General features: G+C 59.8%; 53 protein-coding genes and 1 pseudogene. 24 read left to right on the forward strand and 30 right to left on the reverse strand.

All coding sequences use genetic code 11. The features are described from left to right. Nucleotides 1-98 precede the first annotated feature (98 nt). From tauD to Q7W83_RS00960, 7 genes are all read right to left on the reverse strand, one after another. Nucleotides 99-941 (reverse strand): taurine dioxygenase, encoded by an 843-nt coding sequence (gene tauD / locus Q7W83_RS00930; RefSeq protein WP_150633131.1) that lies wholly within the window; start codon nucleotides 939-941, stop codon nucleotides 99-101. Between the two features lie 54 nt (nucleotides 942-995). Continuing rightward, nucleotides 996-1,829 carry a taurine ABC transporter permease TauC gene (gene tauC / locus Q7W83_RS00935; RefSeq protein WP_150633130.1) on the reverse strand — a complete coding sequence of 278 codons (834 nt, stop codon included), beginning with the start codon at nucleotides 1,827-1,829 and terminating at the stop codon, nucleotides 996-998. After that, nucleotides 1,826-2,620: a taurine ABC transporter ATP-binding subunit gene (tauB, locus tag Q7W83_RS00940; protein WP_150635908.1), complete on the reverse strand. Its 795-nt coding sequence runs from the start codon at nucleotides 2,618-2,620 to the stop codon at nucleotides 1,826-1,828. The genes tauC and tauB overlap by 4 nt, the downstream gene beginning before the upstream one ends. A 16-nt stretch (nucleotides 2,621-2,636) precedes the next feature. Continuing rightward, nucleotides 2,637-3,614 carry a taurine ABC transporter substrate-binding protein gene (tauA, locus tag Q7W83_RS00945; protein WP_150633128.1) on the reverse strand — a complete coding sequence of 326 codons (978 nt, stop codon included), beginning with the start codon at nucleotides 3,612-3,614 and terminating at the stop codon, nucleotides 2,637-2,639. Nucleotides 3,615-3,831: 217 nt separating this feature from the next. After that, entirely contained in the window at nucleotides 3,832-5,415 is a 1,584-nt protein-coding gene (gshA, locus tag Q7W83_RS00950) for a glutamate--cysteine ligase (RefSeq protein WP_150633127.1), read from the reverse strand. 272 nt (nucleotides 5,416-5,687) lie between these two features. Further along, entirely contained in the window at nucleotides 5,688-6,071 is a 384-nt protein-coding gene (locus Q7W83_RS00955) for a PaaI family thioesterase (protein ID WP_095127618.1), read from the reverse strand. Further along, nucleotides 6,071-8,395 carry a Tex family protein gene (locus tag Q7W83_RS00960; protein ID WP_150633126.1) on the reverse strand — a complete coding sequence of 775 codons (2,325 nt, stop codon included), beginning with the start codon at nucleotides 8,393-8,395 and terminating at the stop codon, nucleotides 6,071-6,073. Before Q7W83_RS00960 ends, Q7W83_RS00955 begins: the two co-directional genes overlap by 1 nt. A 360-nt stretch (nucleotides 8,396-8,755) precedes the next feature. Between Q7W83_RS00960 and ompR the strand changes: the two genes are divergently transcribed. Together ompR and Q7W83_RS00970 are read left to right on the forward strand one after the other, a co-directional pair. Further along, complete coding sequence (gene ompR / locus Q7W83_RS00965; RefSeq protein ID WP_008032260.1) at nucleotides 8,756-9,496, forward strand: osmolarity response regulator transcription factor OmpR; 741 nt, start codon at nucleotides 8,756-8,758, stop codon at nucleotides 9,494-9,496. A gap of 101 nt (nucleotides 9,497-9,597) precedes the next feature. After that, nucleotides 9,598-10,911 carry an ATP-binding protein gene (locus Q7W83_RS00970; protein WP_150633125.1) on the forward strand — a complete coding sequence of 438 codons (1,314 nt, stop codon included), beginning with the start codon at nucleotides 9,598-9,600 and terminating at the stop codon, nucleotides 10,909-10,911. Between the two features lie 162 nt (nucleotides 10,912-11,073). Here the strand turns inward: Q7W83_RS00970 and rimK are convergent, their stop codons facing one another. Genes rimK through rimA form a run of 3 tightly spaced genes read right to left on the reverse strand, consistent with a single transcriptional unit; the run spans nucleotide 11,074 to nucleotide 13,251 of the window. After that, nucleotides 11,074-11,979, reverse strand: a complete 906-nt coding sequence (rimK, locus tag Q7W83_RS00975) for a 30S ribosomal protein S6--L-glutamate ligase (protein ID WP_007949201.1) — start codon at nucleotides 11,977-11,979, stop codon at nucleotides 11,074-11,076. Then, a complete protein-coding gene (gene rimB / locus Q7W83_RS00980; protein ID WP_150633124.1) occupies nucleotides 11,976-12,455 on the reverse strand; it encodes a retropepsin-like aspartic endopeptidase RimB in 480 nt (159 codons plus the stop codon). The genes rimK and rimB overlap by 4 nt, the downstream gene beginning before the upstream one ends. A 16-nt stretch (nucleotides 12,456-12,471) precedes the next feature. Then, on the reverse strand, nucleotides 12,472-13,251 hold the full coding sequence (gene rimA / locus Q7W83_RS00985; RefSeq protein WP_150633180.1) for a S6 modification regulatory phosphodiesterase RimA: 780 nt from the start codon (nucleotides 13,249-13,251) through the stop codon (nucleotides 12,472-12,474). Between the two features lie 116 nt (nucleotides 13,252-13,367). On the opposite strand from rimA, the gene Q7W83_RS00990 reads away from it, so the two are divergent. After that, complete coding sequence (locus tag Q7W83_RS00990; protein ID WP_150633123.1) at nucleotides 13,368-13,775, forward strand: RNA-binding S4 domain-containing protein; 408 nt, start codon at nucleotides 13,368-13,370, stop codon at nucleotides 13,773-13,775. A 112-nt stretch (nucleotides 13,776-13,887) separates the two neighbouring features. Here the strand turns inward: Q7W83_RS00990 and Q7W83_RS00995 are convergent. Further along, nucleotides 13,888-14,115: pseudogene (locus Q7W83_RS00995) on the reverse strand (phosphatase PAP2 family protein); the annotation flags it as partial. Between the two features lie 102 nt (nucleotides 14,116-14,217). Here Q7W83_RS00995 and hslO point away from each other — a divergent pair. Next, the gene (gene hslO, locus Q7W83_RS01000) at nucleotides 14,218-15,120 is read left to right on the forward strand and encodes an Hsp33 family molecular chaperone HslO (RefSeq protein WP_150633122.1); all 903 of its coding nucleotides are present in this window, start codon (nucleotides 14,218-14,220) and stop codon (nucleotides 15,118-15,120) included. A gap of 182 nt (nucleotides 15,121-15,302) precedes the next feature. Further along, complete coding sequence (locus Q7W83_RS01005; protein ID WP_473655555.1) at nucleotides 15,303-16,844, forward strand: phosphoenolpyruvate carboxykinase; 1,542 nt, start codon at nucleotides 15,303-15,305, stop codon at nucleotides 16,842-16,844. 57 nt (nucleotides 16,845-16,901) lie between these two features. Here the strand turns inward: Q7W83_RS01005 and Q7W83_RS01010 are convergent, their stop codons facing one another. The 6 genes from Q7W83_RS01010 to Q7W83_RS01035 form a co-directional block, all read right to left on the reverse strand. Beyond that, on the reverse strand, nucleotides 16,902-17,756 hold the full coding sequence (locus tag Q7W83_RS01010; RefSeq protein WP_150633179.1) for a DMT family transporter: 855 nt from the start codon (nucleotides 17,754-17,756) through the stop codon (nucleotides 16,902-16,904). Nucleotides 17,757-17,858: 102 nt separating this feature from the next. Continuing rightward, a complete protein-coding gene (locus Q7W83_RS01015; protein ID WP_150654323.1) occupies nucleotides 17,859-19,130 on the reverse strand; it encodes a type II toxin-antitoxin system HipA family toxin in 1,272 nt (423 codons plus the stop codon). Next, nucleotides 19,127-19,621, reverse strand: coding sequence for a helix-turn-helix domain-containing protein (locus Q7W83_RS01020; RefSeq protein ID WP_150635903.1), 495 nt, complete (start codon nucleotides 19,619-19,621; stop codon nucleotides 19,127-19,129). The genes Q7W83_RS01015 and Q7W83_RS01020 overlap by 4 nt, the downstream gene beginning before the upstream one ends. A 204-nt stretch (nucleotides 19,622-19,825) precedes the next feature. After that, nucleotides 19,826-20,179, reverse strand: a complete 354-nt coding sequence (locus Q7W83_RS01025) for a DUF1493 family protein (RefSeq protein ID WP_473655791.1) — start codon at nucleotides 20,177-20,179, stop codon at nucleotides 19,826-19,828. A gap of 130 nt (nucleotides 20,180-20,309) precedes the next feature. Continuing rightward, the gene (locus Q7W83_RS01030) at nucleotides 20,310-20,606 is read right to left on the reverse strand and encodes a hypothetical protein (RefSeq protein WP_150633118.1); all 297 of its coding nucleotides are present in this window, start codon (nucleotides 20,604-20,606) and stop codon (nucleotides 20,310-20,312) included. 424 nt (nucleotides 20,607-21,030) lie between these two features. Next, entirely contained in the window at nucleotides 21,031-21,306 is a 276-nt protein-coding gene (locus Q7W83_RS01035) for a hypothetical protein (RefSeq protein ID WP_150635899.1), read from the reverse strand. 295 nt (nucleotides 21,307-21,601) lie between these two features. On the opposite strand from Q7W83_RS01035, the gene Q7W83_RS01040 reads away from it, so the two are divergent. Then, on the forward strand, nucleotides 21,602-22,105 hold the full coding sequence (locus Q7W83_RS01040; protein ID WP_150633116.1) for a polysaccharide deacetylase: 504 nt from the start codon (nucleotides 21,602-21,604) through the stop codon (nucleotides 22,103-22,105). 46 nt (nucleotides 22,106-22,151) lie between these two features. Here the strand turns inward: Q7W83_RS01040 and Q7W83_RS01045 are convergent, their stop codons facing one another. Beyond that, nucleotides 22,152-23,216, reverse strand: a complete 1,065-nt coding sequence (locus Q7W83_RS01045; RefSeq protein WP_150636415.1) for a S8 family peptidase — start codon at nucleotides 23,214-23,216, stop codon at nucleotides 22,152-22,154. Nucleotides 23,217-23,488: 272 nt separating this feature from the next. Between Q7W83_RS01045 and Q7W83_RS01050 the strand changes: the two genes are divergently transcribed. From Q7W83_RS01050 to Q7W83_RS01060, 3 genes are all read left to right on the forward strand, one after another. Next, nucleotides 23,489-25,423, forward strand: coding sequence for a RecQ family ATP-dependent DNA helicase (locus Q7W83_RS01050; RefSeq protein ID WP_473655556.1), 1,935 nt, complete (start codon nucleotides 23,489-23,491; stop codon nucleotides 25,421-25,423). A 224-nt stretch (nucleotides 25,424-25,647) separates the two neighbouring features. Next, nucleotides 25,648-26,874: a 3-hydroxyacyl-CoA dehydrogenase gene (locus tag Q7W83_RS01055; protein WP_473655557.1), complete on the forward strand. Its 1,227-nt coding sequence runs from the start codon at nucleotides 25,648-25,650 to the stop codon at nucleotides 26,872-26,874. 81 nt (nucleotides 26,875-26,955) lie between these two features. Continuing rightward, on the forward strand, nucleotides 26,956-27,375 hold the full coding sequence (locus Q7W83_RS01060; protein WP_473655558.1) for an acyl-CoA thioesterase: 420 nt from the start codon (nucleotides 26,956-26,958) through the stop codon (nucleotides 27,373-27,375). 69 nt (nucleotides 27,376-27,444) lie between these two features. On the opposite strand, the gene Q7W83_RS01065 is transcribed toward Q7W83_RS01060, so the two are convergent. The 4 genes from Q7W83_RS01065 to Q7W83_RS01080 all read right to left on the reverse strand — a co-directional run bounded on the left by Q7W83_RS01065 (nucleotide 27,445) and on the right by Q7W83_RS01080 (nucleotide 32,436). Further along, nucleotides 27,445-27,930: a glycine zipper domain-containing protein gene (locus Q7W83_RS01065; RefSeq protein WP_150631862.1), complete on the reverse strand. Its 486-nt coding sequence runs from the start codon at nucleotides 27,928-27,930 to the stop codon at nucleotides 27,445-27,447. Nucleotides 27,931-28,269: 339 nt separating this feature from the next. After that, nucleotides 28,270-30,618, reverse strand: a complete 2,349-nt coding sequence (locus Q7W83_RS01070; protein WP_473655559.1) for an FdhF/YdeP family oxidoreductase — start codon at nucleotides 30,616-30,618, stop codon at nucleotides 28,270-28,272. Next, on the reverse strand, nucleotides 30,615-31,454 hold the full coding sequence (fdhD, locus tag Q7W83_RS01075; protein ID WP_473655560.1) for a formate dehydrogenase accessory sulfurtransferase FdhD: 840 nt from the start codon (nucleotides 31,452-31,454) through the stop codon (nucleotides 30,615-30,617). The genes Q7W83_RS01070 and fdhD overlap by 4 nt, the downstream gene beginning before the upstream one ends. A 94-nt stretch (nucleotides 31,455-31,548) precedes the next feature. After that, on the reverse strand, nucleotides 31,549-32,436 hold the full coding sequence (locus Q7W83_RS01080) for a LysR family transcriptional regulator (RefSeq protein WP_150631859.1): 888 nt from the start codon (nucleotides 32,434-32,436) through the stop codon (nucleotides 31,549-31,551). Between the two features lie 137 nt (nucleotides 32,437-32,573). On the opposite strand from Q7W83_RS01080, the gene lysM reads away from it, so the two are divergent. Continuing rightward, nucleotides 32,574-33,014 carry a peptidoglycan-binding protein LysM gene (gene lysM, locus Q7W83_RS01085; RefSeq protein ID WP_150631858.1) on the forward strand — a complete coding sequence of 147 codons (441 nt, stop codon included), beginning with the start codon at nucleotides 32,574-32,576 and terminating at the stop codon, nucleotides 33,012-33,014. A gap of 126 nt (nucleotides 33,015-33,140) precedes the next feature. On the opposite strand, the gene yrfG is transcribed toward lysM, so the two are convergent. After that, nucleotides 33,141-33,803, reverse strand: a complete 663-nt coding sequence (gene yrfG / locus Q7W83_RS01090; RefSeq protein ID WP_150631857.1) for a GMP/IMP nucleotidase — start codon at nucleotides 33,801-33,803, stop codon at nucleotides 33,141-33,143. 90 nt (nucleotides 33,804-33,893) lie between these two features. Here yrfG and nudE point away from each other — a divergent pair, with 90 nt between their 5' ends. Beyond that, a complete protein-coding gene (gene nudE / locus Q7W83_RS01095; protein WP_150631856.1) occupies nucleotides 33,894-34,460 on the forward strand; it encodes an ADP compounds hydrolase NudE in 567 nt (188 codons plus the stop codon). Continuing rightward, complete coding sequence (gene cysQ / locus Q7W83_RS01100; RefSeq protein WP_150654322.1) at nucleotides 34,457-35,284, forward strand: 3'(2'),5'-bisphosphate nucleotidase CysQ; 828 nt, start codon at nucleotides 34,457-34,459, stop codon at nucleotides 35,282-35,284. Before nudE ends, cysQ begins: the two co-directional genes overlap by 4 nt. A gap of 111 nt (nucleotides 35,285-35,395) precedes the next feature. Here the strand turns inward: cysQ and Q7W83_RS01105 are convergent, their stop codons facing one another. The 7 genes from Q7W83_RS01105 to rfbB are packed head-to-tail and all read right to left on the reverse strand — an operon-like array spanning nucleotide 35,396 to nucleotide 42,484. Beyond that, complete coding sequence (locus Q7W83_RS01105; protein WP_150631854.1) at nucleotides 35,396-35,851, reverse strand: thioesterase domain-containing protein; 456 nt, start codon at nucleotides 35,849-35,851, stop codon at nucleotides 35,396-35,398. Between the two features lie 40 nt (nucleotides 35,852-35,891). Further along, nucleotides 35,892-37,277 carry a sigma-54-dependent transcriptional regulator gene (locus Q7W83_RS01110; RefSeq protein ID WP_150635881.1) on the reverse strand — a complete coding sequence of 462 codons (1,386 nt, stop codon included), beginning with the start codon at nucleotides 37,275-37,277 and terminating at the stop codon, nucleotides 35,892-35,894. Next, a complete protein-coding gene (locus Q7W83_RS01115; protein WP_150631852.1) occupies nucleotides 37,274-39,082 on the reverse strand; it encodes a sensor histidine kinase in 1,809 nt (602 codons plus the stop codon). Before Q7W83_RS01115 ends, Q7W83_RS01110 begins: the two co-directional genes overlap by 4 nt. A 36-nt stretch (nucleotides 39,083-39,118) precedes the next feature. Then, the gene (rfbD, locus tag Q7W83_RS01120; protein ID WP_473655561.1) at nucleotides 39,119-39,988 is read right to left on the reverse strand and encodes a dTDP-4-dehydrorhamnose reductase; all 870 of its coding nucleotides are present in this window, start codon (nucleotides 39,986-39,988) and stop codon (nucleotides 39,119-39,121) included. Next, a complete protein-coding gene (rfbC, locus tag Q7W83_RS01125; protein WP_150631850.1) occupies nucleotides 39,985-40,533 on the reverse strand; it encodes a dTDP-4-dehydrorhamnose 3,5-epimerase in 549 nt (182 codons plus the stop codon). Before rfbC ends, rfbD begins: the two co-directional genes overlap by 4 nt. After that, the gene (rfbA, locus tag Q7W83_RS01130; protein WP_150635879.1) at nucleotides 40,530-41,405 is read right to left on the reverse strand and encodes a glucose-1-phosphate thymidylyltransferase RfbA; all 876 of its coding nucleotides are present in this window, start codon (nucleotides 41,403-41,405) and stop codon (nucleotides 40,530-40,532) included. The genes rfbC and rfbA overlap by 4 nt, the downstream gene beginning before the upstream one ends. Then, nucleotides 41,402-42,484, reverse strand: a complete 1,083-nt coding sequence (rfbB, locus tag Q7W83_RS01135) for a dTDP-glucose 4,6-dehydratase (RefSeq protein ID WP_150635877.1) — start codon at nucleotides 42,482-42,484, stop codon at nucleotides 41,402-41,404. Before rfbB ends, rfbA begins: the two co-directional genes overlap by 4 nt. A 176-nt stretch (nucleotides 42,485-42,660) precedes the next feature. Here rfbB and Q7W83_RS01140 point away from each other — a divergent pair, with 176 nt between their 5' ends. The 12 genes from Q7W83_RS01140 (at nucleotide 42,661) to Q7W83_RS01195 (ending at nucleotide 56,037) form a co-directional block, all read left to right on the forward strand. Next, nucleotides 42,661-45,573, forward strand: coding sequence for an aminotransferase (locus Q7W83_RS01140; RefSeq protein ID WP_150635874.1), 2,913 nt, complete (start codon nucleotides 42,661-42,663; stop codon nucleotides 45,571-45,573). A 313-nt stretch (nucleotides 45,574-45,886) separates the two neighbouring features. Then, a complete protein-coding gene (gene aguB / locus Q7W83_RS01145; protein WP_150631846.1) occupies nucleotides 45,887-46,765 on the forward strand; it encodes an N-carbamoylputrescine amidase in 879 nt (292 codons plus the stop codon). 4 nt (nucleotides 46,766-46,769) lie between these two features. Then, the gene (gene aguA / locus Q7W83_RS01150; protein ID WP_473655562.1) at nucleotides 46,770-47,876 is read left to right on the forward strand and encodes an agmatine deiminase; all 1,107 of its coding nucleotides are present in this window, start codon (nucleotides 46,770-46,772) and stop codon (nucleotides 47,874-47,876) included. Between the two features lie 245 nt (nucleotides 47,877-48,121). Next, nucleotides 48,122-48,337 (forward strand): hypothetical protein, encoded by a 216-nt coding sequence (locus Q7W83_RS01155; RefSeq protein WP_150631844.1) that lies wholly within the window; start codon nucleotides 48,122-48,124, stop codon nucleotides 48,335-48,337. Between the two features lie 209 nt (nucleotides 48,338-48,546). Continuing rightward, nucleotides 48,547-49,215: a DsbA family protein gene (locus tag Q7W83_RS01160; RefSeq protein WP_473655563.1), complete on the forward strand. Its 669-nt coding sequence runs from the start codon at nucleotides 48,547-48,549 to the stop codon at nucleotides 49,213-49,215. A 243-nt stretch (nucleotides 49,216-49,458) separates the two neighbouring features. Further along, on the forward strand, nucleotides 49,459-50,745 hold the full coding sequence (locus Q7W83_RS01165) for an OprD family porin (RefSeq protein ID WP_150631842.1): 1,287 nt from the start codon (nucleotides 49,459-49,461) through the stop codon (nucleotides 50,743-50,745). A gap of 331 nt (nucleotides 50,746-51,076) precedes the next feature. Continuing rightward, the gene (locus Q7W83_RS01170; RefSeq protein ID WP_150631841.1) at nucleotides 51,077-51,367 is read left to right on the forward strand and encodes a type II toxin-antitoxin system RelB/DinJ family antitoxin; all 291 of its coding nucleotides are present in this window, start codon (nucleotides 51,077-51,079) and stop codon (nucleotides 51,365-51,367) included. Continuing rightward, complete coding sequence (locus Q7W83_RS01175; RefSeq protein ID WP_150635867.1) at nucleotides 51,333-51,647, forward strand: type II toxin-antitoxin system YafQ family toxin; 315 nt, start codon at nucleotides 51,333-51,335, stop codon at nucleotides 51,645-51,647. Before Q7W83_RS01170 ends, Q7W83_RS01175 begins: the two co-directional genes overlap by 35 nt. 263 nt (nucleotides 51,648-51,910) lie before the next feature. Next, nucleotides 51,911-52,924, forward strand: coding sequence for a 2-keto-3-deoxygluconate permease (locus Q7W83_RS01180; RefSeq protein WP_150631839.1), 1,014 nt, complete (start codon nucleotides 51,911-51,913; stop codon nucleotides 52,922-52,924). Further along, entirely contained in the window at nucleotides 52,921-54,201 is a 1,281-nt protein-coding gene (locus Q7W83_RS01185; protein WP_150635865.1) for a four-carbon acid sugar kinase family protein, read from the forward strand. Before Q7W83_RS01180 ends, Q7W83_RS01185 begins: the two co-directional genes overlap by 4 nt. 5 nt (nucleotides 54,202-54,206) lie before the next feature. Next, nucleotides 54,207-55,208 (forward strand): 4-hydroxythreonine-4-phosphate dehydrogenase PdxA, encoded by a 1,002-nt coding sequence (gene pdxA, locus Q7W83_RS01190; protein WP_150631837.1) that lies wholly within the window; start codon nucleotides 54,207-54,209, stop codon nucleotides 55,206-55,208. Nucleotides 55,209-55,263: 55 nt separating this feature from the next. After that, nucleotides 55,264-56,037 (forward strand): DeoR/GlpR family DNA-binding transcription regulator, encoded by a 774-nt coding sequence (locus Q7W83_RS01195; RefSeq protein WP_150631836.1) that lies wholly within the window; start codon nucleotides 55,264-55,266, stop codon nucleotides 56,035-56,037. The last annotated feature ends 218 nt before the right edge of the window (nucleotides 56,038-56,255 follow it).

The following is a 56,255-nucleotide window of genomic DNA, read 5'->3' on the forward strand; positions in this document are numbered from 1 at the left end:
GGTTGGGGGTTGACCACAAAATGTGTGGCCGGCCGATCACTCTGTGGGAGCGAGCCTGCTCGCGATGGGGCCAGTACAGTCAATGGAAAAATCAGGATTTACCTGAAAAACGGCACATCCCCCAACACCGTCGCCCGCTGCATCACCCGCCGCGCCGGCCGGTAGTCATCCACCGCGTAATGCTGCGTCACGCGGTTATCCCAGAACGCAATATCATCCTGCTGCCAGCGCCAGCGAATGGTGAACTCCGGCCGTGTGGCATGGGCGAACAGAAACTTCAGAATCGCCTCGCTCTCGGTTTCCGACAGCTCATTGATCTTCGACGTAAACCCTTCATTGACGAACAACGAACGGCGCCCACTCACCGGATGCGTACGAATCACCGGGTGCGACAGTGGCGGATTCTTGCGGCGAGCTTCTTCCCACTGAGCCAGCGCTTCGGGCGTATTGCCGTAGCGTTCCAGCGGAAACGAGCGGGTGAAATCGTGAGTCGCCGTCAGCCCCTCGAGCAAGGTTTTCATCGGCGCCGACAGCGCTTCATACGCCGCAATGCCGCTGGCCCACAACGTGTCGCCACCAAACTCCGGCAGCAATTTTGCGCTGAGCACCGCGCCCATCGCCGGGGTCGGCAGGAACGTCACGTCGGTGTGCCAGATCGCGTTGTCGCGCACGTCGGTGACGGCGGTGTCGAGGATCAACACTTCGGGCTGTTCCGGCACATTGGGGTAGATCGGGTGAATGTGCAGGTCGCCGAAATTGGCGGCAAAACGCGCCTGTTGTTGCGGCGTGATCGGCTGGTCGCGAAAGAACAGCACCTGATGCTTGAGCAGTGCCTGTTCAATGGCATCGCGCTGTGCCAGGTTCAGCGGTTGACTGATTTCGATGCCGCTGATTTGCGCACCGAGCGCGGAGCTGAGGGGGACGATTGTCAGGTGGCTCATGGTCTTTCTCTTAATCCGGGGTGCCGAACTGTCGGCTGGGTCAATGACAAGTCTTTAGTGAGCCTGGCCGTGCCACGGCACCAGTTTGCGTTGCAGGGCGCGCAGGCCCATTTCCATGGCAAAGGCGATCAGCGCAATCACCAGAATCCCCAGCACTACCACGTCGGTGACCAGAAACTGCGCGGCCGACTGCACCATGAAGCCCAGCCCGCTGGTGGCGGCGATCAGCTCGGCGGCGACCAGCGTCGACCAACCCACCCCCAGACCAATACGCACGCCCGTCAAAATGTCCGGCAACGCGCTTGGCAAAATCACATGGCGAATCAACTGCGCCCGGGTCGCGCCCAAAGACTGCGCAGCGCGCAACTTGGCCGGGTCGACGGTGCGCACGCCGGTTGCGGTGGCGATGGCGATCGGGGCGAAGATCGCGAGGTAGATCAGCAATACTTTCGACAGCTCGCCAATGCCGCACCAGATGACAATCAGCGGCAGGTAGGCCAGCGGTGGAATAGGGCGGTAGAACTCGATCAGCGGATCGAGAATGCCGCGCGCAATGCGGTTGGCACCGATCGCAATGCCGACCGGCACGGCAGTCAGCACGGCAAAACCAAGGCCCAGGCCGATGCGGCCGAGGCTCGCGCCCAAGTGCTGCCACAACGTCGAATCCATGTAGCCGGTGGTCACCAGCAACCAACCTTTTTGCAGTACGGCGGAAGGTGGCGGCAGGAACAGCGGTTCGATCATTCCTGTGCCGGTAACGGCCCACCACAGGGCAACCAGCGCGACCAGAGTCAGTACGCTGATCCAGCGCGTGCTGAGGCTGCGTCGAACCGGAATCACCGTCGAACCCGGTTTCACCGTCACGGCGGGAATTTCATAGCTGCTCATGCGCGCTCCTGCCGCGTGGCGGCGCTGCGTTGGGAGAACACTTTGGCGAGTACGTGTTCGCGGGTTTCGATAAAGCGCGGATCGGATTTGATCGACCGTGCGGACTCGCCGGCGGCGTAACGCTGACCGAAGTCCAGGCTCAGGCGTTCGACGATTTGCCCGGGGTTTGGCGCCAGCAGAATCAAGTCCGAGGCGAGAAACACCGCCTCTTCGATGTCGTGGGTAATCAGGAATACGGGTTTGGCGGTGCGCTGCCAGACCTGCAACAGCAGCTCTTGCATCTGTTCGCGGGTAAAGGCATCGAGGGCGCCGAAAGGTTCGTCCATCAGCAACACGCGAGGATCGGCGGCGAGCGCACGGGCCAGGCCGACACGCTGCTTCTGGCCGCCGGAAAGCTGCCAGATACGGCGATGTTCGAAACCGGACAGATCAACCAGGGCGAGCATTTCCCGAGCGCGGATTTCACGTTTGTCACGGGAAACACCCGCCAGTTCCAGACCGAAACCGACGTTGGCCAGCACGTCCTGCCAGGGCAACAAGGCATCGTCCTGGAACACCACACCGCGTTCGGCGCTCGGGCCTTTGACTGGCACACCATCGAGGGTGATGCGCCCGGCGCTGGGTTCGACAAAACCGGCGATCAGGTTCAACAGCGAAGTCTTGCCACTGCCGGAAGGGCCGAGGGCCACCAGCAATTGCTGGGGCCCGAGGCTCAGGGAAATATCCGCCAGCACCGGTTCCGGGCTGCCCGGGTACTGTGCGCTGATGCGCTCCAGCTGTAGCAAAGCCATCGCAATGAACTCCCGATCAGTTGGTGATGAACTTGGCGCTGACGTACGGCGCGTAGTCCGGCAGCACGGCCTCGACCTTGCCTTGTTCCTTGAGGAACACGGCGGTGTCGGTGATGGCTTTGGTGGTCGGCGCGCCGAGGGTGATCACCTGATCAGCCGCCAACGGGTAGACGTTGCCTTGCAGCAGCAGCGGAATGTCGCTGGCCTTGGCGCCCGACAGCTTCACCAGTTTGTCGACATTGGACTGGTTGGCGAGCCAGGCTTTCGGGTCTTTGCGGTAATCGGCGTAGGCGTCGAGGGTAACTTTGGCGAACGCGGTGACGATTTCCGGGTGCTTCTCGGCGAAGTCTTTGCGCACGATCCATGCATCAAAGGTCGGCGCGCCGAACTTGGCCAGTTCGCCGGAGGTGATCAGCACTTTGCCGTTTTCCTTGGCCACGCCGAGCGCCGGATCCCAGACGTAAGTGGCGTCGATGTCACCGCGTTTCCACGCCGCAATGATGGCTGGCGGGGCGAGGTTGAGGACGGTGACTTTCGACGGGTCGATGTTCCAGTGCTTCAACGCGGCCAGCAGGCTGTAGTGACCGGTGGAAACGAACGGAACGGCGATTTTCTTGCCGATCAGGTCTTGCGGGGTCTTGATCCCGGAACCGTCGCGAGCGACCAGTGCTTCGGCGGCGCCGATCTGCGTGGCAATGAGGAAGGTTTCAACCGGGACTTTGCGGGTGATTGCAGCCGTCAGGGGGCTGGAACCGAGGTAGCCGATCTGCACATCGCCAGAAGCGATGGCGGCGATGATGTCGGCACCGTTGTCGAATTTGCGCCAGTCGATCTTGGCGTTGGTGGCTTTTTCGTACGCGCCGTCGGCCTGCGCGACTTTCGCCGGGTCTACGGTGGTCTGGTAGGCGACAGTCACGTCAGCCGCCTGGGCAAAGAAACTCGCCGCAGCCAAAGATGCGGCCGCCAGGAGGCGAAGAGGGACATTCAGTTTCATTGAGAAGCTCCTTGTCAGGCGACCGAGAGTCGGCGTGAAAAGGAGACTAAATGATATAAGAATCCGAAAATAAATAACTTTTTCGAATGAGCTTATGAGCGGAAAATTCTAAGTGCCATCACCGCGCACCCTGATCGTTCCCACGCTCTGCGCGGGAATGCAGTCGGTGAGGCATTACCCCGCGGAGCGTGGGAACGATCAGTCTTGCGTGGGAAGTTTAGTTGCTGATCGCCAGAATGCTCGCCTGATACGAGCCGACAAACACATCGAAATCGCCGACTTCGTTCTGTTCCAGCTCCACTTGCTCCGCCAGCGACGAGCGCGCCCGCGCTTCAAACGTCGCCTGATCGTCGCTGCTCAAAGGCTCGCTGCGGAAATATTCCGCATGGGCCTGACTCTGACGCAGGGAGAATTGACTGAAGCTCTCCTTGTGCTCGGCCATCGCCGCCAGCACTTGGGCCGATGGTGTCAGGGACGGATCCTTGACCTTGGCCAGTTGCACGTCCAACGCTTTGCTATGGGCATCGCCGCCATGGCTTTGATCCAGTAATGCCGCCAGTGGCGCAATCTTCTCCAGCAACTCGCCTGCCCACTCTTTCAGGTCAACCGGTTGACCGTCTCGTTGCAGTTGCAGGCCCGGTCGGCGACCTTCCTTGACCACGCTGAGGAAGTTCGAAGTGGCATTGCCGCACGAATTATTGGTCAGCAGCGGACTGTCGTTCAGCGCGCAGTACAGCAGGAACGCATCGAGGAACCGCGACTCCGGCAGGTCAATGCCCATTGGCAGGAACGGGTTGATGTCCAGGCATCGCACTTCAACGTACTGAATGCCACGGGCCACCAGCGCCTGGATCGGCCGTTCGCCTGTGTAGGTCACGCGTTTCGGGCGGATGTTGGAGTAGTACTCGTTTTCGATCTGCAGGATGTTGGTGTTGAGCTGAACCCACTCACCGTCCTGATGCGTGCCGATTTCGACATATGGCGCATACGGTGTGGCGACTGCCTTGCGCAGACTGTCGGTGTAGCTCGCCAGGTCGTTGTAGCACGGCGTCAGACCGGCCTGGGCGTTGCTCTGGTAACCGAGGTCGCTCATGCGCAGGCTGGTGGCGTACGGCAGGTACAAAGTGTCCGGGTCCAGCTGTTCCAACTGGTGCGAACGACCACGCAGGAAACCGGCGTCCAGCGCTGGCGAGGCACCGAACAGGTACATCAACAGCCAGCTGTAGCGACGGAAGTTGCGGATCAGCGCGATGTAGGCCGACGACTGATAGTCGCGGTCAGTGCCGACAAAGCCTTCGGCCTCTTTGAGCAGCGGCCAGAGTTTTTCGGGCAGGGAAAAGTTGTAGTGAATCCCGGCGATGCACTGCATGGTCTTGCCGTAGCGCAGGGCCAGGCCCTTGCGGTAGACATACTTGAGTTTGCCGATGTTGGACGTGCCGTAATAGGCGATCGGGATATCTTCCTCGGCCGGCAACGGGCACGGCATCGACGGACTCCACAGGTACTCGTTACCGAGTTTGCTGTAGGCAAAACGGTGAATTCTGTCCAGGCTCGCCAGCGTGTCGGCCGGGTCGGGCAAGGCGGGCGTGATGAACTCCAGCAGCGACTCGGAATAGTCAGTGGTGATTTGTTCGTTGGTCAGCGCGGAACCCAATTCTTCCGGGTGCGGCGTTTGCGCCAGGCGACCTTCGCCGGTCACGCGCAGGCATTCACGTTCGATGCCGTGAAGGCACTGTTCGAGCAGAGAGAGGTTAGCGCGCTCGCCGAGCAGAGCCAGGCGGCGGTTGAGAAGTTCGCTCAATTTGGATTCCTTCACGCGTCAGTCGCCCCAATATGGGGGTGGGCAAGACGGTCTACAAGGGTGAAGTTGAAACTGGCGTTTTCGCCTGGTTTTTGAGCCGCGTAGGCCTTATGCCGGTCAGTCAAGAACTGCACAATCCTTGTGGGAGCGAGCCTGCTCGCGATGGCGGTGTGTCAGACGACGAATATGTTGACTGACACTCCCTCATCGCGAGCAGGCTCGCTCCCACAGGTTGCTTTGCGCTGAAATTAACTCAAATCGATGACTTCTAGCTACAGGACAGCGAACGTGCCTTGTGCTTTTGCGACGAGTTTGTCGCCCTGCATCACGTCAGCTTCGACCACCAGCGTGCGGCGGCCCGGGTGGATCACCCGTGCCGTGCACATCACCTCACCGTCTGCGACGGCGCGAATGTAGTTGATCTTGCACTCGATGGTCGCGCTCTGCTGGTCAAAGCCGTGGGTGCTGGAACAGGCCAGCCCCATGGCAATGTCCACCAGGCTGAACAAGGCCCCGCCGTGAAGCTTGCCGCCGCGATTGCGCAGTTCTGGCTCCAGCGCCAGGGCGACTTGCGCCACCCCGGTTTCCAGGCTGTGCAAGCGACACCCCAGCAGCTTGAAAAAAGCGCTTTCGGTCAGCCCGGCCGGAATGTCCATCAGCGTTTCTTCAACTGCTTGGCGTTGGCGAACAGCGAAGCCATGGCGTTGTTGGCCGGGGCCGCTGCCGTGGTTTCCTTGCGCGGTGCCGTGTTCTGGGACTGGCGCGGTGCCGACCCCGGACGCGCACCACGGGCACCGTCGATTTTCTCGCCCGGGGTGTCGCTCATGCGCATCGACAGGCCGACGCGTTTGCGCGGGATGTCGACTTCCATGACCTTCACTTTCACCACGTCACCGGCCTTCACTGCCTCGCGTGGATCCTTGATGAACTTCTCCGAAAGCGCAGAGATATGCACCAAACCATCCTGATGCACGCCGATGTCGACGAACGCACCGAAGTTGGTCACGTTGGTCACGACGCCTTCGAGGATCATGCCCAGCTCGAGGTCCTTGAGGTCTTCGACGCCTTCCTGGAACTCGGCGGTCTTGAATTCCGGACGCGGGTCGCGGCCGGGTTTTTCCAGTTCTTGCAGGATGTCGGTGACCGTCGGCAGACCGAAAGTCTCGTCGGTGTACTTCTTCGGATCAAGGCGTTTGAGGAAGCTGGCGTCGCCGATCAGCGAGCGTATGTCGCGGTCGGTTTCAGCGGCGATGCGCTGCACCAATGGATAGGCTTCCGGGTGAACCGCAGATGAATCCAGCGGGTTGTCGCCGTTCATCACGCGTAGGAAACCGGCCGCCTGCTCGAACGTTTTCTCGCCCAGACGCGCGACTTTCTTCAACGCCGCGCGGGTTTTGAACGCGCCGTGCTCGTCGCGGTGGCTCACGATGTTCTGCGCCAGCGTCGCGTTGAGGCCGGAGATACGGGCCAGCAGCGCCACGGAAGCGGTGTTCACGTCCACGCCCACGGCGTTCACGCAGTCCTCGACCACAGCGTCCAGGCCGCGCGCCAGTTTCAGCTGCGACACGTCATGCTGGTACTGGCCGACGCCGATGGATTTCGGATCGATCTTCACCAGCTCGGCCAGCGGATCCTGCAAGCGACGAGCGATGGACACTGCGCCACGGATCGACACGTCGAGATCCGGGAATTCCTTGGAGGCCAGTTCCGACGCCGAGTAAACCGATGCACCGGCCTCGGAGACCATGACTTTGGTCATTTTCATGGCCGGGTATTTTTTGATCAGTTCAGCGGCCAGCTTGTCGGTTTCGCGGCTGGCGGTGCCGTTGCCGATGGCGATCAGGTCCACCGAATGCTTGGCGCACAGCGCGGCGAGAATCGCGAGCGTCTGGTCCCATTTGTTGTGCGGCACGTGCGGGTAAACCGTGGCGTGATCCAGCAGCTTGCCAGTGGCATCGACCACGGCGACCTTGCAACCGGTGCGTAGGCCCGGATCGAGGCCCAGCGTGGCGCGCGGGCCGGCTGGAGCCGACAGCAGCAGGTCGTGCAGGTTGTGCGCGAACACGTTGATCGCTTCGGTTTCCGCACCGTCGCGCAGTTCGCCCAACAGGTCGGTTTCCAAGTGAGTGTAGAGCTTGACCTTCCAGGTCCAGCGCACCACTTCGCCCAGCCATTTGTCGGCGGCGCGGTTCTGGTTCTGGATGCCGAATTGCTGGCCGATCATGCCTTCGCACGGGTGCATGGTGCCCGGCAGTTCGTCGCCGACTTTCAGCGCCGAACTCAGAATGCCTTCGTTGCGGCCACGGAAAATCGCCAGCGCGCGGTGCGACGGCATGCTTTTCAACGGTTCATCGTGTTCGAAATAGTCGCGGAACTTGGCACCTTCCTCTTCCTTGCCGGCGATCACGCGGGCACTGAGGGTGGCTTCCTGCTTCAAATAGCTGCGCAGCTTGTCCAGCAGGCCGGCGTCTTCGGCGAAGCGTTCCATGAGGATGTACTTGGCGCCTTCGAGGGCGGCCTTGACATCGGCGACGCCTTTTTCGGCATCAACGAAGCGCGCGGCTTCGGTGTCTGGCGTCAGGGTCGGGTCGTTGAACAGGCCGTCGGCCAGTTCGCCGAGGCCGGCTTCCAGGGCGATCTGGCCCTTGGTGCGGCGCTTTTGCTTGTACGGCAAGTACAAGTCTTCGAGGCGGGTCTTGGTGTCGGCGAGCTTGATGTCACGTTCAAGTTGCGGGGTCAGCTTGCCTTGCTCTTCGATGCTGGCGAGGATGCTGATGCGCCGTTCGTCGAGTTCTCGCAGGTAGCGCAGACGCTCTTCCAGATGACGCAACTGGATGTCATCGAGGCTGCCGGTCACTTCTTTCCGGTAACGGGCGATGAAGGGAACGGTAGAGCCTTCATCGAGTAGCGCGACGGCCGCTTCGACCTGTTGTGGGCGTACGCCGAGTTCCTCGGCGATGCGGCTGTTGATGCTGTCCATAAAACCACCTGACAAATTGTGAAAGCAGGCTCGCGGGCGCACGGATAGTGGCTCGGCGAGTCTGGTTGAGCGGCCTGGCCTGCGCCGCTACCTGGGTCAACAGGCATCCCGTTGACCCGTGAAATCGAACAATTACTGCCGCGACGATGAAAATAAAAAGCCGCCGCCGGGGTAACGATCAGACGTTGCCTGACACAAAAGGCCGCGCATTATAACCAGCGTTCTATCATTCGGGGGCAACACAGGCTGTAGGCACAATGCCCGGATTCCTGGCGGTGAAGGAAAAATCTGCTAACAATGCACACGGTGCGTATAACGGCAGCTACGCCATAATGCGCGCCGAGATCAAAGGAGCATCCAATGAGCAGCACTGCAAACATTGCTGAAGGCGAAAAAATTCTTATCGTTGACGACGATCCGGGGCTCAGCAGCCTGCTGGAACGCTTTTTCGTCAGCAAGGGCTACCGTGCCCGCGCCGTACCGAACACCGAACAAATGGACCGCCTGCTGGCGCGTGAAGTGTTCAACCTGGTCGTCCTCGACCTGATGCTGCCCGGCGAAGACGGTCTGACCGCCTGCCGCCGTCTGCGCGGCGCGAATAATCAGATTCCGATCATCATGCTCACCGCCAAGGGTGACGAGCTGAGCCGCATCAAGGGCCTCGAACTGGGTGCCGACGATTACCTGGCCAAGCCGTTCAACCCGGATGAGCTGATGGCGCGCGTCAAAGCAGTCCTGCGTCGCCAGTCCGCGCCGGTGCCGGGTGCGCCAGGCAGCGAAGACGAAAGCGTGACCTTCGGAGACTACGAATTGTCGCTGGCGACTCGCGAACTGAAACGCGGTGACGAAGTGCACATGCTCACCACCGGCGAGTTTGCGGTGCTCAAGGCATTGGTCATGAACGCGCGTCAGCCACTGACTCGCGACAAACTGATGAACCTGGCCCGTGGTCGCGAGTGGGATGCGCTGGAGCGTTCTATCGATGTGCAGATTTCCCGTCTGCGCCGGATGATCGAACCCGATCCGTCCAAGCCGCGTTACATCCAGACCGTCTGGGGCGTGGGCTACGTGTTCGTTCCGGATGGCGCCGCCACCAAGTGATCGGCGATTTGTAGGAGCGGGTCGTGCGGACGATTGTCCGCAGACTCGCGATCCGCAATATGCGAGCATCGCTCGCTCCTGCAAGTGTGTAGCGGTTATCCATGAAAACCCCCGTGTGGTTCCCCCAGAGTTTCTTCTCCCGCACCCTGTGGCTGGTGCTGATCGTCGTCCTGTTCTCCAAGGCGCTGACCCTGGTTTATCTGTTGATGAACGAAGACGTGCTGGTGGACCGCCAATACAGCCACGGCGTTGCCCTGACGCTGCGCGCCTATTGGGCGGCGGATGAAAACAACCGCGACAAGATTGCCGAAGCGGCGACCCTGATCCGGGTGGTGGGCACCGGCGTGCCGGAAGGCGAGCAACACTGGCCGTACAGCGAGATCTACCAACGGCAGATGCAGGCAGAGCTCGGTGCCGACACCGAGGTGCGATTGCGCATGCACTCACCGCCAGCGCTGTGGGTTCGGGCGCCAAGTCTGGGCGATGGCTGGCTGAAAGTGCCGCTGTACCCGCATCCTTTGCGTGGCCAGAAAATCTGGAACGTACTCGGCTGGTTCCTCGCCATCGGCTTGCTCTCCACGGCCTCGGCGTGGATCTTCGTCAGTCAGCTCAATCAACCTTTGAAACGTCTGGTCTATGCGGCAAGGCAACTTGGCCAGGGCCGTAGTGTGCGTCTGCCGATCAGCGATACGCCAAGCGAGATGACCGAGGTGTATCGCGCCTTCAACCAAATGGCTGAAGACGTCGAACAGGCCGGCCGCGAGCGCGAGCTGATGCTGGCCGGGGTGTCCCATGACTTGCGTACGCCACTGACGCGATTGCGCCTGTCACTGGAACTGATGGGCGACCACAGCGACCTGACGGACGACATGGTGCGCGACATCGAAGACATGGACGCGATTCTCGACCAGTTCCTCGCGTTCATCCGCGATGGCCGCGATGAATCGGTGGAAGAGGTGGACTTGACCGACCTGGTGCGTGAAGTCGCCGCGCCGTACAACCAGAATGAAGAGAAAGTACGCCTGCGCCTGGAGCCGATCCAGCCGTTCCCGTTGCGTCGGGTATCGATGAAGCGGCTGCTGAACAACCTGATCGGCAACGCGCTGCATCATGCGGGCAGTGGGGTCGAAGTGGCGGCGTATGTGTCCGGGGATGTCAGCGCTCCGTATGTGGTGCTGAGCGTCATGGACCGTGGGGCGGGGATTGATCCGTCGGAGCTGGAGGCGATCTTCAATCCGTTTACCCGGGGGGATCGTGCTCGAGGCGGGAAGGGGACCGGCTTGGGGTTGGCGATTGTGAAGCGGATTGCTTCGATGCATGGCGGGAATGTGGAGCTGCGCAATCGTACTGGTGGTGGTCTTGAAGCGCGGGTGCGGTTGCCGCTTGGGTTGATGTTGCCGCGGGATGCGGTTTAAAAACTGAAATCTTCGGTGGGGCTGATGGCCCCTTCGCGGGCGAGCCAGTTCCCACAGTGATTTATGGTGGATACAAAATTTGTGACACCCCCCCGACACCGAACACTGTGTGCGCGGGCTTGCCCGCGAAGGCGGCGTCCCTGCCGCCACATGATTCAGGGATTAACCCTTGCCTTTGGTCCGCGTCATGTTCGGCCCACCATTCTTCTCCAGATGCTCAATGATGATCCCCGCCACATTCTTCCCGGTGGTGGTTTCAATCCCTTCCAGCCCCGGCGACGAATTCACTTCCATCACCAACGGTCCGTGATTTGAACGCAGGATATCCACACCGGCCACCGCCAGCCCCATCACCTTGGCCGCGCGCAATGCGGTCATGCGTTCTTCCGGGGTGATCTTGATCAGGCTGGCGCTGCCACCTCGATGCAGGTTGGAGCGAAACTCCCCCGGCTTGGCCTGACGCTTCATCGCCGCAATGACCTTGTCGCCCACCACGAAGCAGCGAATGTCCGCGCCGCCCGCTTCCTTGATGTACTCCTGAACCATGATGTTTTGCTTGAGGCCCATGAAGGCCTCGATCACCGATTCCGCCGCCGTCGCGGTTTCACACAGCACCACGCCGATGCCTTGGGTGCCTTCCAGCACCTTGATCACCAGCGGCGCGCCGTTGACCATGTCGATCAGGTCGGGAATGTCATCCGGGGAGTGCGCAAATCCGGTGACCGGCAAACCGATTCCACGGCGCGACAGCAATTGCAGCGACCGCAGTTTGTCCCGCGAGCGGGCAATGGCCACCGATTCGTTGAGTGGAAACACCCCCATCATTTCGAACTGACGCAACACCGCGCAGCCATAAAACGTCACCGACGCACCGATCCGCGGAATCACCGCGTCGAAACCTTCCAGCGGCTTGCCGCGGTAGTGGATCTGCGGCTTGTGGCTGGCGATGTTCATGTAGGCGCGCAGGGTGTCGATCACCACCATTTCATGGCCACGCTCGGTACCGGCTTCGACCAGACGACGAGTGGAATACAGACGCGGGTTCCGCGACAGCACAGCGATCTTCATGCAACACCTGTGGAGGAGGTAGATACCGGGAACACCGGCTTGTCTTGTACATATTTAATACCCGGATTGACCACCAGTTGGCCGTCGATCAGGGCTTTGGAACCGAGTAACAGGCGATAACGCATGGACTTGCGGCAGGCGAGGGTGAACTCGACTCGCCAGACCCGATCACCGAGGGCCAGGGTGGTGCTGACCACGTAACGCTTTTGCGCATGGCCATTGGAGCTTTTGATGGTTTTCATCGTCACCAGCGGCGCTTCGCAACGTCGGTGACGCAGTTGCACGACCGTGCCCAGGTGCGCCGTGAAACGCACCCAGCTCTCGCCATCGCGCTCGAACGGCTCGATATCGGTGGCGTGCAGGCTGGAAGTGCTGGCGCCGGTGTCGATTTTTGCCCGAAGGCCCGCGACCCCCAGATCAGGGAGCGCCACCCACTCGCGCAGACCGATAACGGTCAAATGGTCAAATGTCTTCAATAGGAAAAACCGGCGATTATCGCGTCCAGGCTTCAGGCGATACCTGAGCCAACGCTTTGAATGCAGGTTTGGCGAACCAGTAACCTTGCATCAGAAAAATTCCACAGTCCGCCAGGAAATCCCGTTCTCCAGCGCTTTCAATGCCTTCGGCGATGACTGTAACGTCCAACTCCGCACAGATTGTGACAATCCCCCGAACGATAGCCTGACGAACACGATCACGGTCGACATCGCGGATCAGTGCCATGTCGAGTTTGATCAGGTCCGGTTGGAAGTCAGCCAGCAGATTGAGCCCCGAGTAGCCCGCGCCGAAATCGTCGATGGCGGTCTTGAAGCCGAATTCGCGGTATTCACGCAGAATATTAGTCAAATGGCGATAGTTATCTACGTGCTCGCTTTCCAGTGTTTCGAAAATCAGGCGGTCGATGGGGAAGTTGTGTGTTTTCGCGGCCTCCAGCGTGCTGCGAATACACAGCTCCGGACGGTACACGGCGTTGGGCATGAAGTTGATCGACAAATGTGTCTGCATATTTAAATTCGCCGCACCTCCAATGGCGCGGGTCCGGCAGAGCTGGTCGAAACGGTAGCGATTCTCCTCGGTGATCTGATCGAGCACTGACAATGCCCCTTCTCCGGCAACCCCCCGTACCAGGGCTTCATGGGCGAAAATCGTCCGGTCTCGCAAGTCGACGATCGGTTGGTAGGCAAAGGCAAAATCGAAGCCCAGCGGCTCGCTTTGCTGGCAGCCCCGGCAACCGCTCTGGGTTGAAGTCAATGAAGACGGAAATATAGTCACTCGGTCACTCCATGCCGGTGGGCCGGCCAAGATCACATTCTATCTGGACGGCCGAGTTCTTGCGCCCGACAGAAACGGTAGTACAGTTCCGACTATTGGCCGAAAGAGGAATTCATATGGCACAAAAACAGGAAGAAGACGACAGGGTCCGTCTCGATAAATGGTTGTGGGCTGCGCGTTTTTACAAAACTCGTGCTTTGGCCAAAGCCGCGATTGAAAGCGGCAAGGTGCATTGCCGTGGCGAACGCTGCAAGCCGGGCAAGGAACCGAGGGTCGGCGACGAGTTTCAGATTCGAGTAGGGTTCGAGGAGCGCACGGTGGTGGTCCAGGCGCTATCGATAGTGCGCCGTGGTGCGCCGGAGGCGCAGACGTTGTACGCGGAAACTGAAGCCAGCATCGCCAAGCGCGAAGCGGCTGCGGCGATGCGCAAGGCGGGCTCGCTGGGCGTGAGCACCGACGGTAAGCCAAGCAAGAAGCAGCGGCGGGATCTGTTTAAATTTCGTGGGAGCAGCAACGACGAGTGAGGTTGTTGCTTCTGTGTCGTTTGGGCTGACGTCTTCGCGAGCAGGCTCGTTCCCACATAAAAACGCGATCACCTGTAGGCGCCAGCCTTGCCCAGTGAACACCCTGTCACCCTCCGACCACTGCATCGAATGGGCGCAGACTTGCATTTACCCGAATGCGCAGCCATATGGGGGGAGTCGCCAGCGGCGAATCGAGTGGATGGGAAGCCGCTCGTCGAAAATCCCACACAGCATCTGACCTGTAGGCCATAACCAGAAGGCCAGCAGCGCTGGTGGCACAAATTGCATAACGCCACCGGCGGACGTCCCACCTTGCTTGGAACAAATCCGGATTGTTCATAAAATGCCTCCATGGCTGAACAGTGCGCGCCAAAACGGTGCTGCAGAGGCGCAATTATCTTGTTTGTAACCTTTTTATCATTGACTTCAGATACCCAGACCTATGACCGATCTACCGGATACCGACTACACCCAACGCTTCATCTTCGATGACAGCGACACCCGCGGCGAGCTGGTTTCGTTGGAGCGCAGCTACGCCGAAGTACTGGCCAAACACCCGTATCCGGAGCCGGTTGCGCAACTTCTTGGCGAACTGATGGCCGCGGCGTCATTGCTGGTCGGCACCTTGAAATTTGATGGTCTGCTGATTCTTCAGGCACGGTCCGATGGCCCGATTCCGTTGCTGATGATCGAATGTTCCAGCGAACGTGAAATCCGTGGTCTGGCCCGTTATGAGGCGGACCAGATCCCCGCCGACGCAACCCTCGCCGACCTGATGCCGAACGGCGTGCTGGCGTTGACAGTCGACCCGACCCACGGCCAGCGCTACCAGGGCATCGTCGACCTCGATGGTGAAACCCTGTCGGAGTGCTTCACTAATTATTTCGTCATGTCCCAGCAGGTGGGCACGCGTTTCTGGCTGTACGCCGATGGCCGCCGCGCCCGTGGCCTTTTGTTGCAGCAATTGCCCGCCGACCGTCTGAAAGACGAAGAAGAGCGCGCCGCCAGTTGGCAGCACATCACCGCGTTGGGCAGCACCCTGACGGCTGATGAATTGCTCAGTCTGGACAACGAAACCGTGCTCCATCGTCTCTATCACGAAGAGCAGGTCCGGCTGTTCGATGTGCAGAAGTTGCGCTTCCATTGCAGCTGCTCGCGCGAACGTTCTGCGAATGCTTTGGTCAGTTTGGGTCTGGAAGATGCGCAGAACCTGATCGTCGAACACGGTGGCAACATCGAAATCGACTGTCAGTTCTGCAATGAACGTTACCTGTTCGACGCCGCCGATATTGCTCAATTATTCGCCGGCGCGGGCGTTGAGACGCCGTCAGATACCCGTCACTAAAACGGTTCAGCGCAGGTAAATTCACTGCTTAACGCCGGAATAACGCCGTTACGACGGGAGGGCCCTACTATTTTTGGGCGTTTCTGGCATAATCCGGCCCACTTTTTGTCGCGGTAGTAGTGCACGACTTTCTACTACAAAACGTTTGGAGCACACTCGGCCACTGGCCGACGGGGAATCTCATGACGCAAGCCAATAACGCCGTGTACACCGATCTGAGTGTTGATGATCTGGTAAAAGAAGCTCTGAGTCGCGGTGAAGGCGAGCTTGCCGATACCGGCGCACTGGTTGTTCGCACCGGTCACCGTACCGGCCGCTCGCCAGTCGATCGTTTCATCGTTGAAGAGCCGACCACCCAGGCCTCCATCGCCTGGGGCCCGATCAACCGCAAGTTCCCGGCCGACAAGTTCGATGCCCTGTGGGCTCGCGTCGAGGCGTTCAACAACGCGCAAGACCACTTCGTTTCCCACGTGCATGTAGGTGCGTCTGAAGACCACTACCTGGCTGTGAAGATGACCACCCAGACTGCCTGGCAGAACCTGTTCGGTCGTTGCCTGTTCATCAACCCGCAAAAGTACAACCCGGCTGGCCGTGAAGAGTGGCAAGTGCTCAACGTTGCCAACTTCGAATGCGTACCAGAGCGTGACGGCACCAACTCCGACGGCTGCGTGATCATCAACTTCGCCCAGAAGAAAGTGCTGCTCGCCGGCATGCGTTACGCCGGTGAAATGAAAAAAGCCATGTTCTCGGTGCAGAACTTCCTGCTGCCGGCTGCCGACGTACTGCCAATGCACTGCGCCGCCAACATCGGCGAAGCGGGCGACGTGACCCTGTTCTTCGGCCTGTCCGGCACCGGTAAAACCACCCTGTCCGCCGACGAAAGCCGTTACCTGATCGGTGACGACGAACACGGCTGGGGCGAAGGCGTTGTCTTCAACATCGAAGGCGGCTGCTACGCCAAGTGCATCGACCTGTCGGAGAAGAACGAACCGGTCATCTGGAAAGCCATCAAGCACGGCGCAGTCCTGGAAAACGTCGTGATCGACGACGCCAAGCACGCCGACTACGCCGATGTCAGCCTGACCCAGAACAGCCGCGCCGCCTACCCGCTGGAGCACGTTGCCAAGCGTTCCGAGAAAAACCTCGGTGGCGAGCCAAACGCTGTGATCTTCCTGACCTGCGACCTGACCGGCGTACTGCCGCCAGTTTCGATCCTCAGCGAAGAACAAGCGGCCTACCACTTCCTGTCCGGCTACACCGCTCTGGTGGGCTCGACCGAAATGGGTTCCGGCAGCGGCATCAAGTCGACCTTCTCCACCTGCTTCGGCGCACCGTTCTTCCCGCGTCCGGCTGGCGAATACGCAGAACTGCTGATCAAACGCATCCGCGGCTTCGGCTCCAAGGTCTACCTGGTCAATACCGGCTGGACCGGCGGCGGCTACGGCGTCGGCAAACGCTTCAACATCCCGACCACTCGCGGCGTGATCGCAGCGATCCAGAGCGGCGCGTTGATCGGTGTTGAAACCGAGCACCTCGACACCATCAACCTCGACGTGCCACTGGCCGTACCGGGCGTTGAGACTGGCCTGTTGAACCCGCGTAATACCTGGGCTGACAAGGCTGCTTATGATGAAGCCGCTAAAGCACTGGCCGGGTTGTTTGTCGAGAACTTCAAGAAGTTCGAAGTGAGCGACGCGATCAAGGCGGCTGGGCCGAAGTTGTAAGATTGGTTTGATGTAATGAGAAAGCCGCCAAAAGGGCGGCTTTTTTGTGGGCGCGGTTTAGGTTTTCAGGTGTAAAACGAACGCGCCGACCAATACCAGAACCACGCCGAGCACCTGTATCTTCGCCAGTCTCTCCTTGAAGAACACATATCCGAGGATCGCCGCGATTCCTCCGGACAGCGTGCTGATCACCGTTACCACCGAAACCGATCCAGCCACCGCGCCCCAGGCGAATGAAGAAAATCCACCAAGATTCATCAGGCTGGCGCCGGTCAGCGTCATGCAGTTTTTCAACGGCGGAATTTTCAGACCGTCCTCGATTCTCAGAACGATGGCCACCAGCACGATCAGCCCGATCAGATACGCGAGCCAAAGCATCGTCACCGGTCCAAGCACTGGAAGAACGAAGTGACCTTGCAGCCAGAAACTGGTGCCGTAGAAAAGAGCGGCCAACAGCGCATAGGCAATGGAGCTGCTGGCTTGAGTCGTGTGTGGAATCTTCGAGTCGGAATGAATGCTGGAGAGAATGACCCCAATCACGCACAGGGCAATGCACAGCAGTTGCATCAGGCTGATCTGCTCACCGCCAGCCCAGGACAGCAACGTCGTCACCACTCCGTAAGAGGTCACCAGTGGCGCAACAATAGACGCTTTGCCGAGGGCGAACGCTTTGGATAAGGCGAGCGCACCGGACACGGTCAGCACGGCGGCGACAGTGCCAATCAGCCAGACAGTGAGTGACGCCGACATCGATTTGAGGATGAACGCGGGGAAGGCGATCAACAGTAGGCTCATGATGCTGAAACCCAAAGCCTGACCAAAGTACACCGCGCGTTTGACGCCCACTGCGCGGGCATTCAACCCCACCAGAAAATCCGTGCCGCCCCACAGTAAAGCGGCGAGTAAGCCCATCAATACGTCCACGCTATGTCCTTATAGGTGTGTGCTGCCGATGCTAGAGACGCTTCCAGCCATCGGAGTGTCCCTGCCTTCGGCGTTGATGGCCACAGAAAACTAATTTCCCGAAAGTCGGAATGCAGGCGCCATATTGTCCTGCTCGCGCTTCGACAGCCCCACCGCGTCGGCCACTTTTGGCCACTGGCTCACCACCCCCTGGAAACGCTCGATAATCTCTGCCGCATCATTGTGGCCAACCCGAAAGTATTCGGCTACTTCGCGAGCGAGTTCGAGATTCAGAGCATTGTCGGCATCGGTAATGTTTAGCTTCAGCCCATCAGCGTGTGCTACAGGGTTCATGTCGTAGGCATCAGACAGTCGCCATCCACGACCGGGATCAAGGAGGAATCCATGGTTACGCAGGTGGTCGTCGGTATTGGAGACCAGGATGTTGAACACGATGCGCGACCACAACTCTCGAAGATCCTTGTCGGTTTCCGAGCCGTGCTTCATGAGTACTTCTGCCAGCTCCAGATAGCTGGCACCTACGGATGCGTCGTCCCCGTCCACGCGATCGGTCATGGTCATGGCTGAGGCAAAATGTAGTCGGCCACCGGTTGCGGTGCGGTCGAAGCGCTTGACCATGTAGCAGTGATGGTCGCTTGCATAGCGTTGCGCAAGACCGTTCGCCACTCGCAGACCGCATTCATTGGCCAGGACATTCACCACGAATTCCCACCCGCCGATGTCATAGTCGTCTCGGGTGCTCGGAAACTTGGCGATCCACAGGTGACCATTTTTATCAGCAACGCTGGCCTTCGGTCTGGCACCGCCCAATGAGCCGCCGGGGGCGATCAACATTCTCAGCCGTTCGCGCCCATCGAGCGAGGTGTTGTCCGGGTCGTTTTCCAACGCTCGACTTGCCTGCTCCAGCGCACGCAGCTCGATAAAGGGTGGCGCTGCCAACCCATCTCGATCATCCAGAAAATGGCCTTCGTCATTGAGTTTGTAGCGGATAGCACCGACTCGATAGAGGTCGTGAACACCTAACAGGAAATCCGACTCGTACAGCTTGCTGCCCTTGGGCACAAAGCCGTCGCGAATATCTCTCTCCAGTCGACGCTTCATCAGTAATTGCCCCCAGCGATCCGGGCTTGAGTCCGCAAAAACACCGAAGCGGGTTTGGCGCTGCCCAGGGAATTGTCGCCCTTCGAAGAGCCTGATGCGGGGATCCAGCGTCGTGAAGTTCAACTCGGGATCAATCAATGCGGCAGCGTCGTACTCAAACTCGAACACGTTGGTAGCGCAAGCCTTGGCGGCATGCAGGAACCCAAGGCGCCTTGGCCCATTCAGAGATTCCCAATCGGCATACACCGCGATCAGTGTCATTTTTTCTCCGTCTTGGCCCTGGATTTTTTATCGGCAAACAAACTGGAAAAAGACTGGGTGTTCAATGGGAAATCAACCTCGATATCCAATTCGGAGATAGGGCTTTCCAGTGCTTCAGTCGTCTTGTCACGGATGGGGGAAGACGCTTTCGTTGAAGTCACGTTGCGCGCTCGTTGGCGTTTACTGGTTGCTGCGTTCGCTCGTGGAATCAATTGCGCATCTTGCAATTGGCGTCCCAACTCATCCGCTTCGGCGAGCTTGCTCAAGTCTTTCTCCAGGCCCAGCACCTGCATCACAGACACATAGGCCCCCATCGTCACACCTGAGCTTCCGGACTCTAGGGAACGAAGCGTTGTCAGTGACATGCCTGCTCTCTCGGCGACTTGCTTGGCTGTCAGCCTGCGACGTAAACGAGCGAGTTTCAGTCGTTCGCCAAACTCCGCGAGCAGTCTGGATGAAGCTGGCAGCAGGGGCGCTGTTTTCTTAGCCATGTGCCATTATTCCTTCGTTTTTAGGCATTAACTGCCAGAATAATAGCACTTATATTATGGCTTGCTGGACTTCCTCAATGAGTTTCAAGACTCTGTTTGGTAATACGGTGCTGCCGATACGCAAGGAGGGCAGTTTATTTAAACTGCCATTATTCCAACCAAATTTGTGATGACCAGTCAGAATAATGCCACTTATACGTTCTGCTAGAGGCCTTCAAGCGTTTGGGTATCCCAGCGTTGCAACTTGACAGCTTGGTAGAGCATGCCGATGGTTAGTGGGACTTTATCGCCGCGACCTTTTGCCCTTCGCTTGAGAAGCAAGTCGAACCCTTCCGGCTGAAAGTAGCGATAGGCATCGTAGTCCACGAAGTCGACACCGAACTGTTCTTCCAGCGCTTCCATCAGATGCCGGACGTCAGCGCCGTCGCAGCCCAAATCGAAGTTGATCGAGGTGCTGAGGCTGATGGTTTTACGTTCGGGCAGGCCGAGTTCTTCGTGTAGCAGCTGCATGAGCAGGTGCATGGTGTGGTCGTCGGGGAAGTTGGGGGCGAGGTTCATGGTGTGTTGCCCCTTATTGGCCTGATCAAAAGAAGTGCTCATGGTTATCTCCAGTGTTCGAAGACGGCTTCCACCGCTTTGTGTTGGATCGCTCCCACGCACAGCGCGAGAACGATCTGTTCACTCGACGTCAGGCAGGCGCTTTCCAGCCCATCATGCGTTGTTGGGCGACTTTTAGCAGATCGCAGCCGTCCTGGGTCAGGAGGTAGAGCGCGTGGGTGATGTGGGGGATGTCTTCTATATCGCCTTGCTCGAAGCTTTGGCAGTGCAGGGTTCGGAGTAGTTCGCTGGAGGCTCGGATGCGCTGGAGGGCGGCTTCGAGGATGTCTTGCGGGTTGGCTTCTGTGTCGATGATCAGGGGCGGGGAATCGGTGAGGTTGGTTTCGAGGGGGCGGTAGCGATCTGTGAGCGGGTTCCAAGTATTCATTTAAAATCTCTCTTTTATGTAGCTGAGGACCCGCCACTATCGTGACCAAACGATGGGTGGCGGACTGTGTTCAGGTTGGTCAACCAGGGAGAGAAAACCCGGGTACGCAGAAGCGTCCCAAACACAGCCGCCATAAAGCGTGCCGACACAAAAGAAGTCGGCAGCATACAAGGTCATGCGTAAGTTTTCTCTCAAATTCAGGTGACCAAACCCGAGTCGCTGATTTGGCAGCGACCATCCGACTATAGATACCAGTCGCCTGTTAGCGATAGGCGACAAGGTGTCTTCTTTTGTAGGACCGGGATGAAGCTTTGATAGGGCGTTGCCTACGGAGTTATCCCCAGCCGAAATTTTTAGTCAGGCACACCGCGTTATCGTTCATCGCGAGCAAGCTCGCTCCCACAGGGGATTGCGCCGGGGGGCATCAACCCGCGGTGAGTTTCGGCAGACGTTGGTGGGCGATTTCGAGGAGTTCGTTGCCATCCTGGGTCAGCAGGTAGAGCGCGTTGACGATGTTGGGAATGTCGCTCGCGTCCGCCTGTTTGAAGCACAGGCAGTACAGCGTTTCGAGCAGGTCGCTGGCGGCGCGGATGCGTTGTCGGGCGGCGTCGAGGATTTCGTGCGGGTCGGCCTCGGTGTCGATGACCAGGACCGGGGAGTCGCTGTAGCTGCTTTTGAGGGGGCGATAGCGGTCTTGCATCGGGGCAGTCCTTTGGGAAGTCGGGCAGGCCGACACACTGTTTCAGCCGCGCCGAAAACTATGAAGGGGACGGCGTGCTGCGGCAATACAGCCGCAATCGACAGAGTGTGTAGGGGATTTACTGGTCTTCGGCATTGGCCCTACGCGTTTCCCGAGATTTTTTTGACCGAAACCCTTACGGGTGAAATTTCCTACGTGTTTATCAGGCGCGGCGCAGTAAACCTCTGTATGGTGCGCGCCAGAATCTGTAGGGCATTTCGAAAATGCCTGGTTAGGCACTTAAAGGGAATTAGGTATGCAGTGGTTACGTATGGCCTCGGTTTTGTTGTTGTGGGCGGGTGTTTGTCGTTTGACGGGCGCGGCCGACGCCGGTAGTTCGATGATGCTGGCCAACATGGACCGAACGGGCTGGCCGGACGCCCTCACCACTCAAGCGAACATGGACACCGCGTCCCGCGCTGAGGTGCTGATGTTTGGCAAGGCGTTGCTGGCCAGCGAATCGCTGGACGAACAGGGGCTGAAACAGCGTCTGGGCGTGCAGGCAGTGAAGCTCAAGTCTGTACGCCAGGTGCGTGATGGATTGTGGGATCGGTTGCTGACCACCTACCGCAACGCCAGTCAGAACTGCGATGGCGAACCGTTCTGCCCGCGTGTGCGAAGCGTCGCTGATTTGCGTCAGTTGGCCGCAGCGTTCACCGGCGAAATCAGCCCTGCCCACGCGGCGTGGGCGAGCAAGAGCCAGGTGTTTCATGAGCAGGCGTTGAATGAGCAACTTCGGGTGGCGGTTTTGGTGCCCTAGCGCTGTCGAGGGCAAAACCCGATGACGCTGTCCCACCCATTGCGGCTCAGTTGATCGTGGATTCCGGAGCCTGACGCGAAGCCGCCTCAAGATCCATCAAACCTCGACCGTATGCCTCGCTGTTGGCATAGATACCTGTTCGGTTCGCTGTTGCCAGCAGGCGTTCGCGTACTTGCTGCGCGGTAAGTTCGGGATATCGGCTTTGCAATGCTGCCAGGGCTCCGCTGACCATGGCGGCAGCAGGCGAGGTGCCGGCGGTCTGTGCGTATTTTCCGTCCTTGCTGGTGGTCAGCAGTCCTTGCCCTGCGCCGGAATCACCGCCAGGTACTGCGATGCACCAGGCTGCCGCCACGCCGCAATAGTTGGATTTGGCATTGATGGCGCTGCCGTCGTTTTTCAGTGCGACCACGGCGATCCAGCCCTTTTCCAGTTCGGGTATGGCGATCGGCAAGCCGGGTTCGGCCAGCGGTTCCCGTTTCAGTTCGTTACCCGTCGGGAACACAAAAACAGCGCCGTCCTGAACCAGTTTCCGGGCAGTCACCAACGACTCCGGCATGACCTGCTTGTAACGCGCCTCATTGATCTCTGTCGCCGGAATGGCATTGGCCCACGAGTTGTTGAGGATGCGCGCCCCCTTGTCGAAACCGGCCTGCCAGGATTGTGCAATCTCCGTGTCGAAGAAAAACGGCTCGTTATCGTCGCCGAAACGGAATGGGATCAGCTGTGCGTTGAATGCAACACCGTGCATGCCCTGGTCATCTTTGTTGGCGGCGAGAATGCCGGCCATCTGGGTACCGTGACCCACCCGGTCGAAGGTGCCGGCGCGATTCTCGACATAGTCAAAACCGGGGTCAGCGATTCTTCCCTGAAATTCCGGCAAGTTGCTGTTCAGGCCTGAGTCGACAAGCGCTACGGCCACCCCCTGGCCAGTGCCGCCGCGGGCATACAGGGTTGAAGCGTTAATGACCGCCAGGCCCTGCTGGCCCTGATATTCCAGTGTCTCGAACGGGGTCGGGTCGATGGACGGCTGCGTGGGGTTCGTCAGGCAGCCGCTTAACAAAAAGGGTAATGCAAGCACGGGGGGGAGTGAAAAAATGGGTCGTTGAAGCATGGTCGTTCCTTCGTAAATCTCCGCGTACATCAGGCTTTCCTGCCGTGTTGAACATTGCGCGGAGAGGGCATTTTTTTGAAGGTGAACCTTACCGGTGAAAAGGGGTGAAGCGTCAGGGAGGCAAAGTGCCCCGTTTGTTTCAACCTGTGGCGAAGGTTTGGGCTGATGGACGCTGTATCATCCCGTATCGTTTTTGCCCCCGACCTTTTCTCGACTCGCTGCGATCACCGGCTAGGCTTTGGGCTTCGCAGCGGTCAACGGAGTGACAGCTTATGCACAACACCCTGGAACAGGTTTTCGGTTATCCACAGTTTCGGTCAGGCCAGGAGGCGGTGGTCAGCGCAGTGATGGCCGGGCGCTCGGCGGCGGCGATTTTCCCCACGGGTTCAGGCAAGTCCCTGTGTTACCAGATGTCGGCAGTGCTGCTGCCGCACCTGACACTAGTGGTCTCGCCGCTGCTCGCCTTGATGCAGGATCAATTGGCATTCCTGCAACGCCATGGCATTTCGGCAGGCAGTATCGATTCGGCTCAAAGCCGCGATGACGCCAGTGATGTGATGGCTCGCGCCAAGTCCGGCGAATTGAAGATCCTGATGATTTCCGTGGAGCGCCTGAAGAACGAGCGCTTTCGCAACTTCCTGCAGCAGGTGCCGATCTCGCTGCTGGTGGTGGACGAGGCACACTGCATCTCGGAGTGGGGCCATAACTTCCGCCCCGACTACCTCAAGCTCCCGGACTACCAGCGCCAGTTCAACATCCCTCAGGCATTGTTGCTGACCGCCACCGCGACCCCGAAAGTGATCGCGGATATGGAAGCGAAATTCGCCATCGCGCCTGAAGACGTGGTGACCACCGGTTTCTACCGGCCAAACCTCAATTTGCTGGTGGAACCGGTGCGCGGTCAGGACAAACGCCGACGCCTTGTCGAATGGATGAGCGAGCGTCCCGACCAGCCGAGCATCGTCTACGTCACCCTGCAGAAAACCGCCGAGCACATTGCTGAACACCTGGGTCGTAACGGCATCCAGGCCGAGGCCTATCACGCCGGTTTACCTCACGAGCAACGCGAAGCCATTCAGAAACGCTTCATGGGTGGCCAGTCCAATTGCATCGTCGCCACCATCGCCTTCGGCATGGGCATCGACAAGAGTGACATCCGTAATGTGGTGCATTTCGACCTGCCCAAATCCATCGAAAACTACAGCCAGGAAATCGGCCGCGCCGGACGTGACGGGCAGCCATCGGACTGCCTGGTACTGGCCAACCGCGATAGCCTCAATGTGCTGGAAAACTTCGTTTATGGCGACACTCCGGAACTGGACGGCATCCGTCACGTGCTCGACGAATTGCAAGCTGCCGCGCCCGAGGGGCAATGGGAGTTTTTGCTAGGGCCGTTGGCCGACCAGAGCAACATTCGCCAGTTACCGCTCAAGACCTTGTTGGTGCAGTTGGAACTGCGCAGGATCATCGCCCCGCGTTACGCCTATTACGCCGAATACCGCTTCAAGTATTTGCTCGAGCCGGAAGACTTGCTCGCCCGCTTCGAGGGTGAGCGCAAGGATTTTGTCGCCGCCATCATCCAGACCTCCAGTCGCGCGCGGACCTGGGCGACGGTGAATTTCGATGCGCTGTACGAACAGCATCAAGCCGAGCGCAATCGGGTGGTCAAGGCGCTGGATTACTTCCAGGAAAAGGGTTGGGTCGAGCTGGAAAGCAAGCAGATGACCGAGGTCTACAGCCTGCTGCAAACGGATTTCGACAGTCAGGCGCTGAGTGCTGAACTGCATGAGTGTTTCACTCGGCACGAACGCACCGAGATCGCGCGGATTCACGCCATGCTGGATCTGTTTGCCACTGACCACTGCCTAGGTAAACGCCTGGCCGAGTACTTCGGTGATGAAAACGCGCCGCAGCAGTGTGGGCATTGCTCGGTGTGTCACGGGCATGTGGCACGACTGCCTGCGCCGCCAGAGTTACCGGCGCTTGTGGATAAAAACTTCGAGGCGCTGTGCGGTGGTTTTATCCACAAGCATGAACAGCACGTCGGCAGCGTTCCCTCAGCGGAGCGCGTGACTCGGTTTTTGTGCGGGATCAGCGTGCCGCTGTTTACCAAGCTCAAGGCGCGGTCGATTCCGGGGTTTGCCGCGCTGGAGGATTACCCGTATGGCGAAGTGCGGGGGTGGGCTGAACAACATCTTTCAGGTTGAACCGTGCCTCTGTGGGAGCTTGCTCGCGATGAGGTCATCACATTCAGCATCAATGTTGAATGTGAGTCCGCAATCGCGAGCAAGCTCGCTCCCACAGGGATCCCAGCGTTTGGCAGATGTAGATCCATCCGCTGAATGTCCCCCATCACAGGAATAAATTTCAAAAATGCGTGGTGGCTGACTATGGTGGGGTCTGTCTTTGGATCGCCCACAAGAGAACAACTATGAGCCAGACACCGTTCAACATTCAGCGCGCTGCCGTCATCGGTGCGGGCACCATGGGCCGTGGCATTGTCATGTGCCTGGCCAATGCCGGGGTGCCGGTGCAGTGGGTCGATAACAATCCGCAGATGCTTGAGCAGGCGCTGGTCAGCGTGGCGGAAACCTACACGCACAACGTGCGGCAGGGGCGGATTGATCAGACTGAAGCTGACGCGCGCCTTGCACGGGTCACGGCGGCTGCCGATTATGCGGCGATCCGTGAGGTCGATCTGGTGATCGAAGCGGTTTACGAAAACCTTGTACTGAAGCAGAAAATCTTCCGCGAACTGGATGGCCTGCTCAAGCCCGAAGCCATACTGGCCAGCAATACGTCGGCGCTGGATATCGACGCTATTGCTACCGCCACCCGCCGTCCGCAACACGTCCTGGGCCTGCACTTCTTCAGCCCGGCACACATCATGAAACTGCTGGAAATCGTTCGTGGTGCACAGACTTCGCCGGCGGTGCTGGATGCCGCGCTGGAGCTGGGCAAGCGCATGGGCAAGGTCAGCGTAGTGTCGGGCAACTGCGAGGGGTTCATCGGCAACCGTATGCTCAAAACCTACGTGCTGGAAGCGCGCAAGATGCTGCTTGAAGGTGCTTATCCCTATCAGGTGGATGCGGCGCTGCAGGGCTTCGGTTTCGCCATGGGACCGTTCCGCATGTATGACGTGGTCGGTATCGACCTCGAATGGCGCGCTCGGGAGCTGGCGGGCAAGGGGCAGGATGCGCCGCAGGTTCAAGTGGATAATCGTCTGTGTGAACTGGGCCGTTTCGGGCAGAAGAGTGGCAACGGCTATTACCACTACGAAGCGGGCAGTCGCCAGGCTGAGCACGACGAGCAGGTGGATGCGCTGGTGCTGAAGGTCAGCGAAGACTTGGGCTTCCAGCGTCGCGAGATCGCGCCTGAGGAGATTCTGGAGCGCTGCTTGCTGGCACTGGTCAACGAGGGTGCGAAGATTCTTCAGGAAGGGATTGCGACGTCGGCGCATGACATCGACCTGGTGTACCTCAACGGGTATGGTTTTCCGGCGGACAAGGGCGGGCCGATGGCCTGGGCGGATCAGCAGGGATTGGCGGATATTCATCAGCGGTTGTTGGCGCTTGAAACCCGGCAGGGTGATCACTGGCAACCGGCGCGGTTGATTGGGGAGTTGGCGGCGGTGAGTAAGGGGTTTGCTGACCGGTGATTGATATAGCGCCTGTGCCAGCGATGAACGCGACTCGGTTTTCGCTTTAGACTGGCCACACAACTTCAGGGATTGACGCTCATGCCCCAACGCACCGACTACCCTCACTTCCAGCCCATTACCACGCGCTGGCACGACAACGATGCCTACGGTCACGTCAACAACGTCACCTATTACAGCTTTTTCGACACGGCAGTGAACACTTATCTGATCGAAGTCGGCGGTCTGGATATCCATGACGGCGAGGTGGTGGGTTTTGTCGTGAGTTCGGCTTGTGATTACTTTGCCTCCATCGCTTTCCCCGACCGAATCGAGATCGGTTTGCGGGTGGGCAAGCTGGGTAACAGCTCGGTGCAATACGAACTGGCGGTGTTCAAGGACGGTGAAGACGAAGCCTGTGCGGCGGGGCGTTTCGTGCATGTGTTTGTGGATCGGACGTCGAATCAGCCGGTGGCGATTCCTGGTGGATTGCGTGGTGCGCTGGAGCGGTTGGTGGTTTGACCGGCAAAAAAAATCGCAGCCAGAAGGCTGCGATTTCTTGATCTACCGGTAAACGAGGCGATTCAAGCCTCAGTCGCGATAGCGATGGTGATGCTTGCGGTGGCCATAGGCGTGACCGCGACCGGGATGACCATCACGGTAGTAGCGACGATCGTCACCACGGCCGCGATAGGAGCGACGATCATCGTCCTCGTCGCTCTTGTTGCCCATGTAGTTACCCAGTGCGCCACCGGCGCCGCCGCCTGCTGCGGAACCGATCAGGCTGCCGGTGGTGCCGCCCATGCTGCGGCCGACCACGTTACCGCCCGCTGCGCCCAACGCACCGCCAATGGCCGCTTCGCCACGGCTGCGTTTGTCTGCGCCGACTGCGCTACCACCCGCACCGCCCAGGGCCGCGCCAATGGTTGAACCTGTGTTGCCGCCTAACGATTGACCGACGACCGAGCCCAAAACCCCGCCCAATGCGCCGCCCACACCTGCTTCGGTGGTGCCTCCGGCAGAAGCGAAGCCACTGACCAGGCCAAGGGACAACAAGAGAATCGAGGAGAACTTCATAGAGGAACCTCAAGGGGATGACGGCGCGATCCTGAGGCTGAGTCATGGGGCTTACAATCGAAATCCGACGAATGACACGACTTCAATAGATATACCTAAGTTACTGTTTTTTAGCCGGAACTTAACTGTTTTTCGCCGGTCTTTAGCTACTTCGGAATGGCCGTTTTTGTGGACGATTGGAAAGTACTGGAACAGTGTCGAGACAAGAGTCGGCAGGTCAAACGCAATCGCGGGCAAGCCCGCTCCCACAGGATTTGTGTGTTGAGCACAATATCTGTGACCAACAGAGATCTCTGTGGGAGCAGGCTGGCCTGCGATGAGGCCAGACCAGGCGAAGCGTTAAGCCGACTTCGCCAGAATCAACCCGGTCTCGCTCGCCATTTCCAATCGTATCGCCACAAACTTCGACGTCGGCGTATGACTGCCATCCCCGGTGCTTTCCAGCGGTACCAGCGGATTCACCTCCGGGTAATACGCCGCCGCTTGCCCCGCGGGGATATCAAACGCCAGCAGCGTGAAACCCTTCACCCGACGCTCACGGCCATCGTCCCAGATCGAAACGATGTCGGCCTTCTGCCCCGGTTTGAACCCCAGGCGAATGATGTCTGCTTCGTTCACAAACAGCACATCGCGCTGCCCTTTCACGCCGCGATAACGGTCGTCGAGGCCATAAATGGTGGTGTTGTACTGATCGTGGGAGCGCATCGACTGCATGATCAGGTCCGGCAACACGCCTGTAGCGCGAGTGCGCTCGTGCACCAGATCCTTGGGCAGGACGTTCGCACGGAAATTGGCGCGCCCTGATGCCGTGTTCCAGCGACGAGCACCGGCGCTGTTGCCGAGGTAGAAACCGCCCGGATTCTTGATCTTCTCGTTGAAGTCCTTGAAGCCCGGAATGGTGTCGGCGATCAGGTCACGGATTCGCCGGTAATCGGCCACCAGCCAGTTCCAGTCCACCGGTTTGCTGCCCAGGGTCGCGGCAGCGATACCGGCGATGATCGCAGGCTCGGAGCGCATCTGGTTCGACAGCGCCTGCAACTGGCCGTTGGAGGCGTGGACCATGCTGAACGAATCTTCCACGGTCACCGCTTGCGGGCCTTCGGTCTGGATATCGATGTCGGTGCGGCCCAGGCACGGCAGGATCAGCGCGTCTTTGCCGTGAGCCAAATGGCTGCGGTTGAGCTTGGTGCTGATTTGCACGGTCAGGTCGCAATTGCTCAAGGCCTGGAAGGTGCGCGTGCTGTCCGGAGTGGCTTGGGCGAAGTTACCGCCCAGAGCGATGAACACCTTTGCACGACCTTCGGCCATGGCATGAATCGCTTCGACCACGTTGTGACCGTTTTCGCGCGGCACCTTGAACTGGACACGACGCTCCAGGGAATCGAGGAACGCCACCGGCGGACGCTCGTTGATGCCCATCGTGCGGTCGCCCTGCACGTTACTGTGGCCACGCACCGGGCACAGGCCGGCGCCGGGACGGCCAATATTGCCGCGCAGCAGCATCAGGTTGGCGATTTCCTGGATGGTCGCGACCGAATGACGATGTTGGGTGATACCCATCGCCCAGCACATGATCACGTTCTTGCCTTTGGCGTACATGCGCGCCGCTTGCTCGATTTCCACGAGCGTCAGGCCGGACTGCGCGACGATCTGCTCCCACGGCGTATCGTCGACGGTGCCCAGGTATTCCAGCACGTTGACACTGTGTTCATTAAGAAAGTCGTGGTCGAACACGGCGGGCTCACCGGCATTCTGCGCGTTGCGCTCCCATTGCAGCAGGAATTTCGCCATGCCGCGCATGATCGCCATGTCGCCGCCCAGTGCCGGGCGAAAATACGCGGTGTTGGTCGGTTTGTCGCCGTTGGTGAGCATTTCGATCGGGTGTTGCGGGTGCTGGAAACGTTCCAGGCCACGTTCTTTAAGCGGGTTGATGCACACCACCTGCGCGCCACGTTTCACTGCTTCGCGCAGCGGTTCGAGCATCCGAGGGTGGTTGGTGCCAGGGTTCTGGCCCCAGACGAAAATCGCATCGGCGTGTTCGAAGTCGTCGAAGGTCACGGTGCCTTTACCGACGCCAACGCTCTGCGCCAATGCGACGCCGCTGGCCTCGTGGCACATGTTCGAACAGTCGGGGAAATTGTTGGTGCCATAGGCGCGCACGAACAATTGATAGAGGAACGCCGCTTCGTTGCTGGCACGTCCCGAGGTGTAGAACTCGGCTTGATCCGGGCTCGACAAACCGCGCAAATGCTTGGCGATCAGGGTAAAGGCATCATCCCAGCTGATGGGCTGGTAGCGATCGGTTTCGGCGTTGTAAATCATCGGCTCGGTCAGGCGGCCCTGATATTCAAGCCAGTAATCGCTCTGTTCCAGCAGCGAGGTGACGCTGTGTTTAGCGAAGAATGCCGGGTTGACCGCCCGTTTGGTCGCTTCCCAGTTCACCGCTTTGGCGCCGTTCTCGCAGAACGCCACCATGCCGGCTTCATTGGAATCGCCCCAAGCGCAACCCGGGCAGTCGAACCCGCCATTCTTGTTGGTCTTGAGCATCATGCGCAGGTTTTTCAGCGCGTTGTCGCTGGTCAACCAGGCCCGGGCAACGCTGGCCAGCGCGCCCCAACCGCCGGCCGGGCCTTTATAGGGCTTGTAGCGAGGAACGGGTTTCTGGTCGGCTTGACGGTGTTGACTCACGCTTGATTCTCCAACGCTGGGCTGTAGACCCGCGGCGCATTCTTCTGGGGCAAATGGATAAGGTTTAAGTTGTGACGACGGGCCCATTGCACGGCAAGGCCGGTGGGCGACGACAGGCTGACGAGGGTCTGGATGCCGGCGCGCAACACTTTCTGGATCAATTCGAGGCTGCAACGACTGGTGACAATCGCCAGGCCGCCGGTGGTCGGGATCTTTTGCCGGATCAGCCCGCCGATCAGCTTGTCGAGGGCGTTGTGCCGGCCAATGTCTTCGCGGCCCAACAGCAATTCGCCCTGACCGTTCATGAACACCGCCGCATGCACCGCGCCGCAATGCTGGCCGAGCGGCTGGAACGCACCGATGCGTTGGCGCAAGCCATCGAGCCATTCGGCGGGCGGCAGCGGTGTGCCGGGTAGCACCTTGAGGTCCGGCAGGGCCTGCTCGACCGCTTCCACGCCGCAGAGTCCGCAACCGCTGGTGCCGGCCAGTTGCCGGCGCTGCTGCTTGAGGTTCCAGAAGGCGCGGTTGGCGATGGTCACTTGCGCGTACTGCGCCGATCCCGAACCGCTCAGTTGCAGGTCATAAATGTCGGAGGCGTCTTCGATGATGCCGCTGCCGAGGCTGAAACCGACGATGAAGTCTTCCAGGTCCGTCGGTGTCACCAGCATCACCGCCTGACTGATGCCGTTATAGGCAATCGCCAACGCGACTTCTTCGGCCAGCGCGGTGCTGGCCGAATCGGTGTATTGAAGATCGCTGTAACTGTACGTTTGGCTGGCGGAGGGCGCGGGCGTTTCGAGGGCTGGCGCCGCGCAAACAGGGCGCTTGGCGTTCATGGGGCATCACCGACGGTTTAGTCAGGTTTAAGCCTATGCGCGTCAAAGTGTCGCGTCTAATTGCTATTACTGATCTACCGATAGATGGCGTCGATCAAGAGTTTGTCATTGATTGCTGATAAATCGCGAAACAGGCTTCCGCCAACGCCGAGCGTGGAGCACTGCGCCGCATGATCAGCCCCAGCCGGCCGAGGGTCTGGGCGTTTTCGATCGGTTGCAGGCGCAGATGGTCAGTCAGGTTTTCCAGGCCGCCTTCCAGCGGCATTACCGCACAACACAACCCGCCATGAACGGCTTGTAACAGTTGATGCACGGCGTCGGTCTGCAACAGCGGCTGCGGAGTAAGGCCGCGGCTGTGGAAATTGTGGTCGATGGACTGGCGAAAGTGCATGCCGCTGGTGAGCATGCCCAGCGGCAGTTCGATTAGCGACTCCCAACTCAGCGGCGCCTCCCCGAACGTGAAGAAGCGCTGATCGTAGAGCAGGCCCATGCGGGTTTCGCTGAAGGCCAGAGAGTCGAAACGTTCGGCATCCAGACGTTCCAGGTACGACACACCGAGGTCCAGGCGATTGTTCGCCAGTTGTTCGAGGATCTGCTCGGAGCTCAGCGCCGAGAGTTCGAAGCGCAGGTTTGGGTGTTCGCCGTGCAAGCGTTGCAACAGCGGCAGCGGATCGAAACTCGACAGCGGCACTACGCCCAGACGCAGCGTGCCGACCAGATTCCCGCGGCAGGCAGCGGCTTCTGCCTGCAAACCGTCGTAAGCCGCCAGCACCGTGCGCGCCCAGGCCAGCACCCGCTCGCCCGGCGCAGTGAAACCTTCGAAACGCTGGCCACGGTTAACCAATGGCAACTCAAGTTCTTCTTCAAGGCTGCGCAAGCGCATGGACAGGGTGGGCTGGGTGATATGACAACGCGCCGCGGCCTGGCCGAAATGCCGGGTTTCGTCGAGGGCGATGAGGAATTTCAGCTGCTTGATGTCCATCTTCGCTCCAGGGTGCGGGGAGGTCGGGATTCTAGCGCCTGGGGGGCGGCGGCGTCATTGGTCGGGTGGGAGCCGGGTGTTGCAACCTTGGTCTAGGCTTTTGCGTCTGGAACCAAAAAAACCAAGGAGAGTGCACCATGAGTATTTTTAGCTTTGTGAAAGAAGCAGGCGAAAAGCTTATCGATCTGCTGACGCCGGGCAACGCCAATGCCAGCGAGCAGTTGAAGGAACACATCAGCAAGGTCGGCCTGGGTAATCCGAATGTGCAGGCGACAGTGGATGGCGACAAAGTCACGGTGACCGGTGAGGTGGCAAGCCAGGAAGAGAAGGAGAAAATCCTGCTGGCCGTGGGCAATATCGCCGGTGTCGGCAGCGTGGATGACCAGATTACGGTGACCGGGCCGGTGGTGAAGGCTGCAACCTTTGTCACGGTTGTGAAGGGCGACACGCTGAGTGCGATTTCCTTGCGCGTGTATGGCGATGCCAACCAGTATCAAAAAATCTTCGAGGCCAACAAGCCGATGCTCAAGGATGTGAACAAGATTTATCCGGGGCAGTCGTTGCGGATTCCTGAGTAAGTCTCAAGACCGGGTGATGGCCATCGCGGGCAAGCCCGCTCCCACGGGATTTGTGTCGTTCACAAAAGGTGCGCACGACTCAGAACCTGTGGGAGCGTGGCTTGCCCGCGATGCAGGCGACGCGGTCTAAAGCCCGGCAATCAACTCCCGGTAATCAACCACCGCCGCAAACTCCGCCGTGTCTTTCGGCCCTTTGCGGCTGTCCGGTTCCCGCACCGCCAACAAATGCGCAACACCGAAATCCCGCGCACTGCGCAGGATCGGCACCGTATCGTCGATAAACAGGCTGCGCGCCGGATCGAAGCCGATGTCCGCCTGCAATGCCTGCCAAAACTGCGGATTCTCCTTGGGGAAGCCGTAATCGTGGGAACTGATCAACCGCTCGAAGTAAGGCGCCAGTTCAATCCGTTCCAGTTTCAGTGACAGCGAATCTCTGTGCGCATTGGTGATCATCACCACGCGTTTTCCGGCCTGCTTGATCGCCTCCAGGAACGTATCCGCATCCGGGCGCAAAGCGATCAGGTGCGCGGTTTCCAGTTTCAGTTCGCGCACTGGCAGCTTCAGTTCGGCGCTCCAGAAATCCAGGCAATACCACTGCAACTGACCGGCGTTACGTTCAAACAGCGGCTGCAATTCCATCTCGGCCATGGCCCGGCTCACCCCGTGCAACTCGGCGTAACGCTGGGGCAGGTGTTCCAGCCAGAAATGGTTGTCGAAGTGCAGGTCCAGCAGCGTGCCGTCCATGTCCAGCAGAACGGTGTCGATGTCGCGCCACGGCAGCAGTGACATAAAAAACTTCTCCAACGGTAAAAAAGATATCCGAGGTCAACAATCAGGATAGGCCGGGTATAGTAACGCGTTCACGCCAAGGAGCTTTTCATGCGCCAGAAACCCACCATCCTCGCCCGCGAGATTGTCGCCACCAGCCGTTTGTTCTGCGTCGAAGAGCTGAAATTGCGCTTTTCCAATGGCGTGGAGCGCACTTATGAGCGACTGGTCGGCAAAGGCGCCGGTTATGGCGCGGTGATGATTGTGGCGATGCTTGACGCGGACCACGCGGTGTTGGTGGAGGAATATTGCGGCGGCACCGATGAATACGAGCTGTCGCTGCCCAAGGGCTTGATCGAGCCGGGCGAAGACGTGTTGGCGGCGGCGGAGCGCGAGCTCAAGGAAGAAGCCGGTTATGGCGCGCGACAGCTGGAGCATCTGACTGAGTTGTCCTTGTCGCCGGGTTACATGAGCCAGAAAATTCAGGTGGTGCTGGCCACGGATCTGTACGAAGAAAGGCTGGAAGGCGACGAGCCCGAGCCGATGGGCGTGGACAAGATCAATCTGCGTGAACTGTCCGGCCTGGCCCAGAACCCGCGATTCACTGAGGGCCGTGCCTTGGCGGCGCTGTACCTGGCCCGTGATCTGTTGACTCAGCGTGGGGTGTTCCTGCCATGAATTTCCCGCATCCCTTGATGGCGCCGGTGATTGAACTGGCATTGAAGGCTGGCGACGCGATCCTGCCGTTCTGGCGCACCGGCACGACCGTGACCGCCAAGGCCGACGACTCACCGGTCACCGCGGCCGATCTGGCCGCTCATCATCTGATTCTGGCCGGCCTGACGGCGCTGGACCCGAGCATCCCCGTGTTGTCTGAAGAAGACGCCAACATCCCCCAGAGCGTGCGCGCCGGTTGGCAGCGCTGGTGGCTGGTCGATCCGCTGGACGGGACCAAGGAGTTCATCTCGGGCAGCGAAGAATTCACCGTCAACATCGCGCTGATCGAGCAAGGTCGTGTGGTGTTTGGCGTGGTGTCGATGCCGACCAACGGGCGTTTCTACGTCGGTGGTGCCGGGCTGGGCGCGTGGCGTGGTGATGCCGGTGCGCAACCGTTGCCCATTCACGTGCGCGAGGTTCCGCCGCCAGGTGAGGCGTTCACCGTGGTCGCCAGTCGCCGGCATTCGAGCCCCGAGCAGGAACGCTTGCTGGCGGGGTTGAGCGATAGTCTGGGTGAGTTGCAACTGGCCAATATCGGCAGTTCGCTGAAATTTTGCCTGTTGGCAGAAGGGGCGGCGGATTGTTATCCACGTCTGGCGCCGACTTCGCAGTGGGATACGGCGGCGGCGCAGGGTGTGCTGGAAGGGGCGGGTGGTGCAGTGCTGGATTTGAGCGGTGCGCCGTTTTGTTATCCGGCGCGGGAATCGCTGTTGAATGAATTTTTCCTGGCGCTGCCAGCGAAAGCGGCCTGGCGCGACAAGCTGCTGGAACTGGCTCGCAGCTAAGGTCGTTCCTTTTGGGAGCGAACCTGCTCGTGATGGCGGCGGGTCAGGCAACTATCACGTTGGCTGGTACTGCCTCATCGCGAGCAGGCTCACTCCCACAGGTTCTGTGGTTTACCGGTGCAGGACGTACTGCCCGGTAAACGTCACCGCATCGTCTTCACTTCCTGCATTCACAATCCGCGAATGCAGCGTCAACCTTGCCCGACCGTAGCGCTGATACATCGTCAAAAACTTCTTCCACACCGCCGCACTCGGCGCCTGGCAAATCGCGGTCGCGTCCAGGGTCACCGGCAGCGGATAGCTGATCTGTCCTTCCTGAATCACGATGTGCCCGTCTTCAATCCCTTCCTCACGCAACCGCAAATGCAGCCAGCCCCAACCCGCCAGCACCGCGCCGCAGTACAGGCTGCCGCCGAACATGGTGCTTTTGTGATTGACGTTGGCTTCCAGCGGCAAGTGCAGGCGCAGTTGCTGGTCGTGCCAGTCGAGCACTTTGACGCCCATGGCTTGCGTCAGGGGAATGTCGCGGTGGAGGACTGATTCCAGGTGACGACTGTCGCGGTTCATGAAGGGGCCTTTTGTTTGAAGTGTGCGGTTTGAAGGTCGATCAATCGAGTTCGTCGGTCGGGTGGTGATCGGCGAAATTCAGCCCGTGTTTGCGCAGTTTGTCGTGCAAGGTCTTGCGCGGAATGCCCAAGGCTTCGGCGAGGCTGCGCACCGAGCTGTGAGCGCGCGCCAGCTCAGCGGCAATCAACGACTTCTCGAAGTTTTCCACCTGCTCGCTCAAGCCGCCGCTGATCGCTTCAACCGTTGTGCTCGCCCCACCCTCCGGCGCGCTGTTGTCCAGTGCCAGTTCCAGGCCCAGGGCGAAACGTTCGGCGGCGTTCTGCAATTCCCGCACGTTGCCCGGCCAGGTGTGACGCAGCAGCAACGCCCGCTGCCCCGGTTGCAGTTCATGGGGCGGCAAGCCGTGGCGGGCACTGGCTTCGTCGGCGAAGTGCTGGAACAGCATCAGCGCATCTTCACCGCGTTCGCGCAGCGGCGGAATGCGCAACGGGGCGACGTTGAGGCGGTAATACAAGTCGGCGCGGAAGCGGCCCTGATCGGCGGACTGGCGCAGGTCTTCCTTGGTGGCGGCGATGATGCGGATGTCCAGCGGGATCAGCTGATTGCCACCCAGGCGCTCGACCACCCGCTCTTGCAGCAAGCGCAGCAATTTCACCTGCACGTCCAGGCTCATGCTTTCGATTTCATCGAGGAAGACGGTGCCACCGCTGGCGAATTCGAACTTGCCGATACGGCGCTTTTGCGCACCGGTAAACGCGCCGGGCTCATGACCGAACAATTCGCTTTCCACCACGGATTCGGCCAGGGCCCCGGCGTTGATGGCCACGAACGGGCCGTTACGCCGGTTCGACAAATCGTGCAGCGCCCGCGCGACGACTTCTTTGCCGGCGCCGGTTTCGCCGAGGATCAGCACATCGGCCCTGGTCGCCGCCAGTGCGCCGATCTGCTCGCGCAGACGCAGCATCGGCGCCGATTGCCCGACCAGTCGGGTGCTCAGTTCATTGCGGTCGCTCAGCGCCAGACGCAAGCTGCGGTTGTCCAGCACCAGTCGGCGCAGGGCCAGCGCGCGACGGACGCTGTCGAGCAGGGCGTCGCTGGCGAACGGTTTTTCGAGGAAGTCATAAGCGCCGGCGCGCATCGCCTGGACTGCCAGTGGCACGTCACCGTGACCGGTGATCAGCAGCACCGGCAACTCCGGGTCCTGGGCGTGCAATTCAGTCAGTAACTCCAGACCGTCCATGCCGGGCATGCGGATATCACTGACCACCACACCCGGCCAGTCACGCTCCAGTTGCCCGGCCAGGCCCTTGGCTTCGGCGAGTGGCAGGATTTTCAGGCCGGCCAGATCCAGCGTCTGGCTCAGGGCCTGGCGCAGGTGGGGATCATCGTCGATCAGCACGACCTGGATGCGGTTGTCGATGGTCATGCACTTCGGTCCTCGGACGGTTGCAGGCTCACGCCCGGTGCGCCTGCGCGCAGTTTCAGGGTGATCAGGGCGCCGCCTTCCTTGTGGTTGGCGAACGACAGTTCACCGCCGAAGGCGCGCATCAGGGTTTCGCAAATCGCCAGCCCCAGACCGAGCCCCTGCGTGCGGGTCTTGGTGGTGTAGAAGGGCTCGCTGGCGCGACCAAGGGCTTCCATGCAAAAGCCGGGGCCGTTGTCGCGAATGTACAGATTGACGCCGTCGGCAGTGGATTGGGCACTCAACCAGAGTTTACGCGGCGGGCCTTTTTCCGTCAGCGCGTCCAATGCGTTGGCCAGCAGATTGCCGAGCACCTGGCGCAGTCGGGTTTCCCCGGCCTCGACCCACAGCGTGGCGGCGGGCAAATCGCGGATCAGCTCGACTTCCATGCTGCGCCGCCGTTTGGCCAGCAATGCCAACGCATCGTCCAGCGCCGGTTGCAGCGCGACGCTCTCCGGGGCGTGGCGATCGCGCCGGGCAAAGGCACGCAGGTGCGCAATGATCGAGGCCATGCGCCCGGTCAGTTCGCTGATCAGTTTGAGGTTGCCGCGTGCATCGTCGGTGCGCTGATGATCGAGCAGCACTTCGGCGTTTTCCGCGTAGCTGCGGATGGCGGCCAGCGGTTGATTCAGCTCATGGCTGATGCTGGCCGACATGGTCCCCAGCGCCGACAACTTGCCGGCCTGCACCAGGTCATCCTGGGCGCGTACCAGTTCCTGTTGGGCGTGCTCGCGCTCCAGCACTTCCTGTTTCAGTCGGCGGTTCAGGCCTTCGAGGTCGCTGGTTCGTTCGGCGACCCGGCCTTCCAGTTCCCGGCGGGCCTTGCCTTCGAAGGCGATTCGTTCGAGGTAGTGACGGCGGCGCTGCATCATCAGGCCGAGCAGCAGCATTAACACCAGCAGTGTCGCGCCGCCGATGGCAACCACCGTGCGCACCGGGCGATCGATCAAGGTGCGCGGCGCAAGGATGCTGACGCTCCAGCCGGTTTCGTCGATCTGCCGGGTCTGGGTCAGCCAGGCGTCTGGATTGAGATTCAACGGTTTCGGGGCGCGGGTCGGATAGGGTTGAATCGCGGTGATTGCCTCGCGCTCGCTTTCGCCCAGTGGCCGGGTCGCGCGGAATCGCCACTCTGGCCGCGAGGTGAGGATGACCACGCCGTTGTGGTCGGTGACCAGCAGTTGTTCCGGGGTTTTGCCCCAAAGGCTTTCGGTGTGGTCCAGGTCGACCTTGATCACCAGTACACCGAGGACTTTTTCGCCGTCGCGCACCGCCGCTGCAAAGAAGTAACCGCGTTTGGCCGACGTGGTGCCCAGCCCGAAAAACCGCCCGAGACGCCCGGCCATGGCTTCGCTGAAATACGGGCGGAACGAAAAGTTTCGGCCGACGAAGCTGTCGTGTTTGTCCCAGTTGGACGCCGCGAGGGTCTTGCCGGTGGTGTCCATCAGGTACATGACTTCGGCGCCGGTTTGCGCGCTGATGTTTTTCAGCAGCCGGTTGGCATTGCCTTGGGTCACACCATCGTCGGGGGCTCCGAGTGTGGCACGCAGCGCCGGCAGGTCGCCGAGGATCTGCGGCAACACTTCATAACGGTGCAGTGTGCCCAGCAGGTTGGCGACGTACAGGTCGAGGGTCTGCCGGTTCTGCCCGGCCAGTTCGCTGCGGTAGTAACGCTCGGCCAGATGCTCCAGCGGCCACAGCAACGGCGCCAGGCACAGCGCCAACAGTGCGAGGCTGCGCCAACGGGGTCTGCGGGGGAGGGTCGGAGTCATGAGCATCAGGCGCCTGAGGGTACAGGCGCATTATGCCTAGGCTTGCCCGGCAAGACACTCGCGCAGCGCGGTTTGCCAGTCTGGCTGGCTGACGCCCCATTCGCGGAGCAGGCGACTGCAATCGAGGCGCGAGTTCAACGGTCGGGCGGCAGGCGTCGGGTAATCGCTGGAAGGGATGGGCAACAGGTGCGCGCAAGGCTTGCCCTGTTCCCGCAGCGCTTCGCCGATGGCTTGGGCGAATCCGAACCATGAGGTTTCACCTTGGGCGCTCAGGTGATAAGTGCCCCAGGCGCCGCTCTCACCGGCCTGCCAGCGCTCGATCAGGGCGAGGGTGCTGTTGGCGATCGTACCAGCCCAGGTGGGCGCGCCGATCTGGTCCGCGACGATGCGCAACTCTGGTTTTTCTTGCAGCAGACGCTGCATGGTCAGCAGGAAGTTGTGGCCGTGGGTCGAGTAGACCCAGCTGGTGCGCAGGATCAGATGCTTGCCTTGTACCGCCGTGATCGCCTGTTCACCGGCCAGTTTGCTCTCGCCGTAGACGCCAAGCGGGTTAGTCGCATCTGTTTCGGTGTACGGCGCGCCTTTGCGGCCGTCGAACACGTAATCGGTGGAGTAGTGGATCAACGGGATGCCAAGCGCCGCCGCTTCTTCAGCCAGAATGCCAGGGGCCTGCGCGTTGACGGCGAACGCCGCTGCTTTCTCGCTTTGAGCCTTGTCGACCGCCGTATAAGCCGCGGCGTTGATGATCAGATCGGGACGAACGCGCCGGACCTGCTGACGAATCTGCTCGGGTTGAGCCAGATCAAGTTGATCGCGACCTGGAACGACCAACTCGCCCATTGCACCCAGGCGCCTCTGCAATTCACTTGAGACCTGTCCATGTTTACCGCTGATAAGAATTCTCATGGAAACAGATCGATCTCTTGCAAGGTTTTACCAAGTTGGTCTTTGGCGGAAAGCTGAGGAACGGTACCACCCAGTTGCCAATCGATGGCCAGCGTCGGATCGTCCCAACGGATGCAACGCTCGGCGGACGGGTTGTAATAGTCCGTGGTCTTGTAGAGGAACTCGGCGAAGTCGCTCAGTACTACAAACCCATGGGCGAAGCCTTCCGGTACCCAGAGTTGTCGACCGTTTTCGGCGGATAAACGCACCGCCACCCATTGGCCAAAATTCGCCGAGTTGCGGCGAACATCGACGGCGACATCAAGTACTTCACCGACCGTCACCCGCACCAGTTTGCCCTGGGTGTTTTCCAGCTGGTAATGCAGACCACGCAGTACGCCTTTTTGTGAGCGCGAATGGTTGTCCTGAACGAACTGCCTGTTCAGGCCGGTCGCCGCTTCGAATGCCTTGGCATTGAAGCTTTCGTAGAAAAAGCCGCGCTCGTCGCCGAAGACCTTGGGCTCAAGGATCAACACTTCAGGCAGCGCGGTTTCAATCACATTCATTGTCCACCCTCAGCCAGTTTGTAAAGGTACTGACCGTAACCGGTCTTGCCAAAATACTGGGCGCGCTCAAGCAAATGCTCGCGATCGATCCAGCCTTTTTCGTAAGCGATTTCTTCGAGGCAGGCGACTTTCAGCCCTTGGCGATGCTCGATGGTCTGCACGTACTGGGAGGCTTCGAGCAGGCTGTCGTGAGTGCCGGTATCCAGCCAGGCGAAACCGCGGCCGAAGCGCTCGACCTGCAGATCGCCACGCTTGAGGTAGGCATTGTTGACGTCGGTAATCTCCAGCTCACCGCGAGGCGAGGGCTTCACGGCTTTTGCGATCTCGATCACGTCGTTGTCGTAGAAGTACAGACCGGTCACTGCGTAGCTGGATTTCGGGGCTTTCGGCTTTTCTTCGATCGACAGGGCGCGGCCTTCGTCGTCGAAATCGATCACGCCGAAGCGCTCAGGGTCTTTGACCCAGTAACCGAATACAGTGGCCCCGGACGTGCGGTCCACGGCATTTTTCAACTGTTCGCTGAAGCGCTGACCATGAAAGATGTTGTCGCCAAGGATCAGGCACACCGGGTCCTTGCCAATGAATTCCTCACCAATCAGAAAGGCCTGGGCCAGGCCATCCGGCGAAGGCTGTTCGGCGTAGCTGAAATGCACGCCGAACTGGCTGCCGTCACCCAGCAGGTTGCGGTACTGGGGCAAATCCTGCGGAGTGGAGATCACCAGGATTTCCTTGATGCCGGCCAGCATCAGGACCGAGATCGGGTAGTAGATCATCGGTTTGTCGTAGATCGGCAACAGCTGTTTGGACACGCCCAAGGTGATCGGGTGCAGACGTGTGCCCGAACCCCCGGCCAACACAATTCCTTTCATCATGCGATCAACTCCTTGGTATTGATGGCGCCCAGTCGTTCACCCTGATAGCTGCCGTCCTGAACACGGCGGCACCACTCCAGGTTTTCCAGATACCACTGGACGGTTTTGCGCAGGCCGGTCTCGAAGGTTTCTTCGGGTGTCCAGCCAAGCTCGCGCTCAATCTTGCTGGCATCGATCGCGTAGCGCAGGTCATGGCCAGGACGGTCCTGGACGAAAGTGATCAGGTCGGCGAAATGCGCGACACCTTCAGGCTTGTTCGGCGCCAGCTCTTCGAGTAACGCGCAGATGCCACGCACCACATCGATGTTCTTCTGTTCGTTGTGACCGCCAATGTTGTAGGTCTCACCAACGACGCCTTCGGTGACCACTTTGAGCAATGCTCGGGCGTGATCTTCGACGAACAGCCAGTCGCGAACCTGCAGGCCGTTACCGTAAACAGGCAGTGGCTTGCCGGCCAGGGCGTTGAGAATCACCAGCGGAATCAGTTTTTCGGGGAAGTGGAACGGCCCGTAGTTGTTCGAGCAGTTGGTCAGCAACACCGGCAGGCCGTAGGTGCGTTGCCATGCACGGACCAGGTGGTCGGAGGCTGCCTTGCTGGCGGAGTACGGCGAACTTGGCGCGTACGGGGTCTTTTCCGTGAACAGGTCATCGACGCCATGCAGGTCGCCGTACACCTCGTCTGTGGAGATGTGGTGAAAACGGAAGCCGCTTTTCTCGGGCTCGGCCAGGCTCTGCCAGTAGGCGCGGGCGGCTTCGAGCAAGCTGTAGGTGCCGACGATATTGGTTTGAATGAAATCCGACGGACCGTCGATGGAACGGTCGACGTGGGACTCGGCTGCCAGATGCATGATCGCATGCGGCTGGAAACGTGCCAGCACGGCGCTGACGGCGGCCTGATCAACAATATCGGCCTGCACGAATTCGTAGCGTGTGTCGTTGGCAATGCTGGTCAGCGATTCCAGATTGCCAGCGTAGGTCAGTTTGTCCAGATTGAGCACTTCGTGCCCAGTATGCCGAATCAGGTGGCGAATCAGGGCAGAGCCAATGAAACCGGCACCGCCGGTGATGAGAATACGCATGTTGGCCAGCCTTTATCTGTAAGACGATTGAAGCAAATGAGCATAGCTTGTCGGCAGTAGACGGGTGGTGCAATAGGGTTGTGACGGCTATTTGGGTTTTGACGCATGAACAGGGGTTGATTATCGACCGATGCAGTGGCGATATAAGCGCCTAATAACATTTCAGGGGTTGTTGTATGCCGCTCGCCACGTTGATTCATCGCGCCAGTTTGCCCAGCCCGCAAGTGACTGCGGAGCAAGCGTTAGAGCTGCTCGAGGGGCATTACGGGCTGAGCGGCAGGCTGCAGGCGCTCGGCAGCCAGCAGGATCTCAACTTTCGCGTCGACAGCGAACAAGGGCGTTTCGTCCTGAAAATCTGCCGCGGCGACTATTCGGCTCTGGAGCTGCATGCCCAGCACGCGGGGCTCAAACATTTGGCTGAACACGCCTCTATACACGTGCCGCGAGTGATCCCTGCCAAAAACGGCGCAGACCTGCTTTCACTGACAGTCGACGGGCAAGCGGTGCATGTGCGCCTGCTCGATTACATCGAAGGTCAGTCGTTGACGCACCTCGATCATCTTCCGGGGTCCGTGGTGGCCGGTTTCGGACGGCTCTGCGGCGAAATGAACCTGGCGCTCGCCGCTTTCGATCATGCGGGCCTTGAGCGCACCCTTCAGTGGGACGCCCGCCACGCCAACGCGTTGATCGCGCATTTGCTGCCGGTGATTGCAGATGACCGGCAACGCGCGTTGATCGCAGAAGTGGCCGAACAGGCCGAGCGGCATTTGCAGCCGCTGGTGGACAAGTTGCCGGTACAGGCCATCCACATGGACATCACCGACGACAACGCGGTCTGGCAGCGTGATGCGCAACGTCAGTGGCAATTGCAGGGCGTGATCGATTTCGGCGATCTGGTCCGTACCTGGCGCATTACCGATCTGTCGGTGACCTGCGCGGCGCTGCTGCACCATGCCGGTGGCGATCCGTTCTACATTTTGCCGGCGGTTCAGGCCTATCACGCGGTCAATCCGTTGCAACACGAAGAACTGCTGGCGCTGTGGCCATTGATCGTTGCGCGGGCGGCGGTGCTGGTGCTCAGCGGCGAGCAGCAGGTCAGCATCGATTCGGGTAACCAATACAGTCGCGACAACCTGACCCACGAGTGGGAGATTTTCCGCGTGGCCACGTCGGTGCCGTTGGCGTTGATGGAAGCGGCGATCCTCGCGTCGGTCGGCCACAGCCTGCCGGACATCGGCAGCGAAGGCTTTGCACCGCTGCTGCCGAGCCTGGTCGGGCGGGAATTTGCCTTGATCGATCTGGGCGTACTGAGCGCGCATTTCGAGGCGGGCAATTGGGAGCAGGAGGGGATTGATCAGCGTCTGCTGAGCGAAGCGGCTGCTGCCCACGGTTTGGCGGCGAGTCGTTATGGACAATACCGTTTGTCCCGCACCCGCCCCGACAGTGCCAGCGAACCGGACACGTGCCCGCTGCATGTCGAGTTGCGAGTGCCCCATGGCACTGCGGTCGAATCGCCGTTCGCCGGGGTGGTTCATCAACCGGCGCCGGGCGTGCTGCAACTGGACGGCCCGCAGTTGAGCGTGCGGTTGTGGGGCGTGACGCCGTCATTGCACACCGGCGCCGCGCTGGTCAAAGGCCAGGTGTTGGGGGCGGTCAGTGGGCCGTTGCGGGTGCAGTTGTGCCGAGGCGCGTCGCTCGACGCGCCGTTGTTTTGCACGCCCTCCCGTGCGGCGGCCTGGCAAGCGTTGTGTCCATCGCCGGCAGCGCTGCTGGGGCTGGCGTGCGACGCTGAAGCGGAGCTTGATTCGCAGACCTTGCTGGCGCGCCGCGACGCCAGTTTCGCCCGGACGCAGAAGCACTATTACGTCGACCCGCCGCGCATCGAGCGTGGCTGGCGCAATCACCTGATCGACATGCAGGGCCGCTCCTACCTCGACATGCTCAACAACGTCGCGGTGCTTGGTCACGGACATCCGCGCATGGCCGCCGTCGCCAGCCGTCAATGGTCGTTGCTCAACACCAATTCGCGGTTCAACTACGCGGCGGTTGCCGAGTTCTCCGAGCGCTTGCTGAAACTGTCGCCGGAGGGCATGGACCGGGTGTTCCTGGTCAACAGCGGCAGCGAGGCCAATGACCTGGCAATCCGTCTGGCGTGGGCCTACAGCGGTGGCCGCGACATCGTCAGCGTGCTGGAGGCCTATCACGGCTGGACCGTGGGCGCGGACGCGGTCTCGACCTCGATCGCCGACAACCCCAAGGCCTTGAGCAGCCGTCCCGACTGGGTGCACCCGGTGACGGCACCGAACACCTATCGCGGCGAATTCCGCGGCCCGGACAGTGCGCCGGACTACGTGCGCAGCGTCGAACACAACCTGGCGAAAATCGCCGCGCAAGGACGCCAGTTGGGCGGTTTCATTTGCGAGCCGGTGTACGGCAATGCCGGCGGCATCTCGCTGCCGCCGGGGTATTTGAAACAGGTGTACGGCCTGGTTCGTGCCCAGGGCGGCGTGTGCATCGCCGACGAAGTGCAGGTCGGTTACGGGCGCATGGGTCATTTCTTCTGGGGCTTCGAAGAGCAGGGCGTGGTGCCGGACATCATCACCATGGCCAAAGGCATGGGTAACGGCCAGCCGCTCGGCGCGGTGATCACCCGCCGGGAAATCGCCGAAGCGCTGGAGGCTGAGGGTTACTTCTTCTCGTCGGCGGGTGGCAGCCCGGTCAGTTGCCAGATCGGCATGGCGGTTCTGGATGTGATGGAAGAGGAAAAACTCTGGGAAAACGCCCAGGTCGTGGGCGGGTATTTCAAGGAGCGTCTTGAGGCGCTGATCGACAGTCATCCGCTGGTGGGCGCGGTGCACGGCTCCGGGTTCTATCTGGGCGTCGAATTGATCCGCAACCGCGAAACCCTGGAACCGGCGACCGAGGAAACCACGGCGTTGTGTGATCGCCTGCGGGAGTTGGGCGTTTTCATGCAACCGACCGGTGATTTCCTGAACGTCCTCAAAATCAAACCGCCGATGGTTACCTCGCGCCAGAGTGTGGATTTCTTTGTCGACATGCTGGCGAAGGTGCTGGACGAAGGTTTGTAAGGTTTGAAATCGCTTTCGCGGGCAAGCCCGCTCCCACAGGTTTGGCGTCGTGCTCATTATCAGCATCCGACATAAAACCTGTGAGAGCGGGCTTGCCCGCGAAGGCGTCATCAAAAACACTCACTAAATATCGATTGTTATCGAGTTTATGTGCCGTTGTTTTCGACAGAAGGAAGATTAATCGCTTTTAAAGCCGATTTTTATCGGCTATAAAGTCGACATTGCATCGGCGTGCCTCATCACGCCCGGCGCTTCCCTTTCTGTCATCGGTCGATGCCAAACTCGACCCACAGCACTTGCCCGGAGATGATTCATGAGCCGTATCGTTACCGTCGCCGCCACTCAGATGGCCTGTTCCTGGGACCTTGAAGCCAACCTCGAAACCGCTGAAAGGCTGGTCCGAGAGGCGGCGGCCCAAGGCGCGCAGATCATCTTGATCCAGGAACTGTTCGAGGCGCCGTACTTCTGCCAGAAGCCGAACCCGGATTACCTGCAGTTGGCCACGACGGTTGAAGACAACGTCGCCATCAAGCATTTCCAGAAAATCGCCAAGGAACTGCAAGTGGTGCTGCCGATCAGCTTCTACGAACTGGCCGGCCGCGCGCGTTTCAACAGCATCGCGATCATCGATGCCGACGGCTCCAACCTCGGGATTTATCGTAAAAGCCACATTCCGGACGGCCCTGGCTACCACGAGAAGTACTACTTCAACCCGGGCGACACCGGCTTCAAGGTCTGGAACACCCGTTACGCGAAAATCGGCGTGGGCATTTGCTGGGATCAGTGGTTCCCGGAGTGCGCACGCAGCATGGCGTTGCTGGGCGCGGAAATCCTGTTCTACCCGACGGCCATTGGCAGCGAACCGCACGACAAGACCATCTCGTCCCGCGATCACTGGCAGCGTGTGCAGCAGGGCCATGCCGGTGCCAACCTGATGCCGTTGATCGCCAGCAACCGTATCGGCAACGAGGAGCAGGACGGGTACGACATCACCTTCTACGGCTCGTCGTTTATCGCCAACCAGTTCGGCGAGAAGGTCCAGGAACTCGATAAAACCGAAGAAGGCGTGCTGGTTCACAGCTTCGACCTCGACGAGCTCGAGCACATCCGCAGCGCGTGGGGCTCGTTCCGTGATCGTCGCCCGAACCTATACAATGCGCTGAAAACCCTCGACGGTTCCCTGGAGTCCTGACCGCATGACCACATTAAACAGCACCCCGCGCGCCGACGGCTTCTACATGCCCGCCGAGTGGGCGGCGCAAACCCAGACATGGATGATCTGGCCCGAGCGTCCGGACAACTGGCGCCTGGGTGGCAAACCGGCACAAGCCGCGCACGTGGCGGTGGCCAAGGCCATCGCGCGTTTCGAACCGGTGACCGTGGCGGTGTCCGCCGGCCAATACGAAAACGCTCGGGCGCGTCTGGACGTGCCGAATATTCGTGTGGTCGAGATGTCCAGCGACGACGCCTGGGTCCGCGACACCGGCCCGACATTCGTCATCAATAACACTGGTGAAGTCCGCGGCGTGAACTGGGACTTCAACGCTTGGGGCGGTTTTGACGGTGGGTTGTATTCGCCGTGGAACCGCGATTCGCAGGTCGGCGGCAAGATCCTCGAGATCGAACGCAGCCAGCGTTATCGCACCGAGGGTTTTGTGCTCGAAGGGGGTTCGATTCACGTGGATGGCGAAGGCACGCTGATCACCACTGAAGAATGCCTGCTCAACCGCAATCGCAACCCGCACCTGAACCGAGCGGAAATCGAAGCGGTACTCAGCGCCAACCTGGCTGTGGATAAAATCATCTGGCTGCCGGACGGTTTGTTCAACGACGAAACCGACGGCCATGTGGATAACTTCTGCTGCTACGTGCGTCCGGGTGAAGTGCTGTTGGCGTGGACCGATGATCCGCAAGACCCGAACTACCCGCGCTGCCAGGCGGCGATGAAAGTACTGGAAAGCAGCACCGACGCCAAAGGTCGCCCATTCACGGTGCACAAGATGCCGATTCCGGGGCCGCTGTATGCGACCGAAGAAGAGTGCGCCGGTGTCGACCCGGTGGATGGTACCCAAGAGCGTAATCCGACCGTTCGTCTGGCCGGTTCCTACGTGAACTTCCTCATCGTCAACGGCGGCATCATCGCGCCAAGCTTCGACGATCCGCTGGATGGTCCGGCCAAAGAGATTCTGCAGAGCCTGTTCCCGCAACACGAAGTGGTGATGGTGCCGGGCCGCGAACTGTTACTGGGCGGCGGTAACATTCACTGCCTTACCCAACAGCAGCCTGCGCCACACAAAGAGTGAGTGCAGTTGTAACAGCTTGAGTTGATTGCAAATTCGCTCCGGCAGAGGTTTTTCCCGGACGCCTCGCAGAAAAGCCCGCAGTCCATCAGGATTGCGGGCTTTTTTGTATCCGCTTGTCGACCATCCCGACAGATTGGCACAGCTCTTGTATCTCTCCTGCTGTAAACAGGGAGGGGGAGAACTTCGATGTTCTGTCATAAACCTTGGATAAGTTAGCCGCTCACAAACCAGGAGAGAGCGCGGAAATGAACGCCGAAGTTAATGTGGTGAGCGAGCGGGCATTGCATCCCCTGGCAGTAAAAAACAGCGAATCGCTCCAGATTCTGGCGCACTGGTTGAAATCCAATGGAACGCGTCAGATCAGGGAACCTGATCCGCGCCGGATGATGACCGAGCGCTACCCCGCTGGTTTATTCAGCGAAGCGGAACTGGATGCGTTGTGGGATGTGATGGAAGGATAAGAAGAAAAACAACGGATTGATAAAAGCGCTGCCAGGAAGGCGGCGCTTTTTTATGGACGATGGTTTTGCAGGAAGTCAGGGAGTGATTACAGGCCTGCATTCGACCGATTCATGAAACAGACTGAAAGCCATTCCGACGTTTTTCAGGAACCGGCGCAGGGCTAACCTGCCGGCATCGAATCTTCCTACCTTTTCGCCGGAGCCTGCCCATGATCCTTCACTACATTTACGACCCGTTGTGCGGCTGGTGCTACGGCGCAAAACCACTGGTGCAAGCCGCTCAGGCCGTTCTGCCGGTGATTGCTCATGGCGGCGGCATGATGACCGGCGCCAACCGCAAGAACGTCTCGCCACACTTGCGTAACTACGTGATGCCCCACGACCGGCGCATCGCCGAATACACCGGTCAGCCATTCGGCGAAGCGTATTTCGAAGGGTTGTTGCGCGACGAGACGGCGGTGTTTGATTCCGCTCCGCCGATTGCCGCCGTACTCGCGGCGCAGCAGATCGCTGGCCGTGGACTGGAATTGTTGGGCCGTTTGCAGAGTGCGCATTACGTAGAAGGGCGACGCATCGCCGATGAAGCTGTGTTGTTCGAACTCGCCAACGACATCGGCCTGGAACCCGAAGCCTTCCAGTCAGCGTTCAAGGACGCCGAAACCGATCATCACATCAAAGCCAGTCGTGCCTTGTTGGCCAACGTCGGCGGCCACGGTTTTCCGACCTTCGCCGTGGAGAAGGATGGCCAATTCACGTTGGTCGACATCAGCCCGTGGCTCGGCAAGCCACAAGCCTTTGCGGCATGGTTGAGTCAGTCGCTTCCAGCACAGGCCGCTACAGCCGGGTTTCAAGCGTGTGGGCTCCACGGCTGCAATTAGAAGTTCTTAGACGATTTTCGCCTATTCACAGACGATTCATGAAATTGACACATGGTTAAGGGCGCGGATAGGATTCGCCTCAACGCCTGTGGCTAACCGCCATGACTCAAAATAATAAGAAGGCCCGCCCCGCGATTTATCGTGGGCGGGCCTTTTTGTTTCGGGGTGAAAAAAAGAGTGCGACAGCGCCGTTTCAGCCGTTCGACACAGTGCGTATCAACCCGTAATAAGGAAAAGAACAAAATGTTGAACAAGCGAATCAGCCTGATCGCACTGGGGATGTTGAGCGCGACACAGGCCATGGCAAACGACCAGGCCGAATCCAAGGGTTTTGTTGAAGACAGCAGCCTCAAAGTGCTGTTGCGCAACGCCTACATGAATCGTGACTACAAAGACGGCCGACCGGACAAAGCCGAGTGGGGCCAAGCGGCCATCGGTACGTTCTCGTCCGGCTTCACCCAAGGCACCGTCGGTGTGGGTGTGGACGCTTTTGGTCTGTACGCACTGCGTCTGGACGGCGGCAAGGGTCGCACCGGCGCGCAAGGCATCGACTTCTTCAAAAAGGGCGACAGCGGCAACGCGGCTGATGACCTGTCGAAGGGCGGCGCAGCGGTCAAATTCCGTCTGTCCAGCACTACGCTGACTTACGGCGACCAGATGCCGGCCCTGCCGGTGCTGAGCTACGACAACGTGCGCCTGTTGCCGGAAAGCTACACCGGCACCCTGATCACCTCCAAGGAGATCAAAGGCCTGGAACTGAACGCCGGTCGCTTCACCGCCGAATCGCGCAAAAGCGCGGAAGGCCGTGACAGTGGTGGCCTGAAGTCGATCAACGTCTTGGGCGGTAGCTACCAGTTCACCGAACAGTTCAAGGCGGCGGTGTACGCGTCCGACGTTGAAGACGTGCTGAAGAAGCAATACGTGAACGCCAACTACGTGTTCCCGATCGACAAGGATCAGTCCCTGACCCTCGACTTCAACGGTTACCGCACCAAGCTGGATAATTCCTACGTCCGCGAAAGCGGTGCCACCGGCGACGACAACAAAATCTGGAGCCTGGCAGCGACCTTCGCCACCGGCCCACACTCGTTCACCGTCGCGCACCAGCGCAGCACCGGCGACAGCAACCTGGGTTACGCCTACGGCGGCTACCAGAAAGACCAAGGTCGCGTCGGCGATGGCGGCAACACCATCTACCTGGCGAACTCCTACTGGTCCGACTTCAACGCCGAAGACGAACGCAGCTGGCAGCTGGGCTACGGTCTGGACTTCAGCACTTTCGGCGTCCCAGGCCTGAGCTACAACGTGGCTTACGTGCGTGGCGACAACATCACCACTTCCACCAGCGAAGGCGGTACCGAGCGCGAAATCTTCAACCAGTTCAAGTACGTCGTGCAAAGCGGCCCGGCCAAAGACCTGAGCGTGAAACTGCGCAGCTCGATCCTGCGTGTTTCGCAGAAGTCGAGCGAGTACAACGTCAGCGGCAACGAAGTACGTGTGTTCGTGGATTACCCGATCAACATTTTCTGATGATCGGTTGCCGTATCGAGGCCTGATTCAAGGCTGATAAAGAAGAAGCCCCGACTGGTTCGGGGCTTTTTTTCGCCTAAGAATCAGCGTTCAGGCTCTTGGGCTATTTCCTGCATTGAACCAGGACAGTTCCCAGTACCGAAAGGGATCAGGCTGATATTCATCACAGGTTTAATCGTTTGAAATACCGGACGGGAAATTCAGTTGATTGTCATAACGCCTCATCTGTTGGGAGCCGTCCATCACGCTGAAGTTGATCCCGGGATCCTGCTCAACCACAATGCTTGAGGTAGCGCCAATGTAGCTACAAATTAACGATGAGGTTATTACCATGGGTGCATTGCTGAAGACCACCGACGTGCGTTGCCGCATTGATGAGGATTTGAAAGCGCGTGCTACTGAAGTCTTGAGCGCTTGCGGTCTGAGCATCAGTGACGCCATGCGGCTTTTTCTTCGTCAGGTCGTAGCGACTCAGGGTCTCCCGTTTGAGGTACGCGTACCTTCGGTGAAAACGGCCCGCGCCATGAGGGAAGCACGTGAGATTCGCCAGCGGTTCGACTCGATAGACGACTTGCTGAGGGACGCTGATGGCGAAACCGGAGAAAAAGCAGAAGCGCGCTGAGCTGCCCAGGCAGTGTGCGCAAACGTCAGAATTCAAGAAGTCCTGGCAGCGTTACAAGCGTGCCGGGCGCCGTGACATGAATGAAGTTCGCCAAGTGATGGTCTTGTTGTTTCTGGGCGAGCCGCTGCCACCGCAATACCTGGATCATGCCCTGACGGGTGATTGGACTGGTTTTCGAGAGTGTCATATAGGCGGTGATTTCTTGATGATTTACGAGCACACGCGCTCCGATCTAATCACATTTGTCGATCTCGGAAGTCATTCAGAACTGTTCAAGTAGCGTTTGTAAAAATAGGCCCCGACTGGTTCGGGGCTTTTTTGTGGGCAGTGCAAGGCTCTAGTCTGCGTATCACGACGACCAAAGTCACTTGCGCGCCGAGCTTCACCTCTTCAAATGATCGAAACGAGCATTCTAAATGATTGGTTTGCGCATTTTATAACGAGGGCATAAGATAAATTTGACTGAATCAATCATTGCCTGATCAGTTCAGTCAGTTTCGAGGTGAAACACGTCTTACCCCACAATTATAAAAGGAGACCCTCGTGGCCCAATTTCCTATCAAGCGCACCATAGAACGCATTCCGGGCGGCATGATGATCGTGCCCCTGCTGATCGGTTCGCTGGTCGCCACCTTCATGCCTGATACGCCCAAGTTTTTCGGCTCCTTCACCAACGCGCTGTTCACCGGAGCGTTGCCTATCCTCGCGGTGTTCTATGTGTGCATGGGCGCGAGCATCAACATCAAAGCCACGCCTTACTTGCTCAAGAAGGGCGGTACGCTGCTCATCACTAAAGTCGGCATCGCGGTGCTCATCGGTATCGTGCTCGGCCATTTTCTCGGTGAGCAGCCGATATCGTCAGGCCTGTTCGCCGGCATCTCGACGCTGGCGGTGGTCGCCGCGATGAATGACACCAACGGCGGCTTGTACATGGCACTGATGGGGCAGTACGGCCGCTCCGAAGACGTCGGTGCCTACTCGGTCATGTCGCTGGAATCCGGCCCGTTTCTGACCATGGTCACCCTCGGCATCGCCGGCCTGTCGGCGTTCCCGTGGCCGACGCTGGTGGGCAGCATCTTGCCGTTGGCACTGGGCATGTTGCTTGGCAATCTCGACCGTGACATGCGCGACTTCCTGGCCAAGGCCGTTCCGGTGATGATCCCGTTCTTCGCGTTGGCACTGGGCGCCAGTCTGGACCTGCATAACGTCTGGCAGGCCGGTTTGCTGGGGCTCGGCATGGGTGTTGCGGTGGTTGTGCTGACCGGCATTCCGCTGTTCTTCGCTGATCGTTTGACCGGTGGCACAGGCGTCGCCGGTGTCGCTGCTGCCACCACGGCGGGGAACGCCGCAGCCGTTCCTGCACTGATCGCAGCGGCCAATCCGGTGTACGCCGAAGCCGCCAAGAGCGCGACCATATTGGTCGCGGCCTGCGTGGTGGTCACCGCGATCCTTGCGCCGATACTCACCGCCGCCGTCGCCAAACGCGTGCAACAGCGCAACCCTGTCGTCATCCCTGAGCAGGAGATCGAACCTCAAAAGCAGGAGGCGTTGCGATGAGGATTTTGATCATCGCGGATGACCTCTCCGGTGCGGCGGATTGCGCCATTGGCTTTGCGAGCGTGGGGCTGCAAACGGTGGTCACGCTCGACCCCTTGAATGACAAGGCCGATGCACAGGTAATCGCCGCCGACACGGACACGCGTCGCCTCTCGCCGGCGCACGCCGCCGAGCGCACCGTCGCTGCATTCAAGGCACTGCATCAGCCTGGGCAGCGGCTGTACAAGAAAATCGATTCGACCTTGCGCGGCAACTGGGCGGCGGAAGTTGCTGCCCTGCAACCCTTGGCCGGCCTGGCCATCGTAGCCCCGGCTTTCCCCGCGACGGGGCGCACGTTGCGCGGCGGTCGGGTGTTCGTCAACGGCCAGCCGCTGGAAACCACCGACACCTGGAAACTTGAAAACGCCGATCGCCCAGCTGATGTTGAAGCGATGCTCATCGCCGCCGGCCTGAGCACCGCGAAGCTGGACCTCGAGACCTTGCGAGGCAACGAAAAAGCGCTCGCACAGCACATCGCCGAAGTCGCCCGCAGCGGTACGCAAGCACTGATCGTCGATGCGCAAACCGAAGACGATCTGCTGACCCTCGCTCGCCTGACCGCGTCGATGGAGCAGCCGCTGTTCTGGATCGGCTCGGGTGGCCTGGCGCGGGAAATAGCGAGTCTTCCCGATTTTTCCGAGGTGCGATTCACGGCCACCGAACCGACCGCGCAGGAAAAAAGTCAGGCACCCATTCTGATCCTCGTCGGCAGCCTCTCCGGTGTCTGCGAGCGGCAATGCGCGCTGCTCAAGGAGCGCGGCGGTGTCAGCGAATTGGTCGTCCCGCCGGAGGTCCTTCGCCAAGGAATTGCCCATGGAGATTGGGCAATCTGGCAGTCGCGCATCGGCGAGCAACTGGACGGCTGGAGTGACCTGCTGCTGCGCATCGGTCGCGATGTCGCGTTCGATCCGCAGGAGGGTGCGCAACTCTCGACCATGCTGGCTGTGCTGGTGGAACCTCACTTCGCCAAGGTCGGCGGTCTGATTGCCACGGGCGGCGAGACCGCACGGGCCATATTGACCACCGTCGGCATCGACAGCCTGCAACTCATCACCGAAATCGAAGCCGGCGTTGCCTTCGCCCGCCCGACTGTTTCCCGGCAAGGCCATCGTCCCGGCATTGTGACCAAGGCCGGCGCGTTCGGCACCGATCACGCGTTGTATGCGGCATGGCAACACCTGAGCGCCAGCGCCGATCGCTCCCCGCCCCAACGCACACGAATCCAAGGACTCGAATGAACACTATGAGCAATTACCTCCCCGTCATCGGCATCACCATGGGCGACGCCTCGGGTGTCGGTCCGGAAATCATCGTCAAGAGCCTGACCCACGACGTCGTCTATCAACAATGCCGACCGCTGGTGATTGGCGATGCACGCCGTCTCGAGCAGGCCAATGTCATCGTCGGTGGCAGCGCCAAAGTACGCCGCATCAAGGACGCTTCCGAAGCGCTTTACGAGGCCGGCGTGATCGACTGCATCGACCTCGACCTGATCCCCGACGACCTGCCGTTCGGCGAACTGTCGCCCATCGCCGGCGACGCCGCTTACCAATACATCGCCCGTGCCGTGCAACTCGCCGAGGCCGGCCAGATTGATGCCATTTGCACGGCGCCACTGAACAAGGAAGCGCTGCACGCCGGCGGCCATAAATACCCCGGCCACACCGAAATGCTCGCGCACCTGACCAACGTCGACGAAGTGTCGATGATGCTGGTGGCGCCGCAGCTGCGGGTGATTCACGTCACGACCCACATCGGCATCATCGACGCGATCCGCAAGATTGAACCGGGCTTGGTTCAGCGCACCATCGAGCGCGGCAACGCGACGTTGATCAAGGCCGGCATTGCCCGTCCGCGCATCGGCGTGTGCGGGATCAACCCGCATGCCGGTGAAAACGGCCTGTTCGGTTATGGCGAAGAGGAAGAAAAAATCATCCCGGCGGTGAAACTGTTGCAGGAGCGCGGCCTCGACGTCACCGGCCCGCTGCCCGCCGACACCCTGTTCTTCCGTGCCGGACGCGGCGACTTCGATCTGGTGGTCGCGATGTATCACGACCAAGGCCACGGCCCGGTCAAAGTGCTCGGACTTGAAGCGGGCGTGAACGTCACCGTCGGCCTGGATGTGATCCGCACCTCGGTCGACCACGGCACCGCGTTCGATATCGCCGGCAAAGGCATCGCCGATGAGCGCAGCCTGCTCGAAGCGCTGCGCCAGGGCGCGGAGTTGGCCACGCGTCGGGGATGAGCCGCACGGGCGCTGTCGTGTAAGATCGACCACCGTCCACCACGCGAGACCCACCATGAAAGCCTCCGAACGCCACCGCGCCATCCTCGACCTCGTACGCATTGGCGATGCCAACGTCGAGCAATTGAGCGCGGCGCTCGGGGTTTCGGAAGCGACGGTGCGACGCGACCTCACCATGCTCGCCAAACAGCGGCACCTGGTGCGCACCTATGGCGGCGCCACTGCCGTGGTCGGCGTTCATGAGCCGGAAGCCTCACTCGAAGAACGCAAGACATCTCAGTGGGAACAAAAAGACGCCATCGCTCAGGCAGCTGCGGCGCATGTTCAGGACGGCGATACCGTCCTGCTCGACGGCGGCACCACCTGCGCTGCACTGGCCCATCATTTGTGCTCGCGACAAGACGTGCACGTGGTCACCAACAACCTGCTGGCCGTGATGACCCTGGCCAACGCGCCGGGCATTCGCCTGACCTTGATCGGCGGCGATTTGCGCGGTTCGAGCATGAGCACGCTGGGGCCCTTGGCCGAGCTGACGTTAAGTCGGTTGAGCGTCGACAAAGCCTTTCTCGGTGCGGACGGCGTGGTCGCTGAGTTCGGTTTGTGCGAGGCGAGTGCGCAGCAGGCGTATCTCAAGGAATGCATCATCAAGCGGGCGGCGCAGATTGTGGTGTTGGCGGATACCGACAAACTGGGCCGCGCCCGCCAACAGCATTGGACGCCAATTGAGCGGGAGTGGCGGTTGATTACCGGTGCTACTGCCGATGAAGCGGCTCTCGCGCCGTTTTATGCGCTCAAGCAAATCACCGTGGAAACCGTGATCATCGCTTGACTGCCCGCCTCGCAGCTCTGTACTCGAAACGGTTTTGTGCATAAATCCAGATTTATGATCGTTTTTGAGCAAGTAAAATCGTTTTTACGCATTTTGGTCAGTTCGACAGTGCCCAACTCAAGGAGCGGAGCTCAAATTGTTATGCTCTGAATGTTCGTTTTTATGCATTCCTGCCGAAAAATAATCATTTTTATGCGACGAAACCTGATTTTGATCGT

It is taken from the genome of Pseudomonas sp. 300 (assembly GCF_055803035.1).

Bases quoted from the DNA above. Each gene is read 5' to 3' on its own strand.
- tauB (WP_150635908.1), bottom strand. From the start codon at position 2,620: ATGGCTTTGCTACAGCTGGAGCGCATCAGCGCACAGTACCCGGGCAGC.
- Q7W83_RS01065 (WP_150631862.1), bottom strand. From the start codon at position 27,930: ATGAAGTTCTCCTCGATTCTCTTGTTGTCCCTTGGCCTGGTCAGTGGC.
- Q7W83_RS01005 (WP_473655555.1), top strand. From the start codon at position 15,303: ATGACGCAAGCCAATAACGCCGTGTACACCGATCTGAGTGTTGATGAT.
- tauA (WP_150633128.1), bottom strand. From the start codon at position 3,614: ATGAAACTGAATGTCCCTCTTCGCCTCCTGGCGGCCGCATCTTTGGCT.
- Q7W83_RS01140 (WP_150635874.1), top strand. From the start codon at position 42,661: ATGCCGCTCGCCACGTTGATTCATCGCGCCAGTTTGCCCAGCCCGCAA.
- Q7W83_RS01160 (WP_473655563.1), top strand. From the start codon at position 48,547: ATGATCCTTCACTACATTTACGACCCGTTGTGCGGCTGGTGCTACGGC.
- pdxA (WP_150631837.1), top strand. From the start codon at position 54,207: ATGAGCAATTACCTCCCCGTCATCGGCATCACCATGGGCGACGCCTCG.
- Q7W83_RS01115 (WP_150631852.1), bottom strand. From the start codon at position 39,082: ATGACTCCGACCCTCCCCCGCAGACCCCGTTGGCGCAGCCTCGCACTG.
- rfbC (WP_150631850.1), bottom strand. From the start codon at position 40,533: ATGAATGTGATTGAAACCGCGCTGCCTGAAGTGTTGATCCTTGAGCCC.
- Q7W83_RS01055 (WP_473655557.1), top strand. From the start codon at position 25,648: ATGAGCCAGACACCGTTCAACATTCAGCGCGCTGCCGTCATCGGTGCG.
- Q7W83_RS01050 (WP_473655556.1), top strand. From the start codon at position 23,489: ATGCACAACACCCTGGAACAGGTTTTCGGTTATCCACAGTTTCGGTCA.
- Q7W83_RS00970 (WP_150633125.1), top strand. From the start codon at position 9,598: ATGAAAACCCCCGTGTGGTTCCCCCAGAGTTTCTTCTCCCGCACCCTG.
- Q7W83_RS00990 (WP_150633123.1), top strand. From the start codon at position 13,368: ATGGCACAAAAACAGGAAGAAGACGACAGGGTCCGTCTCGATAAATGG.
- Q7W83_RS00955 (WP_095127618.1), bottom strand. From the start codon at position 6,071: ATGGACATTCCGGCCGGGCTGACCGAAAGCGCTTTTTTCAAGCTGCTG.
- ompR (WP_008032260.1), top strand. From the start codon at position 8,756: ATGAGCAGCACTGCAAACATTGCTGAAGGCGAAAAAATTCTTATCGTT.
- Q7W83_RS01025 (WP_473655791.1), bottom strand. From the start codon at position 20,179: ATGAACCTCGCCCCCAACTTCCCCGACGACCACACCATGCACCTGCTC.
- Q7W83_RS01015 (WP_150654323.1), bottom strand. From the start codon at position 19,130: ATGACACTGATCGCGGTGTATGCCGATTGGGAATCTCTGAATGGGCCA.
- Q7W83_RS01165 (WP_150631842.1), top strand. From the start codon at position 49,459: ATGTTGAACAAGCGAATCAGCCTGATCGCACTGGGGATGTTGAGCGCG.
- rfbD (WP_473655561.1), bottom strand. From the start codon at position 39,988: ATGAGAATTCTTATCAGCGGTAAACATGGACAGGTCTCAAGTGAATTG.
- Q7W83_RS01010 (WP_150633179.1), bottom strand. From the start codon at position 17,756: ATGGGCTTACTCGCCGCTTTACTGTGGGGCGGCACGGATTTTCTGGTG.
- Q7W83_RS01195 (WP_150631836.1), top strand. From the start codon at position 55,264: ATGAAAGCCTCCGAACGCCACCGCGCCATCCTCGACCTCGTACGCATT.
- Q7W83_RS01030 (WP_150633118.1), bottom strand. From the start codon at position 20,606: ATGAATACTTGGAACCCGCTCACAGATCGCTACCGCCCCCTCGAAACC.
- fdhD (WP_473655560.1), bottom strand. From the start codon at position 31,454: ATGAACGCCAAGCGCCCTGTTTGCGCGGCGCCAGCCCTCGAAACGCCC.
- Q7W83_RS00960 (WP_150633126.1), bottom strand. From the start codon at position 8,395: ATGGACAGCATCAACAGCCGCATCGCCGAGGAACTCGGCGTACGCCCA.
- Q7W83_RS01110 (WP_150635881.1), bottom strand. From the start codon at position 37,277: ATGACCATCGACAACCGCATCCAGGTCGTGCTGATCGACGATGATCCC.
- Q7W83_RS01035 (WP_150635899.1), bottom strand. From the start codon at position 21,306: ATGCAAGACCGCTATCGCCCCCTCAAAAGCAGCTACAGCGACTCCCCG.
- Q7W83_RS01040 (WP_150633116.1), top strand. From the start codon at position 21,602: ATGCAGTGGTTACGTATGGCCTCGGTTTTGTTGTTGTGGGCGGGTGTT.
- yrfG (WP_150631857.1), bottom strand. From the start codon at position 33,803: ATGTCACTGCTGCCGTGGCGCGACATCGACACCGTTCTGCTGGACATG.
- hslO (WP_150633122.1), top strand. From the start codon at position 14,218: ATGACCGATCTACCGGATACCGACTACACCCAACGCTTCATCTTCGAT.
- Q7W83_RS01045 (WP_150636415.1), bottom strand. From the start codon at position 23,216: ATGCTTCAACGACCCATTTTTTCACTCCCCCCCGTGCTTGCATTACCC.
- aguA (WP_473655562.1), top strand. From the start codon at position 46,770: ATGACCACATTAAACAGCACCCCGCGCGCCGACGGCTTCTACATGCCC.
- rfbA (WP_150635879.1), bottom strand. From the start codon at position 41,405: ATGATGAAAGGAATTGTGTTGGCCGGGGGTTCGGGCACACGTCTGCAC.
- rimK (WP_007949201.1), bottom strand. From the start codon at position 11,979: ATGAAGATCGCTGTGCTGTCGCGGAACCCGCGTCTGTATTCCACTCGT.
- rfbB (WP_150635877.1), bottom strand. From the start codon at position 42,484: ATGCGTATTCTCATCACCGGCGGTGCCGGTTTCATTGGCTCTGCCCTG.
- Q7W83_RS01060 (WP_473655558.1), top strand. From the start codon at position 26,956: ATGCCCCAACGCACCGACTACCCTCACTTCCAGCCCATTACCACGCGC.
- aguB (WP_150631846.1), top strand. From the start codon at position 45,887: ATGAGCCGTATCGTTACCGTCGCCGCCACTCAGATGGCCTGTTCCTGG.
- nudE (WP_150631856.1), top strand. From the start codon at position 33,894: ATGCGCCAGAAACCCACCATCCTCGCCCGCGAGATTGTCGCCACCAGC.
- Q7W83_RS01185 (WP_150635865.1), top strand. From the start codon at position 52,921: ATGAGGATTTTGATCATCGCGGATGACCTCTCCGGTGCGGCGGATTGC.
- Q7W83_RS01170 (WP_150631841.1), top strand. From the start codon at position 51,077: ATGGGTGCATTGCTGAAGACCACCGACGTGCGTTGCCGCATTGATGAG.
- tauD (WP_150633131.1), bottom strand. From the start codon at position 941: ATGAGCCACCTGACAATCGTCCCCCTCAGCTCCGCGCTCGGTGCGCAA.
- cysQ (WP_150654322.1), top strand. From the start codon at position 34,457: ATGAATTTCCCGCATCCCTTGATGGCGCCGGTGATTGAACTGGCATTG.
- lysM (WP_150631858.1), top strand. From the start codon at position 32,574: ATGAGTATTTTTAGCTTTGTGAAAGAAGCAGGCGAAAAGCTTATCGAT.
- Q7W83_RS01155 (WP_150631844.1), top strand. From the start codon at position 48,122: ATGAACGCCGAAGTTAATGTGGTGAGCGAGCGGGCATTGCATCCCCTG.
- Q7W83_RS01080 (WP_150631859.1), bottom strand. From the start codon at position 32,436: ATGGACATCAAGCAGCTGAAATTCCTCATCGCCCTCGACGAAACCCGG.
- Q7W83_RS01105 (WP_150631854.1), bottom strand. From the start codon at position 35,851: ATGAACCGCGACAGTCGTCACCTGGAATCAGTCCTCCACCGCGACATT.
- Q7W83_RS01020 (WP_150635903.1), bottom strand. From the start codon at position 19,621: ATGGCTAAGAAAACAGCGCCCCTGCTGCCAGCTTCATCCAGACTGCTC.
- tauC (WP_150633130.1), bottom strand. From the start codon at position 1,829: ATGAGCAGCTATGAAATTCCCGCCGTGACGGTGAAACCGGGTTCGACG.
- Q7W83_RS01175 (WP_150635867.1), top strand. From the start codon at position 51,333: ATGGCGAAACCGGAGAAAAAGCAGAAGCGCGCTGAGCTGCCCAGGCAG.